41 protein-coding genes are annotated in these 46,885 nt (G+C 51.2%); 10 read left to right on the forward strand and 31 right to left on the reverse strand.

Annotated features, from left to right (window positions below):
- Positions 1-108: 108 nt before the first annotated feature.
- The 5 genes from QSV34_RS12695 to QSV34_RS12715 all read right to left on the reverse strand — a co-directional run bounded on the left by QSV34_RS12695 (position 109) and on the right by QSV34_RS12715 (position 7,358).
- The gene (locus tag QSV34_RS12695) at positions 109-420 is read right to left on the reverse strand and encodes a hypothetical protein (RefSeq protein WP_289155274.1); all 312 of its coding nucleotides are present in this window, start codon (positions 418-420) and stop codon (positions 109-111) included.
- Between the two features lie 86 nt (positions 421-506).
- A complete protein-coding gene (locus tag QSV34_RS12700; RefSeq protein WP_289155276.1) occupies positions 507-2,543 on the reverse strand; it encodes a PhoX family protein in 2,037 nt (678 codons plus the stop codon).
- Positions 2,544-2,553: 10 nt separating this feature from the next.
- Positions 2,554-3,492: a glycerophosphodiester phosphodiesterase family protein gene (locus QSV34_RS12705; protein ID WP_289155278.1), complete on the reverse strand. Its 939-nt coding sequence runs from the start codon at positions 3,490-3,492 to the stop codon at positions 2,554-2,556.
- Between the two features lie 50 nt (positions 3,493-3,542).
- On the reverse strand, positions 3,543-4,712 hold the full coding sequence (locus tag QSV34_RS12710; protein ID WP_289155280.1) for a Ca2+-dependent phosphoinositide-specific phospholipase C: 1,170 nt from the start codon (positions 4,710-4,712) through the stop codon (positions 3,543-3,545).
- A 90-nt stretch (positions 4,713-4,802) separates the two neighbouring features.
- Positions 4,803-7,358 carry a TonB-dependent receptor gene (locus QSV34_RS12715; protein ID WP_289155282.1) on the reverse strand — a complete coding sequence of 852 codons (2,556 nt, stop codon included), beginning with the start codon at positions 7,356-7,358 and terminating at the stop codon, positions 4,803-4,805.
- Between the two features lie 326 nt (positions 7,359-7,684).
- On the opposite strand from QSV34_RS12715, the gene QSV34_RS12720 reads away from it, so the two are divergent.
- Positions 7,685-8,767: an ROK family transcriptional regulator gene (locus QSV34_RS12720; RefSeq protein WP_289155284.1), complete on the forward strand. Its 1,083-nt coding sequence runs from the start codon at positions 7,685-7,687 to the stop codon at positions 8,765-8,767.
- Positions 8,768-8,769: 2 nt separating this feature from the next.
- Here the strand turns inward: QSV34_RS12720 and QSV34_RS12725 are convergent, their stop codons facing one another.
- Together QSV34_RS12725 and QSV34_RS12730 are read right to left on the reverse strand one after the other, a co-directional pair.
- Complete coding sequence (locus tag QSV34_RS12725) at positions 8,770-10,095, reverse strand: MFS transporter (protein ID WP_289155286.1); 1,326 nt, start codon at positions 10,093-10,095, stop codon at positions 8,770-8,772.
- Positions 10,096-10,142: 47 nt separating this feature from the next.
- On the reverse strand, positions 10,143-10,439 hold the full coding sequence (locus QSV34_RS12730) for a nucleoside transporter C-terminal domain-containing protein (protein ID WP_353738395.1): 297 nt from the start codon (positions 10,437-10,439) through the stop codon (positions 10,143-10,145).
- Between the two features lie 621 nt (positions 10,440-11,060).
- Here QSV34_RS12730 and map point away from each other — a divergent pair.
- The 4 genes from map (at position 11,061) to nth (ending at position 16,476) form a co-directional block, all read left to right on the forward strand.
- Positions 11,061-11,831, forward strand: coding sequence for a type I methionyl aminopeptidase (gene map / locus QSV34_RS12735; RefSeq protein WP_289155288.1), 771 nt, complete (start codon positions 11,061-11,063; stop codon positions 11,829-11,831).
- 3 nt (positions 11,832-11,834) lie between these two features.
- The gene (glnD, locus tag QSV34_RS12740) at positions 11,835-14,462 is read left to right on the forward strand and encodes a [protein-PII] uridylyltransferase (RefSeq protein ID WP_289155290.1); all 2,628 of its coding nucleotides are present in this window, start codon (positions 11,835-11,837) and stop codon (positions 14,460-14,462) included.
- A 149-nt stretch (positions 14,463-14,611) separates the two neighbouring features.
- Positions 14,612-15,829, forward strand: coding sequence for a succinyldiaminopimelate transaminase (gene dapC, locus QSV34_RS12745; RefSeq protein ID WP_289155292.1), 1,218 nt, complete (start codon positions 14,612-14,614; stop codon positions 15,827-15,829).
- Positions 15,823-16,476: an endonuclease III gene (gene nth / locus QSV34_RS12750; protein ID WP_289155294.1), complete on the forward strand. Its 654-nt coding sequence runs from the start codon at positions 15,823-15,825 to the stop codon at positions 16,474-16,476. The genes dapC and nth overlap by 7 nt, the downstream gene beginning before the upstream one ends.
- Positions 16,477-16,621: 145 nt before the next feature.
- Here nth and QSV34_RS12755 read toward each other — a convergent pair whose 3' ends face one another.
- Positions 16,622-17,116, reverse strand: a complete 495-nt coding sequence (locus tag QSV34_RS12755) for a SixA phosphatase family protein (RefSeq protein ID WP_289155295.1) — start codon at positions 17,114-17,116, stop codon at positions 16,622-16,624.
- A gap of 449 nt (positions 17,117-17,565) precedes the next feature.
- Here QSV34_RS12755 and QSV34_RS12760 point away from each other — a divergent pair, with 449 nt between their 5' ends.
- The 3 genes from QSV34_RS12760 to QSV34_RS12770 all read left to right on the forward strand — a co-directional run bounded on the left by QSV34_RS12760 (position 17,566) and on the right by QSV34_RS12770 (position 19,675).
- Positions 17,566-17,913 (forward strand): ArsC family reductase, encoded by a 348-nt coding sequence (locus tag QSV34_RS12760; protein WP_289155297.1) that lies wholly within the window; start codon positions 17,566-17,568, stop codon positions 17,911-17,913.
- 27 nt (positions 17,914-17,940) lie between these two features.
- On the forward strand, positions 17,941-18,975 hold the full coding sequence (dapD, locus tag QSV34_RS12765; protein WP_289155299.1) for a 2,3,4,5-tetrahydropyridine-2,6-dicarboxylate N-succinyltransferase: 1,035 nt from the start codon (positions 17,941-17,943) through the stop codon (positions 18,973-18,975).
- A 217-nt stretch (positions 18,976-19,192) separates the two neighbouring features.
- Complete coding sequence (locus QSV34_RS12770) at positions 19,193-19,675, forward strand: Dps family protein (protein WP_289155301.1); 483 nt, start codon at positions 19,193-19,195, stop codon at positions 19,673-19,675.
- Positions 19,676-19,742: 67 nt separating this feature from the next.
- On the opposite strand, the gene QSV34_RS12775 is transcribed toward QSV34_RS12770, so the two are convergent.
- The gene (locus tag QSV34_RS12775; protein ID WP_289155303.1) at positions 19,743-20,057 is read right to left on the reverse strand and encodes a hypothetical protein; all 315 of its coding nucleotides are present in this window, start codon (positions 20,055-20,057) and stop codon (positions 19,743-19,745) included.
- 139 nt (positions 20,058-20,196) lie between these two features.
- On the opposite strand from QSV34_RS12775, the gene dapE reads away from it, so the two are divergent.
- A complete protein-coding gene (dapE, locus tag QSV34_RS12780; RefSeq protein WP_289155304.1) occupies positions 20,197-21,351 on the forward strand; it encodes a succinyl-diaminopimelate desuccinylase in 1,155 nt (384 codons plus the stop codon).
- Positions 21,352-21,463: 112 nt separating this feature from the next.
- The gene (locus QSV34_RS12785; RefSeq protein ID WP_289155305.1) at positions 21,464-22,333 is read left to right on the forward strand and encodes a DMT family transporter; all 870 of its coding nucleotides are present in this window, start codon (positions 21,464-21,466) and stop codon (positions 22,331-22,333) included.
- 52 nt (positions 22,334-22,385) lie between these two features.
- On the opposite strand, the gene QSV34_RS12790 is transcribed toward QSV34_RS12785, so the two are convergent.
- From QSV34_RS12790 to ilvG, 22 genes are all read right to left on the reverse strand, one after another.
- Positions 22,386-23,198, reverse strand: a complete 813-nt coding sequence (locus QSV34_RS12790) for a class I SAM-dependent methyltransferase (protein ID WP_289155306.1) — start codon at positions 23,196-23,198, stop codon at positions 22,386-22,388.
- Positions 23,199-23,879, reverse strand: a complete 681-nt coding sequence (locus QSV34_RS12795) for a YiaD family glycine zipper/OmpA-like lipoprotein (RefSeq protein WP_289155307.1) — start codon at positions 23,877-23,879, stop codon at positions 23,199-23,201. It abuts the gene before it with no gap.
- Between the two features lie 412 nt (positions 23,880-24,291).
- The gene (locus QSV34_RS12800; RefSeq protein ID WP_289155308.1) at positions 24,292-25,050 is read right to left on the reverse strand and encodes an MBL fold metallo-hydrolase; all 759 of its coding nucleotides are present in this window, start codon (positions 25,048-25,050) and stop codon (positions 24,292-24,294) included.
- A gap of 9 nt (positions 25,051-25,059) precedes the next feature.
- Positions 25,060-26,115: an NlpB/DapX family lipoprotein gene (locus QSV34_RS12805; RefSeq protein WP_289155309.1), complete on the reverse strand. Its 1,056-nt coding sequence runs from the start codon at positions 26,113-26,115 to the stop codon at positions 25,060-25,062.
- 28 nt (positions 26,116-26,143) lie between these two features.
- Complete coding sequence (dapA, locus tag QSV34_RS12810; RefSeq protein WP_289155311.1) at positions 26,144-27,040, reverse strand: 4-hydroxy-tetrahydrodipicolinate synthase; 897 nt, start codon at positions 27,038-27,040, stop codon at positions 26,144-26,146.
- Between the two features lie 332 nt (positions 27,041-27,372).
- Positions 27,373-28,296: an LpxL/LpxP family Kdo(2)-lipid IV(A) lauroyl/palmitoleoyl acyltransferase gene (gene lpxL, locus QSV34_RS12815; RefSeq protein WP_289155313.1), complete on the reverse strand. Its 924-nt coding sequence runs from the start codon at positions 28,294-28,296 to the stop codon at positions 27,373-27,375.
- 213 nt (positions 28,297-28,509) lie between these two features.
- Entirely contained in the window at positions 28,510-29,541 is a 1,032-nt protein-coding gene (locus QSV34_RS12820; protein ID WP_289155315.1) for a hypothetical protein, read from the reverse strand.
- Positions 29,538-31,124: an adenylate/guanylate cyclase domain-containing protein gene (locus QSV34_RS12825; protein WP_289155317.1), complete on the reverse strand. Its 1,587-nt coding sequence runs from the start codon at positions 31,122-31,124 to the stop codon at positions 29,538-29,540. The genes QSV34_RS12820 and QSV34_RS12825 overlap by 4 nt, the downstream gene beginning before the upstream one ends.
- 58 nt (positions 31,125-31,182) lie before the next feature.
- Positions 31,183-32,133 carry an AgmX/PglI C-terminal domain-containing protein gene (locus tag QSV34_RS12830; RefSeq protein ID WP_289155319.1) on the reverse strand — a complete coding sequence of 317 codons (951 nt, stop codon included), beginning with the start codon at positions 32,131-32,133 and terminating at the stop codon, positions 31,183-31,185.
- A 14-nt stretch (positions 32,134-32,147) separates the two neighbouring features.
- Positions 32,148-32,717 carry an ExbD/TolR family protein gene (locus tag QSV34_RS12835; protein WP_289155321.1) on the reverse strand — a complete coding sequence of 190 codons (570 nt, stop codon included), beginning with the start codon at positions 32,715-32,717 and terminating at the stop codon, positions 32,148-32,150.
- On the reverse strand, positions 32,714-33,262 hold the full coding sequence (locus tag QSV34_RS12840; RefSeq protein WP_289155323.1) for an ExbD/TolR family protein: 549 nt from the start codon (positions 33,260-33,262) through the stop codon (positions 32,714-32,716). The genes QSV34_RS12835 and QSV34_RS12840 overlap by 4 nt, the downstream gene beginning before the upstream one ends.
- 43 nt (positions 33,263-33,305) lie before the next feature.
- A complete protein-coding gene (locus QSV34_RS12845) occupies positions 33,306-34,025 on the reverse strand; it encodes a MotA/TolQ/ExbB proton channel family protein (protein WP_289155324.1) in 720 nt (239 codons plus the stop codon).
- Between the two features lie 164 nt (positions 34,026-34,189).
- The gene (locus QSV34_RS12850) at positions 34,190-34,525 is read right to left on the reverse strand and encodes a hypothetical protein (RefSeq protein ID WP_289155326.1); all 336 of its coding nucleotides are present in this window, start codon (positions 34,523-34,525) and stop codon (positions 34,190-34,192) included.
- 95 nt (positions 34,526-34,620) lie between these two features.
- The gene (locus QSV34_RS12855; RefSeq protein WP_289155328.1) at positions 34,621-35,328 is read right to left on the reverse strand and encodes a tetratricopeptide repeat protein; all 708 of its coding nucleotides are present in this window, start codon (positions 35,326-35,328) and stop codon (positions 34,621-34,623) included.
- Entirely contained in the window at positions 35,315-38,191 is a 2,877-nt protein-coding gene (locus QSV34_RS12860; protein WP_289155330.1) for a tetratricopeptide repeat protein, read from the reverse strand. The genes QSV34_RS12855 and QSV34_RS12860 overlap by 14 nt, the downstream gene beginning before the upstream one ends.
- Positions 38,188-40,068, reverse strand: coding sequence for a coiled-coil domain-containing protein (locus tag QSV34_RS12865; protein ID WP_289155332.1), 1,881 nt, complete (start codon positions 40,066-40,068; stop codon positions 38,188-38,190). Before QSV34_RS12865 ends, QSV34_RS12860 begins: the two co-directional genes overlap by 4 nt.
- 7 nt (positions 40,069-40,075) lie before the next feature.
- Positions 40,076-40,645: an AraC family transcriptional regulator gene (locus QSV34_RS12870; protein ID WP_289155333.1), complete on the reverse strand. Its 570-nt coding sequence runs from the start codon at positions 40,643-40,645 to the stop codon at positions 40,076-40,078.
- A 244-nt stretch (positions 40,646-40,889) separates the two neighbouring features.
- Positions 40,890-41,750, reverse strand: coding sequence for a delta-class carbonic anhydrase (locus tag QSV34_RS12875; protein WP_289155335.1), 861 nt, complete (start codon positions 41,748-41,750; stop codon positions 40,890-40,892).
- Positions 41,751-42,042: 292 nt separating this feature from the next.
- Positions 42,043-42,561, reverse strand: coding sequence for a GNAT family N-acetyltransferase (locus tag QSV34_RS12880; RefSeq protein ID WP_289155337.1), 519 nt, complete (start codon positions 42,559-42,561; stop codon positions 42,043-42,045).
- A complete protein-coding gene (gene ilvA, locus QSV34_RS12885) occupies positions 42,562-44,139 on the reverse strand; it encodes a threonine ammonia-lyase, biosynthetic (RefSeq protein ID WP_289155338.1) in 1,578 nt (525 codons plus the stop codon).
- On the reverse strand, positions 44,136-44,414 hold the full coding sequence (gene ilvM / locus QSV34_RS12890; protein ID WP_289155340.1) for an acetolactate synthase 2 small subunit: 279 nt from the start codon (positions 44,412-44,414) through the stop codon (positions 44,136-44,138). Before ilvM ends, ilvA begins: the two co-directional genes overlap by 4 nt.
- The gene (gene ilvG, locus QSV34_RS12895) at positions 44,414-46,075 is read right to left on the reverse strand and encodes an acetolactate synthase 2 catalytic subunit (protein WP_289155342.1); all 1,662 of its coding nucleotides are present in this window, start codon (positions 46,073-46,075) and stop codon (positions 44,414-44,416) included. The genes ilvM and ilvG overlap by 1 nt, the downstream gene beginning before the upstream one ends.
- Between the last annotated feature and the right edge of the window lie 810 nt (positions 46,076-46,885).

Raw genomic sequence — 46,885 nt, forward strand, 5'->3', positions numbered from 1 at the left:
GAGCCCCCCTCAGCAAGGCAAAAAGTGCGTAAATATCGAGTTATTTACGCAAAATTTGGAGAAAACGAGCACCTGAATTTTTGAATTGCAGAAACTGGCACTGCATTATCAATTAATCAGATGTTCCTTAGAAATAAACTCTGCAGATCTTGCTTTGTTGGCAGTAACATTAATACCTGCCACCATTTTCTTCGCTTTTCTATCAAACACCACCAGAAATTCTTGCTTTCCTTGTCGACGAATATAAGCTAGATGCTCTCCATCAGGAGAAAGAGTTAAAGAGCGGAATGACGGAAGCATCCCATAATCTTCAATTGAAGGATGACTATCAGCAACAATGGGTTGAGCCTTAACGGCTAGAAGACACAATATTAAAATTGCAGTGTATCTATATCTATAGTTACTAATTGAACTAATCACAGCATTTATCCTTCTATTGCGGTATAGCTATAGCAATTGAGACTTCAACCTGTCATCAGTTACTAGCTCATTTTGTCAAGTTACTTTTAGCCAATCTTACCCCCTCCCTTTTTAGTTATTGCGACAACTGATGGGCGTGGTGGATTATTTGGTTCAAAATCAGGCCACCGGGTTGAGGGATTGCTGTAATCGCTCCCAGGAGTGTCCCCAGGGTGTTGAACTGAAACAAAAAACGATTCACCATCAGGAGTAAAACAAGGGCCGCACATTTCTGCGCCTACAGGACACCCAAAAAAATGACGGGTCAATGCTCTGTTTTCGCCCGTCGTTTCACATGCCCAAATACCATCGTGGACCGGTGCATCTAATCCTTCAGGAGTAAGATTTTTGGGGAAGCCATCTGTACTTATCCACATACGGCCATCAGGGTCAAAAGCCACATTGTCGGGGTTTGAAAACCAACCATCTTTGCTCACATCTTTGTGGTAACGGCCCCGTTTGCCGCCATTTGGGTGATTGGGGTCGCCAGCGAGCAGAAACATTTCCCATTGGAAATGGGGTGCCAGGTGATCACGATCACCATCCACTCCTGGTGGCAGTATCTCTACAATTTGCCCCCAGCGGTTATCTGCTCTGGGATTTGCCGGGTCTGTAGTTTCTGGAGAACGTGCACTATTGTTAGTTAACATCACGTAAGTACGCCCGGTAAGCGGATTTGTCTCGATATCTTCTGGTCGATCCATTGCTGTAGCCCCTAAAAGTCGGGCGATCAACCGCGCTTCGATCAAGGCTTCTGCTTGATCTTTCAATTTGGTAAATGCAGGGCTTGCCCACCCGCTTTCTTGAAGCTCGACCTTTAACCATTCGCCAACCCCTGTAGGGTGGAACTTAGCAGCAAATAGGTCACCTTCAGCTAATAATTCCATGTTAGCCGAGCGGTTGTGCTTGTCGTACTTACTTTTAGATACAAACTTATAAATAAATTGGTTCTTGCCGTCATCACCAGAATACGCAACCACTTGCTTGCCATGCTCAGCAACAATAGTGGCTCCTTCATGGGCAAATCGCCCAAGTGCAGTACGCTTTTTTGGAATAGATTCAGGGTTATAAGGATCGTATTCCACCATCCACCCAAAGCGATTGATCTCCCTCGGCTCTTTCTCAATATTGAACCGATCGTAATGATCAGCCCAACGATAAAAGGCCCTTTTGCCTTTAAGCTCAGGTTGTTGGTTCGCTAACTCTTCCTCAGTAAGATCTGGGTCATGATTCCTGTACTGATAGTAACCAGCGTTAAATAAGCCGTATCCTCTGCGTTCACCCGGTGCTTTCTCATCTGCTTTCACCTGATCGCCATCAAAGTAGAGCTGGAAATTCTCTTCTGCGATCAAAATCGTTCCCCACGGGGTTACTCCACCGGCACAATTTGCAAGTGTGCCTAATACTTTTCGACCAGTTGGATCTTCACTTGTTTTCAGTCTATGGTGACCAGCTGCAGGACCTGTTATTTCCATCTCTGTGTTTGCAGTTAAACGTCGGTTATATTTACTTCCATCAACTAAATACCATCGGCCATTTTGTTTTTTAATTTCAATAACAGAATGTCCATGAGCTGCCATTTCAATATCAACTTCTTCAATAGTAGATTCACGCTGAGTATCGAGTGCCTTGACATTGGGAAACATAAGATGAGAAGTCGTATATTCATGATTAACACAAAGAAGGCCGTGATCCGAATTATTCGATCCAATTGGTAACGGCTGAAATCCAATAAAATCATTATTGTAGCCAAACTGTTTCTTTTGACTCTCGGCATCTATAGCGCCACCGCTGAAGTTATCTGGCGCTTCAGCCAACAAGGGATCACCCCATCGAATCAATACATCTGCACTATATCCAGGTGCAACATGGTGTGTTGTGTCATATCCGTGAGGTAGCTCTTGAAATTCCAGTGGTGGCGATACAATATTTTCTTTATTGGGTTTGCAGGCTGCCAAGACTCCAATCCCTGTAGCACCAGCAACTAAGGAAGTTGTACCTAGCATGCCCTTCAAGGCTGTACGGCGTGACAGGCGTCGTTCTAATACTTCGTTGAATGTGTTTGAGATAGCTTCTTTTTTCATTTCTCCGTCCTTACCTGTAACCAGACACTTCCAAGTAGTCAATCAACTGCTCCGGACGATCCGTCATAATTAAATCAAAACCCATCTCTGCCAATTTACCCCATGAGGCATCAGGGTCGGATAGAGCCACCTCATCAGCTAGACCACCACACCACCTAGGCAATACAGCAATACCCATATAAATAAATTGATCGCTATTGAGAATTTTTCCTTTGTCATCCAAAGGCCAGTAACTTAAATCACTGGTTACCAGTTCCAAACTACCAATATCAAGACGAGAGAATTCTCTGATTTGCTCTTGGAATGTGTATTTTTTGGGCCTTAAAATAGGCGTCACATCTGTCAGGTTCTGAAAATCTAAAGTCTTTAATAAGTCTGCTGAATGATTTTTTCCATCTTTTACTTTCCACCAAACATCATTTTCTACCCCCATCCTTTTTGCCATGTCCACAGCTGCATTAAATGTTTCTTCAACGCTGTATTTATAAGATTTAATCTCCAGATTAATTTTCATCTTCCCTTTTGTGGCAGTGAATATTTCCTCTAAAGTTGCAATTCTGTGCATGGTTTTGACTGGCTGTCTGATCAAGTGATTAGGCCAACCATCTCTTTCGTATAAATAGAGCTGCCTTAACTCACCCAATGTTTTTTCATAAATCGTTCCAGAAACTCCTGTCATACGATCAAGCGTCTTATCATGGAATACAACTAGTTCACCATCTTTAGTCAGCTGCACATCAATCTCTACCATTTCCACTCCCAAACGGGAGCAATTTTCGATAGATTTCACGCTATTTTCCGGTGCATGAGTCCAGCATCCACGATGAGCGACAACACCTATTTTTTCTTTTTTAGTAAGATTTGTGCTGGTGGGCACCAGCTGTGATTTGTACTGAGATGTACATGCTGGCAACAAACACACAATAAAAATTGCCAATATCTTATTCATATTCATTAACCCGGTTTTAATTTTTTACATGTTTAAATCAAAGAATCTGTTTAATAATTAGAACTCTTACACTCATCTTTCGCAGTAACGGGATTACAACGGACAAACACTCCTCCTGGAAACTGAACCTTATAGTTGGAAAAGCGATAATCCGGGTATGGGTAGTCAGTACTGACTATTTGAGCACCACTAGCAAATGCCTTTTCTTTACGCCGCGTGTCATTCCGCCTCGATTCTTCAGTGTTTGCATCAGCGCGGGTATAAGCCAAAAATCCTTTTTTTACATAACGATTAATCTGATTTCTGTGTTTAGGTTTTTGCGGCTTTGTAAACATCATAAATGTGGAATATTTACTGCTATCGTTTCCGTGATTGGCGAAAAATAATTTAGTCTTGAGTGACCTATCATCACCCAGATATCTATTTGTCTCCTTCCCAGGATGTATCAATAGAAACAAAACCTTGCCTCTTAGATCTTTGACTTTGGGCCATCCGTTTTCCACGACAGCTTCCTTTAGACCCGAAAATTGCCCAATCAAATCTCCTGGGGTAAGTAGTTTTTTTCTCGGAAATACCGTTAGTACTTCTTTTTCCACATCTTTCCAAAGATCTGGGCTAAACTCTAATGCTTCAACCGGCGTGTAATGTTTATCAACTGGTTTGCGAGCACCTTCTTTTGCCTCAAGCTGAATAATGATAGGAAGGTGTTCAGGGTTATTTATCGACCAGTCAGAGATGATCGAAAGACAATTCAAGAAAGTCATGCAGTGACTACGAACGTCTATATCCTGCATATGTAAAACTTTAAATCCTGGTTCAACCATTTGGTCATCAGGATCATAAGCTGTTTTCGGTATCAGGCCTTTTTTTCGAATACTGTTCAATATGCCTGGATCTGAGTACCGGCCTCCTTCAGGATCCGCATACAAATCAATCTCAAAAGAACGTATACCAAGATCTAATTGAGCCTCCAGAGGAAAATGCGTATATGTCAAGGAACGCACTAGGCGCTTTGAATGCCACTCTGTTCCATCTCCGTACTTTTCTGCTAACAGAATCAGATCTACTGTTTGTTCAGGCTCGATATGATATGAGTTGTGTGTGGATATATATTGAAGTTGATTTAAACGTAGATTAGATAGCTCGGGGAATTCACCAGCTTGTACAAGTGAACCTCCTACCAATAAGGCTAATGTTGGTATAAATCGAGAGAAAATCATCTATCTTCCAATTGAAGGATTATTTCACTTAAGAAAAGTGAGCGTCCTTGCTCTTGCAATTCCTTTAGGATGCTACTAGTTAGCAATCATTTACAGGTTGTATTTGACTCCAAACCAGAATTGTTGGCCAGCATTTGATGCCGCTCGTAAAGTATCATTCAACCTGTTCTGCTCGATATAAAAGCTATCAGTGAGGTTTTTACCCTGTACATACACCTGTAAGTTTTCAGATACATCATAAGATAATGTTAAATCCAGCCGATCAAAGTCATCGATAAACCGGTCAGTCTCTGGCGTTGCACCAAAGCTGCCTGTAAATGTACGACCTCGAGGTCTCCAAGTGAGACTAGCGTAAAATTTATCCAGCTCGTAGTTCACTTGATAACTACCCAGCCAACGAGGCTGATTACGTAGCCCATCAACAGTGCGAGTTGTGCCATCTGTAAAGGTCACATTCCATTCACCGTCTATATAGGTGTAATTGAAGTTCACGCCCAATCCAGCCAGAGCAGTACCCTCTAAGGCCTCAAAGCTGTTTTTAACAAAATTGACTTCAGCTCCTTTAGAAGTACCAGAGCTATTGTTCAGCGGGAATATTTCAGTGAGAATTACGATGTCGTTCTCGTCTCTTGTTTCTACTCTTTGATTGAATATTTCATCATCCAAATCTGTACTAAACAGAGACAGAGAGACAAAGCCATCTTCGAGATAGTATTCTACTGCAGCGTCCAGTTTTTGCGCTTCCCGCGCTTCCAGATTAGGGTTAGTACCTTGAATGACAGGGTTGCCTAACCCATCAAAACTTAGGTTTTGACCGAATGCAAAGTCACTAAAGTCCGGTCTAGCAATTGCTTCCGAGTACGAGAACTTCAGCCTGATATTATCGCTAAGCTCATACAATGCATGAAAATTTGGCAATACATCAGTGTACTGTAGAGAAGGAGATACTGGTGTTACGACCCCATTAACCGTGTTGGCAGTCTGATTTTCATAATCGGTACGCTCTACACGAACACCAGCTTGCAACCTCAGTTGACCGAAATCGTATAGTAATGCGCCATGAATCGCGGTTACATCTTCTTGGAGGTCGTAATCAGACGTCAGGGCTTCATCACGAGATGTTTCGGTAATTGCAGATCGATAGGCTTGCCTGTCGGCAAAGAACAGGGGAATTCCGGCGCCTTGGGTACTTGTATTAAATACATCACCCAATGTTGTAGCAGCGGTATCGCTGGGTAAGCCAATTGAAATGAAAGTCTGATCAAAGTTCCTTTCCATTCTCCGCCACAGGAATCCAGCCGTAGCACCGAACCCTTCTGAACTACTGTGCGAATTGTATCGATAGATACCACTGATGCTATAAACATCGTCCTCATGTGGAATCAGGAAATCAAAGCCGCGATTGGTTCTGGCTTGAAGATTATCAGGCGTCAGGGATGCCAGTGATGCCTGATCCAGAAGCACCTGAGGGGTATCATCACTGATGTTATAACTACCACTTAGATTGAATGTCCGCCATTGCGTGGAGCGGTTAAAAAACTCATTGTGGTCATAGTTTGTGTACCCCGCCCTAAATTCAACAGAAGATACATCACCAATACGGTAATCTACGCCAGTCGAAAGCTGGAATGTGTCTCGATCCAGGTTAAATTCTTCAAACTGAATAACTGCTGCACCACCAGTAAAATCGCCAGTATTACTGGTTGCGTTAGTAACATTGCCTGCTGAGACAAATATTCCCGTATCATTAAATGTGTCAAAACGATCTTCTTTAAAGAGGTTTACAGCGGCGAATGCATACAGGGAATCTGTTTCACGCGCTTCCAGTTTTGCATAAAAGCTCTGGCGATCGAAAGTAGACTGGTAAGCACCCTGATTTAGCAAACCATTGGGAATACTGAGGTCACCCACCTCAGAATACCCAGACACTTCATTGTGTATGTCAAACAATTCTTGTTGCTGAAGGTCCACACCCAACACAACCCCATACTGATTGTCAGATCCAAAGGTAAAGGAACCGGCTGCATCAACTTTGTAAGGAGTTTTATCGCCCTCCGGAATGCCAGACTGGTCAAATGAGCCAAATGCACCGTTAACCTTAAAAACAGTATCTGTGCCACCATCGAACGCGCGCAATGTCCTCATTTCCAGATGTCCACCAACGGAGTTTGCGTCGTGCTCTGGCAAGATAGACTTACTCACATCGACCTGGTCAATTACAGAGGATGGAAATACATCCAGCTGCGTACCACGATTGTTTCGGCTTGAGTTCCAAACTGGGTTGCCATCAATACTCACACTGTTGTATCGGGAGTCCCATCCACGAGTTGACACAGTACGCGCTTGAGAGCTGTTAAACCCCACATCTGAACTCAAACCAACAATTCGGTCTAGGACTTCGGCCAACGATGTATCTGGTAGGCGAGCAATTTGCTCAAAGGTCAACGAATCTACAATTCCTTCTGATTCCAGCTTGATATTAGCCAAACTTTCAGTACTACCTGGCCTGGCCGTAACAACAATCTCTTCAGATACCGCATCTTCTTCTACCTTGGGCTGGCCTTCCGCGGCATACAGGCTGCCAGCACCTGAAATCGATACCATCCCCAGTAACACACCAACAACAAGTTTGTTCTTTGTATACATTACTTTCACCCTATTCATGTTGAACCGAACTAACTGCCTTTACTCATAAAAATGACTCTCAACCCCCTTGAGAGATCATTCATTATCGTACTTTATTTTCTATTTGCAAATATAAATTGATTATTTCTCATGAAACAGCCTAAAAAGTCAAATATATTACACATATATGGCAATATAATTTCATTTAGGATATATACTTGGTTCGAGTTACTGCACATACTGCCAATTAAAACTCTTTGGCATACAATGGCTTACCGACTCAAATGAAACATAAAAGGCTTTAAAAAAATAAAATGGTTACTTTAAACTTGTCACATAGTGCAAAGATGGCGTTTGAACTGATTTTCAAGCAGCCTGGCACCTCTAGAAGTGACCTTGTAACCCTATTAAGCTCTACACCGACCACAGTGACTCGCCTGCTAGCCTCCATGGAAAGCCAGCAGCTTATTGATGAACAAGCTGACAAGTCAGGACGTCGCGGCCCCCCTATAAAGCAATTATTTATTCGCAAGGGTGCACTTTATTCTGCTGGGATTAATTTCACCCATAATCGCCTTGAAGTTGCATTAGTAAATTTTGACGGCAGTTGGCTGGATAGCCACTCAGAAAAAATCAAAAAACCCACTGCTGAGCAAATCGAAGATCATGCCCTCCATGCCCTCAATGATCTTTTATCAAAACACAACATTTCAAAGAAAAGCCTAATTGGAATTGGAGTGTCCGTTCCGGGGGATTTTATGGCTGACGGCCATACCATTACCGCTCACTCTTATTTTCCTGCCCTTAAAAATTTAGATATAGAAAAGCATTTCAAACAGTTCTTTAAATTACCCATTTATATTGAAAATGACGCCAACTGCTCAGCGCTCTGTGAACTACTTGCAGGTGTAGGAAGAGACAAAAGAGAGTTCTTAAGTTTATACATCGGATACGGTGTCAGCAGTGGATTGGCGATAAATCATAAGCTCTATAGAGGTCAGCACGGTAACGCCGGGCTTATTGGTGTTCAGTTTCCTTCATTTGTTAACATCCGGCCCTCAGGTCAAAATTTACTTGAATTCCTTAATCGACAAGATATTCACGCAAAAGGATTCTCCGAACTTGGCAAGTTATACGAAGAAAACTGCGAAGATATCAATATGTGGCTTGATCGAGCGGCCGCTCAACTACAAGAGAAATTATATCAAATTGCCCGACTATTGGATTTGCAAGCAATTATTGTTGGTGGAAGGCTACCTTTGAATATACTTCAACACTTGGCCAAGTCCGTTAATGCAAAAACATTCGCTCCAGTTGAAGACTTATTACCTTACTCCGAGATTGTATGCACAGAAATGGGGGCGCGCGCAGGTGTTTATGGCGCTGCATTAATACCAATCTATCGAGAGTGCTTTTTGCATACCGATTAATCTCATCGATATGTCTTTATAGCTCGAGCCATTTTTTTCTGCATTTTTCTGTCTATTCGATATTTCGAAAGAATCATATAACAAAGTAACGATCCTACAGCTGTAATCAAGCAAATAAATAAAGCCATGTTACTGGTTACTTGTTCAGATATTTTTTCGCCAGGGTTATACCCAATGACGTCAAGTATCCATCCTAGAATGACACTTCCAACCCCTAGACCTACCTTCATTATCATTATTGAGAATGCAAACACGATGGCTTCATTTCTAATTTTGGAATGGTAGTGCTGAAAATCTACTACATCCGCAAGCAATGACCATATAAGCATATATATAGCGCCGTTTGCGACCCCAGCCAAAAATGCAAGGATCAATAATATTGTGGAATTTTCAGCAAGTATAAAAAAGAGCCCTGATGAAAGAAACAGTAGTGCATGTCCAGATTTAAGGGCGACTTTCTTTTCGAATCTTGCTGACATCTTTACCCATAATGGTAATGACAACATCTGTCCAGCGATAATGGAAGCAAGAAACAAGCCAGATAATGATTCCTCAGACAAATAATACTTGGCAAAATATGTCATCCCTTTAGCTAAGGCAGGACTGCAGGCACCAGTAAGAAAAAACACTCCAAGAAGTAACTGAAAAGGCTTATTCTCCCGCAACAATATTAGTAAATTTGAAAAATATTCTTTGAAACCTTGACTGTTTCTTTCCCTTGATGGGATCACCTCATGATTAATTGCGACTTTTGACACCAATGACAATGACAAAAATGATAAAAATCCAGCAATTAAGGCAAAGTGGAAGAAATTTCGTGCCTCATCTTGAGTTGTGTCTCCGCTTAATATGGGCGTAACAGCAAGAGCAACTGTCATAGAAGCAATACAGCTAAAGAAAAATCGGTATGCGGAAACCTGGGTGCGTTCGTCACCATCAGCAAACAGCTTGGAAATAAACGCATTGTGCGGCACATCTATCAAGGTGTAAGAAGCGCGAATAACTGCTAAAACCAGACACAGCACTGGCACCCAATTCCACCCCAAAATTGCCAGCGAAAACAAAGCTATGAATGATAGAGAATAAGCAATTGAACCAATAAAGATGTAGGTACCATAACGCACCTTATGGCGCTCGATCCACGCGCCAATAACAGGGTCAAGCAGCGCATCCAGCACCAATGACAGAAAGATAATGATCCCACTCAGCAGTGGATTAACACCCAAAATGTCCGTCAGATAGAATAAGAGGGTAAATTCCAAGGTACCGAACAGCAGTTGTTTCCCAAAATTGCCGTTGGCATAACCCAGCTTTTCTTTGATTTTCATATCAACTACAAACTTATCCCTGACCTGATTTTAAGCATTGAAATACGTTACAAGCCCTTTAAGGTAAAGACCAAACTTATTATTGAAGCACTCATCATATTTGAAAGTGTCCCTGCAGCTATCACTTTTACTGCTTGACTGGAAATTTCTTTCTTTCGATTTGGCACTAAGCTACCCAAGCCCCCCATGAGAATGGCAACAGAAGCAATATTGGCAAAGCCACAAAGGGCAAAAGTCACTGTAGCCAATGTTCTTTCAGACAATTGTTCCTGTACATCAACCATACCAACAAATGCCACAAATTCATTTAAAATCAGCTTCTGACCAATTAGGTTACCGGTTATTAGAGCCTCACTATTTGGTGACCTACACGCTTATGGCCCGGATTCCGTGCGTTTTTACACTCGTAGCAAGATGATCACCCAGCGTTGGCCTTCCGGTGGTATCCGCGAGGGGGCACAATTTGCATTCCCGAGCTTTAAATAACGCACTACAGACCCGTGAACGCTGGGCCAGGGATGGTCTGCTTATGTTAAGAAAGAGACTATATTTAAAGAGAAAAAGCTACGTTTTCGATTCTTAGGTCATGCTTATGCTATTGATTTAAAGATATAAATAGTTTTCATCTATTTAAACTCAACACCCTTTCCTCTTTTAACGGTAATTCTGAAAAGCAATCTTTTCTTATTTTTCTTACTGAAAAGCACTTAAGTCATCATTCTTAATCAGATTCGCTAAGATCAATTTTAACAAATAATTGATTTATTCTCTTGGTGGCTTCATTGACAGATATTAATGCGGAAATTCGCCTAACCGACCTCACATCTAGTTTCCCCCTACTATATACGGGAACACCCCCAACTTTCTGCACCATGAGGTATCGGGGTGACGCTCAAAATTTCCACCCCCTTTCAAGCGCAAATTCCGCTACACTACCCCGCTTTGCCAAACTGCGTTAAACACTCATGACCGTCACTCTGAAAACCCCTGAACAAATTGAGAAAATGCGCGTTGCCGGCCGCTTGGCGGCGGAAGTGCTGGAGATGATTGAGCCCCATGTGGTGGCAGGCGTCAGCACCGAAGAACTGGATCGCATTTGCCACGACTATATTGTCAATGAGCAGGGGGCTATTCCCGCGCCCCTCAATTACAAGGGCTTCCCGAAATCCATCTGCACCTCCATCAATCAGGTGGTATGCCACGGCATTCCCAGCCCCGGTAAAAAGCTCAAGAACGGCGACATCATCAATATCGATATCACCGTGATCAAAGATGGCTGGTACGGCGATACCAGCAAAATGTTCCTGGTGGGCAAGGTACCGGAACACGCCCAGCGGCTGGTTCAAGTAACTCAGGAATGCCTTTACAAAGCTATCGATATCGTTAAGCCCGGCACCACGCTGGGTGATATCGGCCACATCATTCAGCAGCACGCGGAAAAAAATTATTATTCTGTAGTGCGGGATTTTTGCGGCCACGGCATTGGCGACCAATTCCACGAAGACCCCCAAGTCGTACACTATGGCAAGCCCGGTACCGGCATGGCACTGGCAGAGGGCATGACCTTCACCATTGAGCCCATGATCAATGCCGGCAGCTACCACACCAAAATCAAACCGGACGGCTGGACTGCGGTTACCCGCGACGGCCGCCTGTCGGCCCAGTGGGAACATACCATGGTGGTGACCGCCAACGGTGTGGAGGTGCTTACCGCCCGCTCGGAAGAAAACTTCTAACCCGTGCTGCAAACGCAACGCATCCAACAGAATCTCGCCGACGGCAACCTGCTGGCAGCATTGAACACCGAGTTACAACACCACCAGCAACAGCAAGAACAACAATTCCGCGACGGTGTGGATATCCGCACCCTGATCAGCGAACGCGCCCACTTCTTCGATCAGTTGCTAGCACTGGCCTGGCAACAACTGGGCTTCCCCGATGACATCAGCCTGATTGCCGTTGGTGGCTACGGCCGCGGTGAACTGCACCCGCAGTCAGACATTGATCTGCTATTGCTCCACGGCGACAAAAAAGGCAATCGCCACCGAGAATTGATTGAGCAATTTCTGCAACTGCTGTGGGATTTGAAACTCAATGTCGGCCACAGTGTGCGCACCCTGAAAGAGTGTATACAGCACGCCAAACAAGACATCACCGTAGCCACCAGCCTGATGGAAACCCGCACCATTGCCGGCGATGAGAGTTGGCGCCAGCAGCTTCAAGAGCAGATGGCTCCCGGCAAGCTGTGGCCAGCGGCAGATTTCTTTATGGCCAAAAGAGACGAACAGATCGCCCGCCACCAGCGCCACGGCATCAACGAGTACGACCTGGAACCCAACGTCAAAAAATCCCCTGGCGGGCTGCGGGATATTCAGACCATCATGTGGGTGGCGAAGCGCTACTACAAGGTGGAATCCCGAGAACAATTGCGCAGCAAAGCCCTGTTTAGCGACAGCGAATACCGCGCCCTGCAGGAAGGGGAAGAACTCCTGTGGCGTGTGCGCTTTGCCCTGCATAACCTTACCGGTCGCCCTCAAGAAGTGCTGCACTTCGATCGGCAGCGGCAACTGGCAGAACTGTTCGGCTATCAGGACAACGAGCGCCTGGCGGTGGAGCAGTTTATGCAAGACTACTACCGCACCGTGATGCAACTGCGTCTGATTAATGAAGTGGTGATGCGTCACCTGCAGGAAACCATCGTCGACGGCAACAAGCAAAAAGCCATTACCTCCATTGACGACTGTTTTCAGGTACGCGGCAAGCTGCTGGAAACCACTCACAAAAAAGTGTTTTCCGAACACCCCTCCGCCCTGCTGGAAGTTTTTATCCACCTGTCCAAGCTGGATGTGGACGGCATACGCCCTACCACCGTGCGCCAGATTCAGGCCCACAGCCACTTGATCGACGACAAATTCCGCAGCCAGCCCCGCAACCAGCAACTGTTTATGGAGTTGTTTCGGCAACCCTACGGCCTGTCCACTACCCTGCAGCGCATGACCCGCTACGGCATCCTTGGCACTTACCTGCCGGAGTTCGGCCAAATCATCGGCCAGATGCAGCACGACCTGTTCCATATCTATCCGGTTGACGTACACACACTGCAAGTGGTGAAAAACATCCGCCGCCTCAGTCGCGACAAAGCGGCAGAGCAATTCCCACTGGCGGCCGAGCTTTACAGGGCCATGGATGACAAAGAACTATTGCTGATCACCGCCCTGTACCACGATATCGGCAAGGGTCGCGGCGGTAATCATTCCCTGCTGGGTGCGGTGGATATGCGCGAATTTGCCAACCGCCACTCGTTGGCAGAAAGTGACGGCGACATGATGGTATGGCTGGTGGAAAGTCACCTGCTGATGTCACGTACCTCGCAAAAAGAAGACATCTCCGACCCGGAGGTGATCAACAAATTCGCCAGCAAAGTTGGTAGCCAGCGCTACCTGGATATGCTCTACGTACTGACTGTGGCAGACGTTAACGCTACCAATCCGGAACTGTGGAACAGCTGGAAGGCGAGCCTGATGAACCAGCTGTACCACGAAACCAGCCGCGCCCTGGCACGGGGTAAGGACGATACCCTGGATCAGCAACAACGCATTGCCGACAACCGCGCCCAGGCGCTGCAAAAACTGCACGGCAAACTGAGCGAAGAACAGGTATCTATCCTCTGGAACACCTTGGGGGACGACTACTTCCTGCGGGAAACTGCCACCGACATTGCCTGGCACACCGAGGCCATTCAGCAGTACGACAACGACCAGCCTATGGTGCTGATCAAATCCGTGGACAGCAGTGCCACCGAGGGCGCCACGCAAATATTTATCCGCATCCGCGATCGGGACAACTCGTTTGCTGCCATGGCCGCGGCACTGGATCAACTTGGGCTCAATATTCAGGGGGCACGGCTGTACAACTCCAGCGACAATTACACTCTGGATACTTTTTACGTACTGGACCACAACCACCAGCCCATTACCAGTGACCCGGAACATTACCGCAGAATTCGCGAAACCATACTCACCGAACTGCAACTGCTGGACAGCTATTCCGAGGTAGTCAGCCGCCGCACCTCCCGCCGTCTCAAACAGTTCCCGGTCGCCACCACCACTAAATTAAGCCAGCCACCCAGCGGCGATTACAGCATTCTGGAAGTCACCACTGCCGACCGCTCCGGGCTGCTGGCACTGATCGGACGTATTTTTGTGGAGCTGGGTATTCGTGTGCAAAACGCCAAGATCAGTACCTTGGGAGAAAGAGTGGAGGATGTCTTTTACATCAGCGACCTGAATAACCAACCCATTACCGATCCGGAGCTGGGTGAGTTACTACAACAGAATATTCGCCAGCGAATCGACTCTCAGATATGAAAAAGGTGACAGCACGCAGGCTGTGCCTGCTTACAGGACGGGCTTCGCCCTACAGCCTACAGAGTCCCCCTGTAGCGCGCAGCGCGTCCTGTAACCTGTACCCTTCTTCGGTATAATTCTGCGCTCTTTGTCGCACAAAAAATCTGTTTATGAATCCCGACCTGGACAAACTACAGCCCTACCCCTTTGAACGCCTGGCAGCATTGAAGCAAGGGGTACAACCTCCCACTGACTGCAATCCAGTGACGCTCTCCATCGGCGAACCCAAACATGCTGCGCCGGAATTTGTGTTGCAGGCACTTACCAATTCCCTGGCTGGCCTGGGCAACTACCCGGCTACCAAGGGTAGCGATGAACTGCGCAACACCATCAGCCAGTGGCTGTGCCAACGCTTTCAGTTGCAGGCCATCGACCCGCAACAGATTTTGCCGGTAAACGGTACTCGTGAAGCGTTGTTCGCCTTTGCCCAAGCAATAGTTGATCGCCAGCAAGCAGCACCGCTGGTGGTAATGCCCAACCCGTTCTACCAAATCTACGAAGGCGCGGCACTGTTGGCAGGGGCGGAACCCTACTTTCTGAATTGCGATCCAGAAAACCGTTTTATCCCCGACTTTGATCAAGTAGAAGAATCCGTCTGGCAGCGCTGCCAGCTGCTCTATATCTGCACTCCCGGCAATCCCACCGGCGCAGTGCTGTCGCTGCAGCAACTGCAAAAACTGATCGAGCTGGCAGATACCTACGACTTTGTGATCGCCAGCGACGAGTGCTATTCGGAAATCTACCTGGACGAAAACCAGCCGCCGGTTGGCCTGCTGCAAGCCTGCGCCGCACTGGGGCGCCACGACTACCGCCGCTGCGTGATTTTCCAAAGCCTGTCAAAGCGTTCTAACCTGCCGGGGTTGCGCTCCGGTTTTGTGGCCGGCGACCAAACTCTGATTGAGAAATTCCTGCTCTACCGCACCTACCACGGCTGTGCCATGTCGCTGCCGGTGCAGCAAGCAAGCATTGCCGCCTGGAATGACGAGCAGCATGTGGTAGAAAACCGCCGCCTGTACCGGGAAAAGTTTGATGCGGTGCTGCCCATACTGGCGGGCAAACTCGGCGTTCAAAAACCGGAAGCTGGCTTTTTCCTGTGGGCCAAAGTACCTGACTGCACACCCCTGAATGATCAGCAGTTCACTCGCCAGCTATTTGCCAACACCGGTATTACCGTACTGCCCGGCTCTTTTCTGGCTCGCAATAGCGCTGGGGGTAATCCCGGTGAGCGCTACCTGCGCATCGCCCTGGTCGCACCTCTTGAGGAGTGTCGCCAGGCAGCCCAGGACATCGCCGACTTTGTCGACCGCATGCAGGTATCGCTGTGTTAAAAAAAGAACGGGTTGACTATATTCTCGATGAGCTGAATCGGCTCTACCCTGAGCAGCCAGTTCCTCTGGACCACACAGACCCGTACACCTTGCTGGTGGCTGTGCTGTTATCCGCCCAGTGCACTGACGAGCGAGTTAATCAGGTCACCCCAACTCTGTTCGCCAGAGCCGACAACCCTCAGGATATGGCACAGGTGCCGGTGGATGATATCTACCAGATTATCCGTCCCTGTGGGCTGGCGCCGCAGAAGTCAAAAGCAATCTCCAAGCTGTCGCAAATACTGTTAGACGAGCACGATGGTGACGTACCGGCGGATATGGACGAACTGGAAAAACTGCCCGGCGTCGGTCATAAAACCGCCAGTGTGGTGATGTCGCAGGCCTTTGGGGTGCCGGCGTTTCCAGTGGATACCCATATCCACCGGCTCGCACAGCGCTGGGGATTGACTAACGGTAAGAGTGTCGCGCAGACGGAAAAGGACTTAAAGCGGCTATTCCCCCGTGACCACTGGAATGCCCTGCACCTACAGATTATTTTCTACGGCCGCGAATACTGCACCGCCCGAGGCTGCGACGGCACGGTCTGCCCCATTTGCACAACCTGCTACCCTAACCGTAAGAGTCCGAAGAAAACCAGAAAAGCCTAGAAAATGTCATCCTGAGGAGCGCAGCGACGTGAGGATCTCATAACTATCAACCTGTGAGACCCTCACGTCGCTGCGCTCCTCAGGGTGACGGAAGCGTAGGGCGTAATCTGCACCCTGTCAGCTGTCTTTTTTAGGGCTCTCGTTCTTAGGATTCTTTTTTAGGATAGTCAAACTCCACCAACTCAGCACTGCCAGCACTGGTTTCCGCCCAGTTGTTATGCTGAATATGCAAAGTCGCCACACCGGCGGTGGGGATATTGCCCAGGTGGCTCAACGCCAGAAAATTTACCAGATCGGTAATGGCCGGGTTGTGGCACACCAGCATTACCCGGTCGCAATCATCATCCAGGCTGCGTACCAGGCTGAGCAGTTCTTCATAATTAAACGTGTACAGCGACGACAGGGTTTCAATCTGCTCAGCGGCAAAACCCAATTCACCGGCGATCAATTCAGCGGTGTGCTGGGCGCGAACCGCAGGGCTGCTGTAAAGGCGCTCTACGGCAACATTTGCAGCGGCCAGGCGATGCCCCATTTCCGGAGCATTGCGCAAGCCTCTCTTATTTAATGGGCGCTCAATATCGCGCAAACTTTCATCCGCCCAACTGGACTTTGCGTGGCGTACCAGAATCAACTGTTTCATTTATTCACCGAATTTCTGTCAATCGTTTCCGGGTTATTGTGAGCACAACTCTGTGACATATGGATGACGCTTATGGGCCAGCACAGATAACTACCCCAAAAGAGGGCAAAGTTATCCACGATATCTGTGGATAACTCTGTGGATTCCGCTTTTAAAATTTCATCGACCCCACACAATGATTGGCTTTGTCACAGAATGGTCATTTTTTAGACAAAACGTTTATCTTTTAAAATCAGTCACTTAACTGCATAGATGACAACAATCAATGACTTACGGCAACTTCATATAAATGGCTTTAAATGACAAGGGCAATTGTGGACAAGACGATCGTCTCATTCCGTTGCACAGATAACCAGGCCGGTAAAAACGCGCTCAGCAATTGCCAGATTTCCCAGTTTTGCTATGCTTCGCCCCCTCAACTAACACCTACAACCCAGCCGGGAAACTCCGTGATCACACTCTATGGCATCAACAACTGCGATACCGTCAAAAAGGCCCGCCGCTGGCTGGAAGAAAACGGCATAGATTATCGCTTTCACGATTTTCGCGTCGATGGCCTGACCGCAAATCAGGTTACTGACTGGTCACAACAACTGGGCTGGGAAACTTTGGTGAACAAGCGCAGTACCACCTGGAAACAACTGGACGAAACAGAGCGCGCCACCATGGACGCCAACTCCTCCATCAACGCCATGGTTGAACACCCTACCCTGATCAAACGACCGGTGTTAGACAACAACGGCGAGCTACTGGTGGGCTTTAAGCCTGAAACCTACCAAGACCATTTCAGTTCTTAACCATTTCATTTCTCAAGAGGTACCTTCGTGACCACACTCTATAGCTTTGGCCTGGGCGCAGGCACTAAAAACAGCAAAGGCGACTGGTTGGAAGTTTACTTTCAGCAACCGCTGCTCAATGCCAATGAGTCTTTGGCGGCAGCCGCCAACAAAACCCTGGGCTACGATGGTGGCAACCAGACCATTGAAGCCAGCAGCGCACAGCTGTCATCTCTGGCTGCCGAATTGCGCGCCAGCGGCGAAACCGCCCAGGCCGACATCGCCGACGCCATCCAACAAAGTGGTCGCCCTGCGGTTGTGGTGGCACTGGAAACCGACGCGGCCCCACAAAGCGCTGCAGAGGGCTACCTGAAACTGCACCTGCTGTCGCACCGCCTGGTAAAACCCCACGGCACAGACCTCAGTGGCATTTTTGGCCTGCTGGCCAATGTCGCCTGGACCGACCAGGGCGCCATCGATATCGATGAGCTGCCTGCCCGACAACTGCAGGCGCGGCTGGCTGGCAACCCCATCAGCGTTAACTGCATCGACAAATTCCCGAAAATGACCGACTACGTAGTACCCGCAGGTGTGCGTATTGCCGACACATCGCGGGTACGCCTGGGCGCCTATATCGGCGAAGGCACCACGGTGATGCACGAAGGTTTCGTCAACTTTAACGCTGGCACCGAAGGCCCCAACATGATCGAAGGCCGGGTTTCCGCCGGTGTGTTTATCGGCGCGGGCTCCGACCTGGGCGGCGGCTGTTCCACTATGGGTACCCTGTCCGGCGGCGGCAATATTGTTATTTCAGTGGGCAAAGAATGTCTGGTCGGTGCCAATGCCGGTATCGGTATCCCCTTGGGTGATCGTTGTACCGTAGAAGCGGGGCTTTACATTACGGCTGGCACCAAAGTGGTGATGCTGGACGACAACCGCCAGCCTGTTGCAGAAACCAAAGCCCGTGACCTGGCCGGCAAAACCGACTTGCTGTTCCGCCGCAACTCCATCAGCGGCGCCATCGAATGCCTGACCAATCAATCAGCCATTGAGCTGAATGAGGCGCTGCACGCGCATAATTGACAGCGTTTACGCTGTCATCCTGAGGAGGCCTTAGCCGACGTGAGGATCTCACAACTTGCAAGCTCTGAGATCCTCACGTCGCCCTCCGGGCTCCTCAGGATGACACCTGCCCAAAAATAGCAGTTGACTATCAATACAATCCAAACAATAAATTTCACACCAACTTCCATCACACCCATAATTCCCCTCAAGCAATTACACCACTTAGGGGAACACCATGAGCACCAGCAACCCGCAGCAAGTCAATATCGGTATTGACGACAGCGCCCGCCAGAAAATCGCCCAGAGCATCAGCCAGGTATTAGCAGACAGTTACACCCTCTACCTGATGACCCACAACTTTCACTGGAACGTCACCGGGCCTCACTTCCGTGAGTTGCACCTGCAATTTGAAGAGCAGTACACCGAATTAGCTGCCGCCGTTGATGAAATCGCCGAACGCATCCGCACCCTGGGCTACCCCGCCCCCGGCACCTACAAACAATTTGCCCAGTTGAGCACTATCGACGAAGTGGAAACGATTCCAGAGGCATTTGAAATGGTGCGCATCCTGGCCGAAGCCAACGAAGCGGTAGTGCGCAGCTGCCGTCAGGGACTGCCTATCGCCCAGGACGCTGACGACGAATCCAGTGCTGCGCTTTTATCGGACAGAATGCGTTTGCATGAGAAGAATGCGTGGTTATTGCGCAGCCTTTTGTAAAAGCGCTTCTGGTAAACAAAGCACCCCTCAAGGTTTGAGGGGTGTTTGAAATTAACATATTGCTTTACTAATCCGACCCATCCATATCACCATAATCACCACCACCTGAAACATGCCCGCCTTCACTTGAGCTCCCCATAAATCTTGGGCCATCCAAGTCTACGGTAGATAAATCGTTATCATCGTAATCTTCTTTAGAATCAGCAGGAGCATAAAACGGAAATATTATTATTGGTATGCCAACACCAATGCCAATAAGAATCAGAGGAATTCGCCACAGTATTTCTTGATCACCCAAGAGCTGGATAAATATATCTAAAAGCCCGCCTAAAAAAGAAAGGCCAGCCAGAAAATAACACAATGTTTGAATAGACCTATTCATTTGTAAACTCCCTTTGATTACGAGGCCCACAGAGAGATATGTGCATAAACACTGTCGCATATCCAATCAAAAGTCTAGCTCCGCGACTGCGCTTTGAACTGTTACACTCCCGCCTTTGCTCATCAACTTCATAGACACCATGCTCGATACCAACTTATCCCCCACCCTGCAACTGGCCTGCGAGCTGATTGCCCGTCGTTCTGTCACTCCCGAAGATGTCGGCTGCCAGGACTTAATGATCGAGCGCCTGGAAGCACTTGGTTTTTCGGTTACCTCTTTACCTTTCGGCGATGTGGAAAACTTCTGGGCGGAGCGCAATGGCTGTGATAACCCCAATGCCCCCATTCTCTGTTTTGCCGGTCATACAGATGTGGTGCCCAGTGGGCCAGAAGAACAGTGGCAAAACCCGCCGTTCGAGCCTGCGGTGAAAGACGGCGTGCTACACGGGCGCGGTGCAGCGGATATGAAAGGCTCCCTGGCAGCCATGGTGACGGCGGTGGAACGCTTTATCGCTGTTCACCCTGAGCACAATGGCCGCATTGCTTTTCTGATTACCAGTGACGAAGAAGGTCCGGCGGTGAATGGTACCGTCAAGGTAGTGGAGTGGCTTCAGCAGCAGGGTATTACTCCGGACATGTGTCTGGTGGGTGAACCGTCCAGCACTCAACAGGTGGGCGACGTGATCAAGAACGGTCGCCGCGGTTCACTAGGCGCTGTATTGACCGTCAAAGGTGTTCAGGGCCATGTGGCCTACCCTCACCTGGCGGACAACCCCATTCATAGAGCAGCACCGGCGCTGGCAGAACTGACTGTGGAGCAGTGGGACAATGGCAACGATTTTTTCCCCGCTACCAGTTTTCAAATCAGCAACATTAATGGCGGCACCGGTGCCACCAATGTGATTCCCGGCGAACTTGAAGTGGTATTCAATTTCCGTTTTTCCACCGAGGTAACCGCGCAACAATTGCAACAGCGCACTGAGGCTATCCTCAACAGGCACGACTTCAGTTACGAACTGGACTGGAACCTCAGTGGCCAGCCATTCCTTACCGCCACGGGTGAACTGGTTGAGGCGGCGGTTGCAGGTATTAAAGAAGTGACTGGTATCAGCACAGAGCTGTCTACCGCTGGTGGCACCTCCGACGGCCGCTTTATCGCGCCATTGGGCACTCAGGTGGTGGAGCTGGGCCCGGTGAATGCCACCATTCACCAAGTGGATGAACAGGTTAACGCTGATGACCTGGATACACTCAGTGCCATCTATGAACGGATCTTGGGCAAGCTGTTTTTGTAGTTTTATATCCACCGTCATCGCGAGCGTAGCGCGGCGATCTCCATCTACAACGTGTCAAAATCACGAGATCGCCGCGCTGCGCTCGCGATGACAATAAAAACCCGGTGTCACATTGAACAACCTGTTTCTATACATAGCCGTAGTGCTGATCTGGGGTTCTACCTTTTTTGGCATCACCTTCCAGCTTGGTGTGGTAGACCCATTGATTTCCCTGGTATACCGTTTTGCCCTGGCGGTACTGCTGTTGTTGGCCTGGTGTCGTTACAAGAATTTGAGCCTGCGCATCGAGCGCCACCACCACCCCTACCTGTTCTACCAGGGCTCCTGCCTGTTCGCTATTAACTACTGGTTTGTCTACCTGGCGGAAGAACACATCACCAGCGGCATTGTGGCAGTGATGTTCACCACCATTATCTTTTTGAACATTATCAACGGGCGACTGCTGTTAAAGCGTCCATTTGAGTTGCGCGTACTGATTGGTGCGATAGTCGGCTTTCTGGGGGTTGCGCTGATTTATTACCCGGAGATAGAACAGTCCCAATGGAGCCGTTCTGCCATTATCGGTTTGCTGTTTGGTATCGGCGCGCCCGTGGTTGCCTCACTGGGTAACATCGCCGCCGCCCGCAATGGCCAACAGGGTTTGCCGGTGGTGCAAACCAATACCTGGAGCATGGCTTACGGCACAGTACTGATGCTGCTGGCAGCCTTGGTAATGGGCAAGCCATTTACCATGGAATGGACATTCCCTTACCTGGCATCCATGGGTTTCCTGGTGGTGTTTGGTACCGTTATCGCCTTCTGTTGCTACCTGCTGCTTATCCAACGCATCGGCCCGGAACGAGCCGCCTACAGCGCCTTGTTAATTCCGCTGGTAGCACTTGGCTTATCCACCCTGTTTGAAGGTTATCAATGGACAGCAACGGCATTCCTGGGTGTGGTAATGATTTTGGGCGGCAATTATTTTGCGTTGAAAAAAACATAGCCACACAGCGCTTATATATTGCACGTACAAAGCCCCGGCAGGGGCAAATGACCTAACCCAGCTTCTGCTTGCTGTAAATATCGTAGCGGGTGGATTTGCCCGTCAAGCTGACGCTTGGCTGGCAATCGTTTAAATACGGAGCCTTGGCCGGGCGTTTTACCACCACCCGGTAGCGCGCTACCTCCATGGCCATGGGCAGCAGTTGGTCGGCATCCGGATCGTCACCCACCAGCACATGGAAAGCCTGCATCTCTTTTTTTACCTTGGCGGATTTTTGTCGACCGGGGAACATAGGATCCAGGTAAACCACATCTGCCTGTGCAGCCAGTGTGGACATGTCCGTTACCAATGCATCCTGCTGTAATAATTCCATGCGAGCCGCAATATCACGCACCTCTGAATCAGCGGCCTCAGAGGCCCGTTGCAAGCCATCCGCCAACAAGGCATGCACGATCGGGTTGCGTTCCAACAACGTCATCTGAGCCCCCAGGGTGGCGAGTACAAAGGCATCGCGACCCAGGCCAGCGGTCATATCCAAAACCTGCAAATCGCGGCGTTTGTCCAACCCTATGGCGCGGGAGATATCCTGCTTGCGGCCGCCGCCATACTGGCGTCGGTGGGCAGCGGCACCAGACACAAAGTCACAACGCACTGTACCAGGGGCGTCGGGCCCGGTTAATTGCAAACCCAAACCGTGCTCATCCACTATCAACAGGCACAAAAAAGCCGCCGTTGACTCGACAGGCGAGTTCTGTGGCGGCTTGTGGACGGGCCAGCGTACCAGCTCCAGCCCCAGTTCTGCTGCCAGCGCCTGACCCCTGACTTCAAAACCGGGGGCGGCGCTGAGCGCACAGGGGATTTTCAACTACTGCTGATCCAGTGGTTGCAGCTCCAGCTCCACACGACGGTTTAGCTGACGGCCCTCGGCACTGCTGTTGCTGGCTACCGGGTATTTTTCGCCGTAGCCAAAGGTAGAGATGCGGCTACCGGTAACACCCTGTGCCTGCAGGAACTGGCCAACACTGGACGCACGCTGCTCGCTCAAAGTCTGGTTGTGAGCATCGGAACCTGTGGAGTCTGTGTGGCCGTAAACACGCACATTGGTTTGATCGAACTCATCGATCACCAGAGAGACAGACTCCAGAGTCGGGTAGAATTCGGAGCGCACATCGTGGCGATCGACACCAAAGGTGATGTTGCTGGGCATCACCAGGCGGATATTGTCGCCTTCACGTTGTACCTGTACACCAGTGCCCGCCAGACGGTCACGCAAGTGCTTTTCCTGCACATCCATGTAGTAGCCAATACCGCCTCCCAGCAAAGCGCCTGCAGCAGCACCGCGCAGTGCGCCCTTTTTGCGATCACCATCGTCAGCGATGGCACCCACAACAGCGCCGGCAATGGCGCCAATACCAGCACCGCTGGCCGCCTTGCTGGTTTGCTGTTCACCGGTGTAGGGGTTAACGGTGGTGCAGGCCACGATAGTGGTGGTAAGGCCGACTACAGCAAAGGCTGAAACCAAGGATTTCTTGTTCAGGGTTTTCATATAAAGCTCCATGTTCTGATACGTAAAACGCCGGGTATTTTCAGGGATCAATAAAGCAGCCACAAGGGTGCATTTGATATTTTGCGACAACGTCGTCAAAGCCTATCTGTTGACAATATTTTCGCGGGTCATTTTCAGTTACTCACACATCCTGTGGATAAGTCTGTTAGCAACTTTTTTGTAAGTGCCGCAAAAGCCCGTATTTCGGTGGGCGTCAACAAATTGGCCACTTTTTAAACAGCCCTTTAATCCTTTTATTTTCAAATGCTTATCGAGTTTTTATAGCTCCAAAGTAAACTTGACAAGGTTTTTTACAAAAAATTAACCGACCAATATTGACTTGTGGACAATAACGAAAAATCAATAACTTACAACCCCCTCTTAACAGCCTGATTCAACCCTGAAACGCAAGCTACAATTGCAGCCAGCCAAAGCCTTCGTCCTGACAGGCGTAATGAACCTGGCCAACGCCACTCAGCTGCGGTGTAACCGCCTCGCGCACCCGTTCCAGGCAGTTATTCTGCAGGCTGATATGCCCCAGCACCAGATGCTGTAAACGACTGCATTCAAGCTGGCTCAGCAAGTCGGCACTCTGGTGATTGTTGAGATGACCCCAGGGACCACTGACACGCTGTTTGAGCGATGCCGGATAGGGCCCGCTGGCCAGCATTTGCAGGTCGTGATTGCACTCCAACAACAAACCATCGCAGTGCTGGTAGCATTGAGTCACATAGGGAGTAACGGAGCCCAGGTCGGTAAGCACCCCCAGGCACAGGTTGCCGTGGTAGAACAGGTACTGCACCGGTTCCCTGGCATCGTGGGGCACCGCCACTGGCTGTACTCGCAGGGCACCGATAGTGAAGGGTTCGGCGTCACGCACAATGCGAATGTCCACCTGCTGGCTGCGCTCGACAACCGCTTTGGCGGTGCCAGCAGTCAGGTATACAGGCAATTGGTATTTGCGCGCCAGGGGCATGACCCCTTTGATATGGTCACCATGCTCGTGGGTCACCACAATGGCGCTCAGTTGATCGGGGCTGCGCTGTAGCTGATCGAGACGTCGCACAGTTTCCCGCATGGAGAAACCGCAATCCACCAGCAGGCAGGTATCAGCGGCTTCCACCAGAGTGGCATTGCCCTGGCTACCGCTGCCCAGAGAAGCAAATTTCAAAGCCAAAGTTTAAGAAAGGTTACCGCGAATCTCTTTGAGCAACCGCAGCGCCTCATTGGGTTCGAGAAGCGTGCCATCGGGATTGGCAATTCGCACTTCCACACCCCGCTCAACCTGGGTGGTGGTTACGTGGTAGTCCACTCGGCGAATTTCCTTGTCATCACCAGAGCTGAACCAGCCGCTGAACCAGCCACCTTTTTCGTCCAGTTCTTTGTGACGCACGTAAAAAATGCCCGCGCTGCGATCCTGGTCGATGATGGCAAAAGCACCACTGCCATCGCGATCTTCCAGCGAGTAAGCCACTGACCCCCAGGAGCGTGGGAAATCCAGTTTGATCAGCACATAGGGCTGCTCGCCGCTGGCGCTGTGCACTTCCACCTTGGCTTCGCCACCAATGGTCTGTGCCAACAACGACACAGAGCTGTTGCCAATGTCTCCGGCAAGGGCCTCGGCCACCAGTTTCTGCAATTCCTTTTCCTTGGCCGTGTCGCTGGATTGTGGCTGCCAATCGGTAACCCGCTCATCACCTTTGGGGGCACTGTTGTGCAGCACGCTGACTTCGGTAGTATTGAACTGCACGCCGGGCTCTACTTTCAGACGATAGCGGTGAGAGTAGTCTTCATCTTCCTTGTAGTTAACCCACACGGTATCGATTTGCCCCTCTTTGGCGTTCAGGGACTCCACCAGAATGCCGTTGCGGGTCAATACATTGCGAATTTCCGGCCATACCCGATCCGGGCTGGCCTGCACCAATACCCAACTTTTGCCGGACAGGGACTGAATCTTCACTTGCTTTTCAAAGGCGGCAAGAGAAGCCCGCTGAGGCCTGGGCACCCGAAATTCTCCAGGAATGATGGAATCGTCGGGGATAGCAGGAATGGGGTACAGCTCGGCGATAGCGCCATCTACGCTGCTGGCGGGCACATTGATATCCGCCACTTCTTCTGCCAATTGGTAGTCATTGCTGCGGTCGCGAAAAGTGTCGCCAAACAGGCTGCAACCAGAAAGGCCAAGCAAGCCGAAAGCGATAAGAGTCCTGCTTAACAGGGAGTTTCTGTGTAACAAGTTATTATTCTCCAAAGCGACGCTGCGGCTATACCAGCCCCAGTTTTTGTAATTCGGCCCGAACCACCGGCTGCTGCTCTGCGGACAGCACCGTCAAGGGCAGGCGAATGCCTGCGGGGATGCGCCCCATTTCCAACAGTGCCCACTTCACCGGAATCGGGTTGGACTCCACAAACATGGCATTGTGCAAGGCATCCAACCTGGCGTTGAGGGTACGAGCCTGTTCAGCATCCCCTTCCAGGGCAACCCGACACAGTTGCGCCATCAATTCCGGAGCCACATTGGCTGTTACAGAAATGTCACCGTGGCCACCCATTAAAATCAATTCAGCGGCGGTCATGTCATCGCCGGAGTAAATGGCAAAACCCTGCGGGCAGCTATCGATCAGTTGGCGCGCCCGATCCAAATCACCGGTGGCCTCCTTGATACCGACAATGTTTTCCACTTCGGCGAGACGCAGCACGGTTTCCGGCAGCAGGTCGCAGGCGGTGCGGCCCGGCACGTTGTAGAGAATCTGGGGGATGTCCACACTGTCGGCAATTGTTTTGAAATGCTGGAACAGGCCTTCCTGAGTGGGCTTGTTGTAGTAGGGAGTTACCAGCAGGCAGGCATCAGCACCGGCCTCTTTGGCTTGGGAGGTCAACTCCAGCGCCTCGTGAGTGGAATTGGCGCCAGTGCCGGCAATGATTGGAATACGGCCAGCAGAGTGATCTACCACCGCTTTGATCACCTGCTTGTGCTCGTCCATGCTCAGGGTCGATGATTCACCGCTGGTACCCACGGCCACAATGGCATCGGTGCCGGCTTCGATATGCCAGTCCACCAGCCGTTTCAGTCCGTCCCAGTCCACGTCGTTTGAGGTGGGCAACAAGGGGGTAACCAAAGCGACAATACTACCGGTGATAAGGGTCTGTTGACGTTTCATATCCACCTCTGCTGAGAGCGATTTTTGCGCTCAACAAGACGGAAAAAGTGACGTGTAGTTACTCTACACCAACTTTTTCCAACGCAGTGGAGCGCAAAAATAGCCTCAGCCCCATACGTTTTAATAAAAGGGGTTGGGGCTGAAAAGGCGCCCCTCGTTGTTGCTCGTCGCTCATTTGGAATGACCAAACCACTCTCCTCGCGCCTAGATGGGCGCCTTTTCAACCGCCAACAGTGGCGGATACGAAACGTCAACAGACCCTAGATATCCTAGGGAGAGCAAAAAAGAGGGCTATGGTACTGGTCGCCGCGCGGGGGCTCAAGAGCCGCCCACTAGAAATACAATGGAGATTCGCCTTCCGGGCGAGTTTTAAAGCGCCGATGAACCCACAGATACTGATCCGGACACTGGCGAATATAGTCCTCCACCAGGCTATTTATGTGGCTGGTGTCCGCCAGATCATCACCTGTGGGGAAATTTTCCAGGGGCGGATAAATATGAATATCGTAGCCCTTGCCGTCGGCGCGGCGATAGTGGGTAAAAGGCATTACCGCAGCGCCGCTTTTGCCAGCCAGCCGACCAGTGGCCACCACTGTGGCCGCCTGCTGGCCAAATAAAGGCGCAAAAATACTTTGCTGGGGGCCGTAATCCTGATCCGGCGCATACCACAGAATACGCCCCTCTTTTAATGCCCTCAGAACACCGCGCACATCCCGTCGCGGGTAAACACGACCACCGGCAACCCGGCGCTCGCGGCCACGGCGCTGTACATAATCAAATACAGGGTTGTTATTGGGGCGGTACATACCGTCCATACACACCTGGGTAGACATGGCGGAGGCGCCGATTTCCAGGTTGGTAAAGTGCAGTGCCATCAACAAAACACCGCGGCCATCCAACTGATCAAAATGCTCCAGGCCAGTGAAGTGCAACAAGCGCTGAAAACGCCAGTTGGGCCACCACCAGGCAATGCCAGTTTCAAAAGTGGCGATGCCAACACTGTGAAAGTGCTTGCGCAGCAACTCGGCTCTTTGCGCCTCATCCAATTCGGGAAAGCAGATTTCCAGATTGCGGGCAGCGATATTGCGCCGCCGGGGCACCGCCCTCGCCAACAACCAGCCCAAACTCCGCCCCAGAAAAAGCTGAACCCGGAATGGCAACAACACAACCAGCAGGCGCCACAGTGTCAGCCACAACCAGGTGAGCCAATAGCGGGGATGAAGCAAGGCGAAGGTAAAATGTGGGCGAGCTTCCATAAATGCAGAGGGTCGCAAAAAGCGGGTATTGTAGCGTAATTTTTAGTGGTCGCACGCCTGACGTCGTACGCTAAAGACTAGGAGGTTTTGTCATTCCCGCGAAGGCGGGAATCCATCTGGCTACTTCGTCAGATACATGGATCCCCGCCTACGCGGGGATGACGAAGTGCTTGGTTTTAGCGTGCGACGTCAGACGTGCGACCCAAAGCACGCTCACTTCAACGACTCGTAGTTCTCCAGAAACTTCTCCGCCCGGCTGATGTGTTGCAACAAGTCCGGGTGTTGCGGCGACAGGTCGCTGGCCGTGCGCCAGATACGCAGTGCCAGCTTGACGTCGCCGTCGGAATAAGCGGCTTCACCGCGGGCAATGGCGCTGGCAATTTCCGCGTCGATAGCGCTATCCAGCTTTTGCTGCCGTTCTTTGTTGGCGTTGTCTTTGGGGTTGAGTTCCTGCAGTTTCGCCAACAACTGTTGTGCGAGCGGGAATGCCTTACTGTTGATGGCTTTGCGGTATTGGGCCACCACGCCATTGTATTCCTGCTCGCGTTTGTGCAGGTATTTGCTCCAACGCTGATCCAGCTCTTCGTTGATTTTATTCAACGCCGATTTAACGTTGTTATCGGGTTTCAGTTGTTGGGCAAGTTTGAGGTATTTTTTGGCATTGCCGTAATCGTTGTCATCCAGTGCAGCCAGCCCTTGACTAGCCAGGTATTCCGCCACATCGTCGCGGCGCCCCTGATAGCGCTTCCAGGCCCAGTTGGCAGACCAGGATGTGGGATCCGCCTGCTGGATATTTTGGCGATACTCGCCCTCCTCCACCATGCGCTCACCCAGCAACAGGTTCAGCTTTAGTTCCTGATCGCTGATATATGCACTGCGCTCTTGCAAAAACGCCTGGTAGGCCGCCTGGCTGCGGCTGTCTTTGGGCAACCGCGGCAGCGCATCCTCCAGAAGTTCTTTGGCCTGCTGCCATTGATTGTTTTTTTGCATGGCCGCTGATTGGGTGACGACGTCGCTGTCGTAACTCTCCATATCCACCACCACATCCTGGCGTAACTGTTGCAACTGTTCATACAGTGCGGACTGGGGTTTGATACTGTCGATAACCGTGAGGGTTCGACGATATTGTTGATCGGCGATCAGTTGTTCCAGGCGTGCGGGCACATCCGCTTCATTAAGCAGCAATGTGCTGCTACAGGAACACAGCAACAAACTGGCCAACAGGCCAGCAAGCACGCGAATCACAGTTTGGCTCCGTGATTTACCATATCGTCCAACAGATCTTCCACCAATTGCCGTCGTTTGAAATTAACACCCCGGACATTATAGATGTGAACCGGCTCGCTTTTGCCCCGCACGTTGATTATTTTTTTCTCTTCAACATCCAGGCGATGTTTTTCGCTGATTGACTGGTATAGAGACTCTTCAAGAATAATCTGGCCACCGTCTGCCTCGGCACAAAGCCGTGACGCCAGATTCACGGCATCCCCCACCACTGTATATTCCATGCGCTCCGGTGAACCGATCATTCCGGCCACCATATCGCCACTATTAATACCAATACGCAGATTCACCGGAAATTTGCCCTGACGCTGGCGCTGCTTGTTGAGCCCGGCGAGAAACCGCTGCATCACCACCGCACAGGCAATGGCGTTGTATTGCTGGTTTTCATCGGGCTCGTGTGCGCCAAAAAGCACCATAATGCAGTCGCCAATGTATTTGTCGATAGAGCCAAAAAAGAAGCGGCAGCAGCGGTTGAGGTAACTGAAGAATTCGTTGAGAAACTCGCTCACCTGCTGCGGGGTCAGTTTTTCAGAGATACTGGTAAAGCCCACAATATCGGCAAACAGCACAGTGGCATTGACGTGCTCACCGCCGATGCTGACGGTATCCAGATTCTTGATGACCTTGCGGGCCACGCCTTTCGACAGCAACATTTCCAGGCGGTTTTCCACCTCGGATTTGTGCAGCAGGTGGCTGCCCATATTGTTGATAGCTTCAATGAGTTCGCCAATTTCGTCACTGCGGCGGTCGGCAATACTGTAAACGCCACCACTGCCAATGGCCTCGGTGGCCTCTACCAGGCGCTGAATGGGCCGCGACATACGCTTACCCATCACCAATGCGAGGGGAATAATGGTGCAACACAGCAACACCGCAATCACGACAACTGCCTGCACCGCCTGTTTATAAGCCGCTTCAGTGGAAGCCTCCGGCAATGCCACCACCACATAGCCACCGGTAGCTTCCCGATACACCACCGGGCTTATGCGAAGCAGAGCGCGTTTGAAAATCATGGTGGGGAACGCGGCATCGTCATCAAAATCCGCCAACTCCAAACGCTGACCGGGGCTGTCAAAATCAATCAGACTGGGGCGCGGTAAAACACCGGAACTGGCCAATAATTGGTATTCATGATCAAAAATAGCCGCCCCCATAATGCGCTTGTTGAGGGTGACATTATTAAGCAGCACATCCAGTTCCAACTGCCCGCCGGCGAACAAGGGTTCTGTGACACTCGCCGCCAGCTGCCCGGCAATAACATCGCCAAATTCCTCCGCTTGCTGGTAATTGGCGCGCTGTTGGTAAGCGAGCATCCCCCAGGCCAAGGCAGCCATACCCAACACCAATAACAGACTGATACTGACACCCAATTTGAAGGCGATAGGTAACCGCCAGCGCTTTTTACGCACTGACTTATCGTCTTTTTTCTTGGAGGTGGAAACATCCATATAACGGCGGGTTCCGATAGGTGGGTATAGATAAGTATAGCGGGATGTCACCGTAGGGTGGATTAACGAAGTGTAATCCACCGATAAATGCGACATATGGTGGATTACGCCTACGGCTAATCCACCCTACAAATTCACTGCATCGAGAGAAGTACTACTGCGGCAAGAAGTCGAACGAGTAGTTCAAGGTGGTGCGAGCTACGGATGCGGCTTTAAAGGCAATCAGCCGAATGCGCGCCAGCAGTTTGCGCTCCAGGCTCTTGTCATTGAGCTCGCTGCTGACCAAGGTCGCGCTGGAAATCTTGCCACTGGGCTCAATCACCAGTTTGACGGTAACCTTGCCTTCCAGCTCCGGCGCCTTGCGCAAAGCACGGTTGTAAATGGCAAAGATAGCGCCTTTGTTCTGATCCATCACCCGGCGGATTTCCTGATCGCTGCGCCCGGCCACACCACGGCTGTTGCGGGCAGCGCGTTTGCCGTTGGCAACCCCCTGCTGGGCGGTACTCTGTACTTTGGTGGTTTCACGGCCAGACAGCGCAGCGCCACCCACATCGGTGCTCAGGTTGGCGGTATTGATGCCGCCGCTGGTGCCAGCAGCGCCAGAGTTGATCACCGAACGCTTCACTTCCGTAGCAGCAGACACACCACGGCTAAGATTGTTCTGGTTCAGCTGCGCCATATCCAGATTGTCTCGCAGCGCTGCCAGGTCGTCTTGAAATTGCAGCAAGCCACTTTGCGACGCCACTTTGCGGGCATCTTCCAGGCGGTTAACCGGCTCGGGTTTTGGCTTTTGTTTAGGCTCTGGTTTGGGCTCAGGCTTTTTCTGAACTTCCGGCTTTTTCGGTTTGGGTTTTGGCTTCGGCTTGGGCGGCTCTTTTTTCGGTTCCGGCAGTTTCTGTTCTTCCAACACCACTTGCGCCAATTGTGGCGGCAAAATTTCCTGCTCCGCACGGGGAATTTCCGGTACTGGAATAAAAGGCACGGCAATGGCAATAACCGCAAAAGCGATCAGAAAAACTCGCAGGATGCGTTTGAAATCGTAGTCGATATCAAAACAGCCAGACCAGGCCAGTTGCAGGTTAGGGGAATGGGAGTGAACGCTCATGGCCGCCGTCATAATTAGCGCCCTGCCACTGAGTCTTTGACTTCTGCGCCCGGCTCAACAGAGGGCTCGGCAGAAGAATCAACAGGCACCTGGCTTACCGCCAGAGAAATATGACGGTATTCGTTGGCGGCGCAAGTCACCATCACTCGCTTGAGTAATTTATAGGGCACCGACTGATCCCCCATAATGGTCACAGCGCGACCGCGTTTTTTCTCCAGCTCGGTCAATTGTGGTCGACGTTCAATCTGGTACTTCAACTCATCCCGCAACACAGCGATTTGATCATCTTCCGTGGCGGTGGCACTGAGAATGTCTTCTACCTTCGCCAATGGCCGACCGGACACCATCAGGTCGCTGTTGTTTACCATCACCACCAGGTTCAGTTCCGGCTTCTGTTCGGCGATGGATTCCGGCAATTTGATTTCCTTGTTGTTTTGTAACACTTCCACATCGGAAGAGTTCACCAACAGGAAAAACACCAGAATGGTAAAAATATCCATCAACGACACCAGGTTCAGTTTGGAAGTTTTATTCATCCGCTTGTGGTGTCGGGATAAGCGTTTGGCGCGCATGGACTGTTTCATTGAACACCCCCAGCGGCTGCTACCGTATTTTTATTAGTAGGTAACGCTGGTGCATCACCGAGCGAAATTTCCGGGAACAGTTCTGCCTGTACAGCAGAAGCGGCTACCACCGTGGTAAAGGAACGGGAAGTATCCATGGCACTGACAATGGCCTGATAGCTGGTGTCAGGCTCGGAAAGAATCAGAATGTCGCGTTTTTCGATTTCTTTGTCACGCAGCTGGCGTTTGACCTCCTGAAGCACACTGGAGAGCAGCTTGAAGTCGTGGCCTTCTTCGGTATTTTCGATGCGTTTGAGGGTAATTCCCTGCGGGTAATTAACGTCGATATGGGTATCGCGAATTACCAGTTCCAACTGCTTCTTTTCATCGCTGTTGGAACCGGGTTGGGCCATATCCGGCAGCTTCAAATCCAGCACCGTGATATGAGAAAACACCATGCTCATCAGCAGAACCGGAACCAGAATAATCATCAGGTTCATAAAGGACGTAATATCCAGTTCTGCTTCCTGAAAACCCCGGCGGCTGTGGCGTCGGCCTCGCTGCATCAGTCAAATCCCCTTAGTGGAAAGTCGTGGCTGTTGACAGTGATCAGGCAGGGGCCGGAGCCGCGTTGCCACCATTATTTGACTTGTTGGAGCTGGTTGCCGGGTCGTTGCTGCGAGTGCGCGCTTGTGCCTTGCTTTCGCCAGACAGCAAATTCAGACACTTCACCGTAGCCATATCCAGGCTGTCGATAATTTCGGTGGTTTTGGTTTGCAGCATGGAGTGCGCCAGCAGCAGAGGAATAGCCGCCATCAAACCAAAGGCGGTGGTGTTCATGGCCACAGAAATACTTTGGGACAGCAATGTGGCTTTCTCAGTGGGGTCGGCATTAGCCACTGCGGTAAAGGCAGCGATCAAGCCAATAATGGTACCCAACAGGCCAAGCAAGGTGGCGATATTGGCCAGGGTCGCCAGGTACTGAGTGCGCTTTTCCAGGCGTGGCAGGGTTTCCATCATGCCCTCTTCCATAGCCGCTTCAATTTCATTGCGACGGGGAGTTTGTGACATGCGGGAAATGCCAGAAGCCACAATGCGGCAGATGGGCACCTTGTTGTTGGCCACCAGCTGTTGGGCGCCAAGAAAATCTTTTTTGCGCAGCATCGGCAGCATGCGCTCAAAAGCGCGGCGGTTGGCTGACGTGGTGCGAGTCAGGAACAACCAGCGTTCCAAAACAATGGCCAGGCCAAACACCAGAGCAATGGCGATGGGGTACATAAAGTGGCCGCCCTGCTGAAAGAAGCGCAGCATCGTATTGAGGAATTCCATAGGTTCACCCTTTGAGTTTGACCGTAGGCTGTGTAAATAGATTTCTAATTCGTTGTTCACCGGTATTTATTATCGGTTTTACCGGTTCATTCAGAGCTAACAATGCCCATTTGACGGGCAAATAACCGTGAACTGCCTAACAGTTTTCAAGGTGCTGGCAGCGGCTATTTGTCTTTTTGTGGCGCAGTCGTCAACGGCACGCCGCGGTTCTTTAGCTGGCGCAAAAATTCATTGCGTTCTACCGGCTGGAATAATTCATCCAGGTCACTCTGAAAACCCTGGCGCAAGGATTCCGGGCCGTCAGGGGCCTGCCATGGCACGATATAAAGCACCTTGGGCTGTTCCCGGTTACCGGTAATGGTGGATTGCAGGGTGACGATGGCGGAGTCAGCTTTTGCTGTTTTCTTTTGCGGTTTTTGCTTTTCCTCCTGTTCAGCAGCGATTGCTGAGCTACAGAAAATCAACAAAATTACCACCGACTTTATTTTGGAAAATGTCATCGCGAGCGCAGCGCGGCGATCCAGTGTCTTTGCATTTAAAGTCGCTGGATTGCCGCGTCGCTGCGCTCCTCGCAATGACAAAATCGAGAACATACTCATGGTGCCACCTTGTTTTCCGCCAACGCATTAATGCGCCGCTGCAAATCTTTTATCCAACCGGCCACGCGTTTATCCGGCTCTGGAAGCAATTTCTGATATTGGCCAAAGTGATGGCTGGCGCTTTGCAAATCCCCCAGATAAAGTTCGTTGAGCACCCCCAGGTTGTAGTGGCTCTCAGGGTGGTAGGGCCACACCGCCAGGGCTTTTTCATAGAGCGCTTTGGCCTCGGCAAATGCGCCCTGCTCCCGTTTTACCAGTGCCAGCAAGTTATAGGCGCTGAGGTTACTGGGGTTTACGCGAATGCTCTCGGTAAAGTAATCCTGTGCCAGTTGCTCCTTGCCCAACTGGCGGTAGCAAATCCCCAAATTCAAGTGAGCACCGGAAAGCTGCGGATAATCAATGGTGATTTGCAACAGCGGTTGTTCCGCCTTCTGCCATTCACCTGAATCCATAAATTCCAACGCCGTGGCAAAGCGTTTTTGGGCCGCAGTGGGAACTGATTTTCGGCTCTGCAAATAGGGGTTTGGCGGCAGCACTTCTGCAGGTTGCTCAACCACCTGTTCACTACTTGCCACAGCCTGTTCCGGTTCTTCTGACGGCGTTTTTTCGCCAATTAATGGCAACGACCCACAGCCGCTCATAAAAAGCATCCCAAACAACGGAGTAATGGCGAGCTTCTGGAGGGTTTGTTTAATAAATATCACGACTCACCTCCACCGTCTTTTCCGGTTTTTGGTAACGACCCGGCATCAGCTCTGCGAGTGCGTTAAAACTCTGTTTTACCCATTGATCGTAAATGCCCTGCCAACTGCGTTGGGCGTTGCGCTGGTGAATATCAATGGCGGTTTCTTCAAAGGGATAAGCCTGTTCTTCCAGCAGTAATTCGTACTGTTCCAACTCAAGTTCGCTGAGCTTTTTGGGGCGCTGGGAATTCATGAGGTCGCTGCTCAGGCGCGCATAAACCGAACCCAGTCGGAAGCTGGCCTGAGTGGCAAACTCCTGCACGCTGTAATCCAGCACCTCCTGATAGGCGGCAATGGTTTTCTCCATGGCAGCGCGTTTTTTCTTCAGACTTTTTTTCAGGGGCAATTTCAAAGCGATGGTTTCAAACACTTGATACTGGTCGTCTGCCAATACGTTGGCAGAAAATGCCGCCAGGTATTTGGAGCGCTCAGCGCCCTCTTTCGCCTTGTGGCCTACCTGCTTATGACCATCGATTAACTTGCGCAGCCAGAAACGGCGTTTTTGTGGCTCTTTGGTTGTTACGTACAGTTCGCTCATTTTGTAGCGGGCTTCGGTAACCACGGCAAAGGGCTCTGGATAGCTGTGAGCGTAATCGCGAAAATGCTCGATGGCTTTTTGCCAGTTTTTGGCTTTTTCGTACATTTCTGCGGCCAGGTATTGGGACTCCCTTTTCACTTCCGGGTCGTCGCTGCCTGCAGCCATAGCCAACAGTGATTCCGCTGCCGGTTGCCATTTTTCCTGTTCCTGATAAACCACCGTCAGCTTGGCGGGAATAGTGGCCGCCAGTTTGTGCTTGCTGTGATTACGGCGAAATGCCACCAATACGTTTTCCGCCTGCTGCCACTGCGCCAGATCCATCAGGTAGGCCGCGGCATCGTACTGACCTTTAATGGCAATTTCCGAACCGGGAGAAATGGCCTGAATACGCAGCAGCTGTTCCACGGCACCGGCTTTATCTTGTGCCGCCAGCAACTGTTCGCCACGTTTAAATACAGTGGCCGCCAAACGCTCGGTGGTTTGTTGACGCGCCTGCTTGTGCTGCTTGCCTGCCATTAACGTCAATGCGCCGCGATAAGCCAGCTCCGCCTGTTCAAACTGTTGCAGTTCAAACTGACTGTGGCCCTGTACCAACCAGCCAGTGCGCATTAAATCGGCCTGGGGCGCTGGCTGCCAATCGGTGACCTGACGAGCAGTTTCAATAGCGCGGGGATAATCTTTTAATGCCAGCAACTGTTCGGCGGATTTGGTGAGCACCGGCACCGCCCGCTTGTCATTGGCGTAATGGTTGGCAAAACGCTGGGCACTGTCGATTTTACGGTACTGCCACTCCTGGCCCTGCTCTGCATCAAGAGCGGCCGCCGTCAGGTATTGGTCGTAGGCGAGAATGGCGGAATATCCTGCCTCGGCGCCTTTGTCTTTGCTGAGGTAGTCATAAGCCACCTGCTCGTAGGCATGGATGGCGGCAGGTAAGTCGTTGCCTTCGTACAGGCTTTCCGCCATCAGAAATACCATGCCCGGCGTGGCTTTATCATCCGGGAAGGTGGCAATAAATTGGCTGTAGTAATCCGCTGCCGCCAAAAATGCTATTTGTACTTGATCCTGGCTGGGCTTTTTCTTGGCTTTCTTACTTTCAAGGGAAGTGTCGTTCAGCTGTTTTTGTTGCGCCTGGGCTTCGGCGTGCTGATACTTGGCCAGCTCGGTGAGGTAACTGTGCAAGTGAGGCCGCAAGGTATCGCGCACAGGTTCACTCTTGCGCTGCCAGAAATCGCTGTTAATACCGTAGTTACTGACAAAGTTGCGCTTGGCATCCAGCACCAACAAGGGAAAGTTGCCCTTGCCGTACACGTCGATGGTTTTCACATTAAACAACGGCGCCCGATCGTGGCCGGGGTAGGTTTTAACAAACGCCAAAAACGTATCGGCACTGTCCTGATAGCGTTCCTTATCCAGATAAAGGTCACCCAACTGTTGATAAAGAAGGTGCTGGTAGTGACGCTCGCCCTGCTCGGCAGCGACTTCCGCAATGGTTTTGGCACCATCCAGATAGGAGAACACCAGGCTCATCACCCGCAGGCTGTCGTCGGCAATATCCCGTTTTGAGCGGGGCAAGTTTTCCAGATCGCCAGCATTGGGAATCAGGCCGTCCAACACTTTGGCAAAGGAATCCAGCGAATCGCGATAGCGGTTGCGTTTGAATTGCGACCAACCGTGCATGTACAGAGCGTTGCGGTAGAAGGCGCTGTCGCTACCCTGCTGATGATCGATCACTGCCTGGTAAGCCTGTGCGGCGCCCCGATAATTACCCTTGCTAAACAACAATTCTGCGCGGCGAAATTGCGCTTCGCCGTAGAATGCTGACTGCGGGTAATCGTTAACCAGGCGATTTAGCTCGGTCATGGCTTGATCGACCTTGCCGTCTAACTCGTAGGCTTTCGCCAACTGGTAGAGCAGCCGGTCGTTGCCTTCGTGATCCGGGTGGTTTTCCAACAGCCCCTGGTACAGATCCACAGCACCCTGATAGTAGGGGCCGACATCCGCACCATCTACCTGACGCTGCTCACTCTGCAGCATTTCCAGACCCGCCAAACGGCGTTCGATCTTGCGGCGGGTTTCTGGCTCTTCGGCAATTTCCAGGGCGGATTTGTAATGGCCGACAATGTCCCCAAGGGTGGGCTTGGGCAATTCACGATCCACTGCAGGCAGCTCCGCCGGTTTCAGCTCTGCCAGTGTCGGAGGTGGCGGCGCTTTTTTATCGCCAAAGCCCATCCAGCTGCAACCACTGAGCAGAAGCAACAGCGAGCATAGAGGCAGCAAGTGCTTCATGGCGCCACCTCAGCTGTTTGACTACCACTGTCATAGAGCCGCGCCAGCGCCAGACGCGCCTGGGACTGGTAGTAGCGAAGGCGCTGACGCTGGCGCTGCAGTTCGTCCAGCACCGCCACACGGAATTCACCCTCCGCCTGATTGAGAGCAGCAGCAACCGCTGTCTGCCGACCCTGCAAACGCTGTTGCAAGGCGTCGAGACGCGCCTGGTAAGGGGCAATATCCGGCGCCTGTTCAATCACATCCTGCAAATGACGGAAATTTTCCACCGCCGTCAGCAGCTGGTTTTCAAATTGTCGCAGGGCTTTTTTGCGCTGCCACAGATTGTCGGGGTACTGCTCCATGGCGCGCCATTTCAGCAGGCCACGGCTGCGGCGCAATATTTCCCGGTATTCGTCCTGTTCCTGAGCAGACAGTTCACCTGCAGCTGTCAGAACCTGCAAATGTTGCTGTGAACGTTCCACTCGCTGCCACAAGTCCTTGGTGTCATCATCCACCAATGCCATGGCATCGTTGTTGTCGATAATGCGCTGCAGCTCAGCGGCGCGCTGATCCCCGTGGGCCATCATCTGTTGCAACTGCACCGGGAACTGGCGCTGTTCGATGGTTTGCAGCTTGTCACCGCGGGCCTGGCGGCGCTGATCCAGCAGGTGCTGAAAGATATCCAGTTTGCTCTGCCACTGCTCAAGCCGGTCTTGCATATCCAGCAGCCGGTGCACATCCACAGCGCGATTTTGCAGGGGCTGCAGGCTGAGGAAATCCGCCAAACGTTGAAGATCCAGGGAACTGTGATCTTCACTGTCCACCAGTTCAAGTGCCGCCAACAACTGTTCGCTGGTGAGGTCATCGGCGATCTGCTCCACCTCCACCAGCTGGTCGGTGTAGCTGTTTTCCGCGTCCAGATAGGCTTCCAGCGCCTGCCCTGGGGCTTCCAGTTTTTCGTAAACGTGGGGGATGGCCAGCAATGCTTCTTGAACGCTGGCGTCAAAGTCGGAGTGCTCACCCAGCTTTTGCCAGGCAGACAAAGCCATAGGGTACTGTTCCAGCTCCATAGCCGCCCAGCCGTAGCCCAGCAGCGCTCGCTGAATCAATGGGCTGTGCAGGCGCACCTGAATAAAGCGATCCATGGCGCCCTGGTAATTCTCCGCCAGCATCATGCTGTAACCGGAAGCGGCCAGGGCTTTATCCCGCAGGGAACGGTGTTCTTCGCTGTCCAGCTCAAGATCCGCCAGAGCATCCAGATAGCCAACACCGAGCTCGCGATTGCCCTCGCGCACATGAGCAGTGCCCAGGTTGTAGTAGATGTAAGGCAGCCAGGGCGTCAGCTCGGTCTGCTGGCCAAACAACTGCTCGGCGTTGATGTAGTCCTGCTGCTTGATGGCCAGGTTGATAGTGAGGGATTGCAGCTCATCCGCCATGGCTTTGGGCAGATCGCCGTTAACGCGCTGCAGGCTTTGGCTGGCGCCTTGCCAGTCACCCTGCTGATAACGCAGTTTGCCCAGGTAGAACCAGGCAGCGTTACGCACCGGCTCCGGAGTATCGCTGCCAATCAGGCGCTCAAACACGGCGCTGGCCTGAGGTTCCATATCCAGTGCCAGATTGAGGCCGCCGCGCATCAACTCACCAGCATCGCCGTGGTTCTGGATACCACCACGCTCCTCGGCGATCAGCAACTCGGTTAATGCGGCTTGGTAGTCCTGTTGGAAGTAGTGGTAGAGGGCGGTGCCGTAGCGCAGATCTTGTACGGTAGAAGGTTGTACGGTGGAAGGTTTTTCAGTTTTTGCTGCCATTGCTGGAAAAACCAAAAACGCCAACCAGGGGATAGCCCGTTTGGCGATGGTGCGTAAAGTCAGCAATGTGCAGTCACGGTGGGCCATAACCGGATTACCACTCGCGAATTTCAAATTCCGGTTGCTGTTTGGCGCTGGAATCGGTGATTTTCAGCTCCAGTTGTTTGGCGTCGGTGCCCTTGTTGAGGGTCAGGGTCGCGCCGCGTTTGTAAGCGCGGCCATTGGGCCCCTCACCGGTAAAGAAAGCACTGACTTCGTGGTCGCCGGATTTGATATTGCCCAGATAAAGGCGCTGCACGCCCCCCTGATAAAGCGCCTCGGCTTGCTGATCCGTATACAGATAGCTGGCCACCATGTCGTCGTCGATCTTCAGTTTTACGGAGTCCAGGCGAAAGTAATGGCCCACGTCCATGGACACAAACACCGCCAATTGAGTGTGAGTGGGGAACAATAATTCCTCTTCGAGAATCAGCAAGTCCCGGTTCAGTTCCTGAACGCTTTGGGTGAGGTCGGCGACGCTTTGGGGTTCGGATACGGATGTTTCAACAGCAGCCTGTTCTTCGACCAAAGGCTCTGCGCTGGCTTCAGTAGGTGCTTCTTCGGCAACGGCAGACAGGCACAATCCCGCCAGCGTGGCTGTCAGTAATCTGTGTAGTTTGTTCATAGCTAACGCTCGACGGCCCCAGATTTTTCAAATTAGTTATTATTCGCCGGAAAACCGAGGCCAGGGTGCAACAGGCTCTTGTAACAAGCAGCGGCAACGAGAACTGTGTCTCAAAACTCCGTCACAGGGCGGTTTTCCAACCTATAGGGCGAGTCTAGCGGGGATATTGGGGAAACTTTGTGCTGTGACGCACAAGTTGGGGAAGAGCTGCCGTTGCGGTTACCAACGGCAGCTGAATGAGTGTTCAGGGGGCAATTTCAGACAGCAAATCCGGGTTAATCACCAGATTTCGCACGCCGTGAGCATGGTCTTCGTTATATATATTGCTTTTGCACCACTCCCCTACCGACTGAATAGATAGCTTGGCCACCTTGGGGCGCACACTCCAGGAAACCTGGAAGGGAGAACCTTTTTCATTGTAGCCTGGCCCGGTGGTGGAACCCTCGTACTGAACGGGCTCGCCGGTATTGGCGGGAATATTCAGGGCTTGCTGATAACCATCACGTTCGCCGTGTTGGGTAAGCTGGCCAAAATCCAGGGCACTTTTGTCGTTCACCAGAACAAACACCTGAGCTTCAACCCGTAACTGGGGATTGCCAATAGACTCGCTCAAACAAGCACCCAGGGTTGGGCCCGGTTTTACTTGGGCAGTAGAGTGAACGTAGTGAACCTCAATGGTATCCCCAGACTGCAAACTGCTGTGAACCCCTTTGCACACGGCGTCTTTTAAAGGTTTGCGCTCAGCAGCACTCAGTTGCCCGGTGTATTCGTAGCCACTGCCATATCCTTTGCCATCGCCATTACCTGCGTAACGGGTAAATTCGCCGCCCTTATGCTCTGCACCTTTGTGGAAATGAATATTGCAGAGGTTCATTTCCGTATAAGCAGGGGCCGGGCTGAACAGGCGCTTATTAACGCCGGCAACGGACTCTATGTCACGTGGTGACTGGGGGCCAAAACCCGCACCGGCGGTATTGCTGGCCAGCGCCTCTCGTTGTTTGGCAATAACCTCTTCAGTCACTGCCTTGTTTGATTTTGAGGCAGCCCCGGTACTGACCACACCCAATACCAGCAGCCCTGTTACAACGGTCGTAAAACGTTTCATATTTACCCCTCTCCTATGAATTGCTAACGCATTATGAAGTACCGATAGACTCTTGTGTACTGGTTCGGTTCTGAGTCGCCGAACACTACTTCCAAACAAGGTTTACAGCAAAATGGGTGGCAACGAAACTTGGAAAATCGTCATCGCGAGCGCAGCGTGGCGATCCAGTGGCTTTTGTTAGACAATCAACATCTTGCAAGACTCTAGATTGCGTCGCTGCGCTCGCAATGACAGTTTGGGGGGTTATCCCAAGCAGCAGTGTAGTTATTGAAGGAATCAGAGTGATGGTCAGTTATGGGTTCTTCACTACCTGCGGATGATTTACCGGCAGTTCATAGCGGGCGACCTTGCGCCCACCCAATGGCTTAACATCCACCAGCGAGAACCCATTGCCGGCATAAAATTGATGCAGGGGTTCTCTATCCCGGCAGTCCAGGCGCACATGGGCATAGCCATTGCGGCGGGCAAATTGGCGGATTTCAGCCAGAGCAGCTGCCCCTAAACCCAGCCCGGTATAAGCGGGGCGGATGGCCAGTTTGTGAAAAAACAGGCTGGTTCGATCCGTCTTTTCTGGCCAATAGTAGGTATCCATGTCCATCAGAAACACCAGCCCCGCAAGCTCATCATCCAACTGCAACCAGTACAGTTGCGACAATTCGTAAGCCTCACGAAGAGACGACACTGAAACCTGCTCAGCCGTCCAAAAGCTGCGGTTTTTTGCATCCATGCGTTTGACCACCTCAAACAGTATTGTCGAGGCTTGCTGCCAGCTGGCCTCTCCTTCCGCTTTAACCAATCTCATTGAAGGCATTTACTGCCGGCTCGCCAAAAACATGCCATAAGCCGGGTTATTGCTTTCATCGGTGTAGATATAGCCCAGGCGTTCCAGGTGCTCGATAAATTCGCCCATTTCCTCATCGGGCACTTCAATGCCCGCCAGTGCCTGCCCCACTGAAGCACCATGGTTGCGGAAATGGAACAGGGATATATTCCATTTGTCCCCCAGTACTTCCAAAAAGCGCATCAGGGAGCCAGGGCTCTCCGGCACTTCAAAGTTGTATAAGCGCTCGTTTTGCAGGCCTTTGGGCGAACCGCCCATCATGTAGCGCACATGCAATTTGGCCAATTCGTTGTCGGAGTAATCGTCTACCCAATAATCCTGGGATTCCAACTCCTGCTTGAGAGCGGGCAGTTCCCGGTCGGCGTCTTGCAGTTGTACGCCAACAAAAATGTGGGCTTCCGCATCGGGCACATAGCGATAGTTGAATTCGGTGATGGCACGGCCACCCATGGCACCGCAAAACTGGCGGAAGCTACCTTTGCGTTCGGGGATTTTTACCGCCAACAAAGCCTCACGACGCTCACCCAATTCGCAGCGTTCGGAAATATAGCGCAGGGTGTGAAAGTTGAGATTGGAACCACTCAGAATGGCCGCCAAGTTGCGGCCGCTGTAGCCGTGCATCTGCTGGTGTTTTTTCAGCCCGGCCAAAGCCACAGCACCCGCCGGTTCGGCAATGGCGCGGGTGTCTTCAAAAATATCCTTGATCGCCGCACACAGTTGGTCCACATCCACCTGAACCACTTCGTCCGTGTACTCTTTGGCCAGCCGATAAGTTTCTTCCCCCATACGCTTAACCGCAACGCCGTCGGCAAACACACCCACGTGTTCCAGATCCACCAGCTTGCCCGCTTCCAGCGCTGCAGCAAAACAGGCGGAGCCATCGGATTCCACGCCAACGATTTTGATATCCGGGCGCATTTGCTTCAGGTACACCGCCACACCAGCCAACAGGCCACCGCCACCCACGGGCACAAATACAGTATCCAGCTCAGGGTTTTGTTGTAGCAGCTCTTTTGCCAAGGTGCCCTGCCCGGCGATAACGTCCGGATCGTCAAAGGGTGGAATCATGGTCCAGCCTTTTTCTTCCGACAGCCGGCGGGCTTCGGCACCGGCGTCGTCAAATGCGGCGCCGTGCAGCACCACGTTGCCACCCAGGGCGCGCACTGCTTCCACTTTAATTTCCGGGGTGGTTTCCGGCATCACAATGGTGGCATCGATACCCAGGCGGCGAGCGGAATACACCACCCCCTGAGCGTGGTTGCCTGCGGAAGCCGCTACCACACCAGCGGCTTTTTGTTCTGCAGACAGATTCACCAGTTTGTTGTAAGCACCGCGCAACTTGTAGGAGTGCACCGGTTGGCGGTCTTCGCGCTTTATGGACACGGTGTTTTGCAGGCGCGTCGACAGGCGCGGCATATCCGACAGCGGCGTGACCACCGCCACCTCACCCACCGGGGCCAGCAGAATCTGGCGCAGGTATTCAGCAGCGCTCAATTGCCCATCGGTGTTACCCAGGGGTTTGCAGCTCTCGGGGTTGTGATTGCTCATGCGCTGATTCCTTGGCTTTGAGATACCGCTTGCGGCAGTACCTGCACACGGGTGACGTCGTAGTTTTTGCGCAACTGGTTTTCCAACAGGGACACTGGCCGCTCGCTTTCGACAGTAAGCAAAATATCAAATTGGCCACTGTTGTTTAATTGCGCGTGCAGGTCGGTTACGGAAAAACCGCGGAAACGCACGATCCGCAACAGGCGTTCCAAAGCGGCGAATTCGTTGTTGCAAGTTATTTGCAGCTTGTGCTCTGAGCAATCTGAAAAGTCCATTACACCTCCTCCAACATGTCTTTATTGGATTTACCGGGAGGAACCAGCGGCCAGACATTGTCGTCGGCATTGATGCACACGTGCAGCATATAAGGCCCATCCGTTTGAATAAATTCTTCGAGAGCAGCGTCCACTTCCGAACCCAGTGTAATAGTGCGTCCAGGGATGCCAAACACCGCCGCCAACGCGACAAAATCCGGATTATCGGAAAGATTGGTTTCACTGTAACGGGATTCAAAAAACAACTGCTGCCACTGGCGCACCATGCCAAGGCGCTGATTGTCGATCAGCAAAATTTTCACCGGCACCTGGTAGCGCTTGATGGTTTGCAGCTCCTGCACATTCATCATAAATGAGCCATCGCCGGACACCGCCACCACAAAGTCTTCAGGGCGAGAGAACTTTGCCCCAATCGCCACCGGCAAACCAAAACCCATGGTGCCCAGGCCACCGCTGGTGAGGTGGTTTTTGGGGTCGTCAAACATCATGTGCTGGGCAACCCACATTTGGTGCTGGCCCACATCGCAACAAACCACTGAATTTTTCGGCATGCGGTCGCTGAGTTTTTTCAGCACTGCCGGGGCATAAATACCTTCCTTGTCGAAGTCGTAACGCCAGGCGTAAGCGGTTTTCAAACGTTGGCAATGCTCGCGCCAGGGTTCGATATCCAACGCCAGATGCAGTTGTGGCAACACCGCTTTTAGATCATCGTGAATAGCCACATTGGCCCGACGCAGCTTATTGGTTTCGGCGCGGTCTACATCCAGGTGAATCACCTTCGCATCCGGGGCAAAGGTATCCAGTTTACCGGTTACCCGATCATCAAAACGGGCACCCACAGCGATAAGCAAATCGCATTCATGTACCGCAAGGTTGGCCGCGCGATTGCCGTGCATACCCAACAGATGAAGGCTGTTCTTATTCTCCGGGTCGAGTGTGCCCAGACCTTTCAGCGTGGAAACGGCGGGAATATCAGTAGCGTTCTGGAAGGCCCGCAGCTCGGCAACCGCATCCGCCATGCCGGCACCGCCGCCTACGTACAGAATCGGCTGTTTTGCCTCAGCCAGCAAATGGCGAGCGGCAACAACCGCTTCGCTATCAACCGCTGTTGGCCGTTCTTTCTCAACTGGCTTCTCAACAGGCTGCACAAGCGCAGCCATATCGATTTCTGCCAGCTGAACGTCTTTGGAAATATCCACCACCACAGGCCCAGGGCGACCATCCTGGGCAACCGCAAAGGCGTCTTGCAGTGCTGACTCCAATTCACTGGCGTCTTTGACCAGATAACTGTGCTTGGTGACTGCCAAGGACAAGCCCAATACATCCGCCTCCTGAAAGGCGTCGGTGCCCTGCACATTGGTGGCCACCTGGCCGGTAATGGCGACAATGGGCACAGAATCCAGCATGGCATCCGCCAGGGAAGTAATCAGGTTAGTGGCGCCGGGGCCAGAAGTGGCAAAGCACACGCCCACCTTGCCAGTAGCGCGGGCATAGCCAACGGCGGCAAACCCGGCCCCCTGCTCGTGGCGGAACAAATGGTGTTCCACCGGACTGTCGTAGAGCGCATCGTACAACGGCATAATGGCACCACCGGGGTAACCAAATACCCTTTTCACTTCGTGCTTTTCCAGCACCTTTAATATCAGTTCTGAGCCGGTCATTGCTTTACCTTTTTTAAAGCCAAAAAAAACCCCGCTAGATCATAGCGGGGTTTTACTGTTCGTCGGCTGGTGCGCCTTATCCGAACCGTAAACCATCCCGCCGAGATCCGATAACGATCTCAGCGGCGATAATGATGTTGTGTACAGCGTTTTGGTTCATATTCTGTTTTGTGTCGCTGCTGGGGGCTTAATATGGCCCGGCTGTTCTTAACTTGGCGTACATAATATTAGCATTTTTATCCAATGTGAATGACATTTTTTGCCATATTGGTAATTTATTGTATTAGCCTCTCCTCTGGCTCGACAAGGGTGTTGATGTGATTCAGGCTATGGAAGCTGGTTTAAAGAGCACTACATAAGGTGCGTCTGTAGGAACGGAAGGGATATTTTTCTATGCAAAAGAGATATTGGGATTGTTTGAAACGCTCCCCCGATAGTTACTATAAGGTCAGCAAGCTGCGCCTGCCCTGTGCATTCGTTAATGGTCACTGATGGAACTTTCAAGAAAATGAGAATTTACTTGTTGATACTTATTCTATGCACCTTTAGTGCTAATGTATTTTCAGACTCTAAATACGAAATTGCTAGCGCGTGGCAGAGATTACTCCAGGCTGTAGAAAATAAGAATATAAATGAATTTACATCTCTGGCATCAAGAGCTATCAGATGTACTTTGTGTTTAAGGAACATCTGATTAATTGATAATGCAGTGCCAGTTTCTGCAATTCAAAAATTCAGGTGCTCGTTTTCTCCAAATTTTGCGTAAATAACTCGATATTTACGCACTTTTTGCCTTGCTGAGGGGGGCTC

It is taken from the genome of Porticoccus sp. W117, from assembly GCF_030341905.1.
Classification (GTDB): domain Bacteria; phylum Pseudomonadota; class Gammaproteobacteria; order Pseudomonadales; family Porticoccaceae; genus SCSIO-12696.

Bases quoted from the DNA above. Each gene is read 5' to 3' on its own strand.
- QSV34_RS12700 (WP_289155276.1), bottom strand. From the start codon at position 2,543: ATGAAAAAAGAAGCTATCTCAAACACATTCAACGAAGTATTAGAACGA.
- QSV34_RS12705 (WP_289155278.1), bottom strand. From the start codon at position 3,492: ATGAATAAGATATTGGCAATTTTTATTGTGTGTTTGTTGCCAGCATGT.
- QSV34_RS12710 (WP_289155280.1), bottom strand. From the start codon at position 4,712: ATGATTTTCTCTCGATTTATACCAACATTAGCCTTATTGGTAGGAGGT.
- QSV34_RS12715 (WP_289155282.1), bottom strand. From the start codon at position 7,358: ATGTATACAAAGAACAAACTTGTTGTTGGTGTGTTACTGGGGATGGTA.
- QSV34_RS12720 (WP_289155284.1), top strand. From the start codon at position 7,685: ATGGCGTTTGAACTGATTTTCAAGCAGCCTGGCACCTCTAGAAGTGAC.
- QSV34_RS12725 (WP_289155286.1), bottom strand. From the start codon at position 10,095: ATGAAAATCAAAGAAAAGCTGGGTTATGCCAACGGCAATTTTGGGAAA.
- map (WP_289155288.1), top strand. From the start codon at position 11,061: ATGACCGTCACTCTGAAAACCCCTGAACAAATTGAGAAAATGCGCGTT.
- dapC (WP_289155292.1), top strand. From the start codon at position 14,612: ATGAATCCCGACCTGGACAAACTACAGCCCTACCCCTTTGAACGCCTG.
- QSV34_RS12755 (WP_289155295.1), bottom strand. From the start codon at position 17,116: ATGAAACAGTTGATTCTGGTACGCCACGCAAAGTCCAGTTGGGCGGAT.
- QSV34_RS12770 (WP_289155301.1), top strand. From the start codon at position 19,193: ATGAGCACCAGCAACCCGCAGCAAGTCAATATCGGTATTGACGACAGC.
- QSV34_RS12775 (WP_289155303.1), bottom strand. From the start codon at position 20,057: ATGAATAGGTCTATTCAAACATTGTGTTATTTTCTGGCTGGCCTTTCT.
- dapE (WP_289155304.1), top strand. From the start codon at position 20,197: ATGCTCGATACCAACTTATCCCCCACCCTGCAACTGGCCTGCGAGCTG.
- QSV34_RS12795 (WP_289155307.1), bottom strand. From the start codon at position 23,879: ATGAAAACCCTGAACAAGAAATCCTTGGTTTCAGCCTTTGCTGTAGTC.
- dapA (WP_289155311.1), bottom strand. From the start codon at position 27,040: ATGAAACGTCAACAGACCCTTATCACCGGTAGTATTGTCGCTTTGGTT.
- lpxL (WP_289155313.1), bottom strand. From the start codon at position 28,296: ATGGAAGCTCGCCCACATTTTACCTTCGCCTTGCTTCATCCCCGCTAT.
- QSV34_RS12825 (WP_289155317.1), bottom strand. From the start codon at position 31,124: ATGTCGCATTTATCGGTGGATTACACTTCGTTAATCCACCCTACGGTG.
- QSV34_RS12830 (WP_289155319.1), bottom strand. From the start codon at position 32,133: ATGAGCGTTCACTCCCATTCCCCTAACCTGCAACTGGCCTGGTCTGGC.
- QSV34_RS12835 (WP_289155321.1), bottom strand. From the start codon at position 32,717: ATGAAACAGTCCATGCGCGCCAAACGCTTATCCCGACACCACAAGCGG.
- QSV34_RS12840 (WP_289155323.1), bottom strand. From the start codon at position 33,262: ATGCAGCGAGGCCGACGCCACAGCCGCCGGGGTTTTCAGGAAGCAGAA.
- QSV34_RS12845 (WP_289155324.1), bottom strand. From the start codon at position 34,025: ATGGAATTCCTCAATACGATGCTGCGCTTCTTTCAGCAGGGCGGCCAC.
- QSV34_RS12850 (WP_289155326.1), bottom strand. From the start codon at position 34,525: ATGACATTTTCCAAAATAAAGTCGGTGGTAATTTTGTTGATTTTCTGT.
- QSV34_RS12860 (WP_289155330.1), bottom strand. From the start codon at position 38,191: ATGAAGCACTTGCTGCCTCTATGCTCGCTGTTGCTTCTGCTCAGTGGT.
- QSV34_RS12865 (WP_289155332.1), bottom strand. From the start codon at position 40,068: ATGGCCCACCGTGACTGCACATTGCTGACTTTACGCACCATCGCCAAA.
- QSV34_RS12870 (WP_289155333.1), bottom strand. From the start codon at position 40,645: ATGAACAAACTACACAGATTACTGACAGCCACGCTGGCGGGATTGTGC.
- QSV34_RS12875 (WP_289155335.1), bottom strand. From the start codon at position 41,750: ATGAAACGTTTTACGACCGTTGTAACAGGGCTGCTGGTATTGGGTGTG.
- QSV34_RS12880 (WP_289155337.1), bottom strand. From the start codon at position 42,561: ATGCCTTCAATGAGATTGGTTAAAGCGGAAGGAGAGGCCAGCTGGCAG.
- ilvA (WP_289155338.1), bottom strand. From the start codon at position 44,139: ATGAGCAATCACAACCCCGAGAGCTGCAAACCCCTGGGTAACACCGAT.
- ilvM (WP_289155340.1), bottom strand. From the start codon at position 44,414: ATGGACTTTTCAGATTGCTCAGAGCACAAGCTGCAAATAACTTGCAAC.
- ilvG (WP_289155342.1), bottom strand. From the start codon at position 46,075: ATGACCGGCTCAGAACTGATATTAAAGGTGCTGGAAAAGCACGAAGTG.